Here is a 56,839-nt window from a genome sequence, read left to right on the forward strand (position 1 = left end):
CAGCAGCAGCCCTGGCGGAACCACATAGCGTGGCCCTTTTTTATCCAGCAGTTTCCCGCCGAGGGTCATGAACAAACCGCTGCATAAAGCCGCCGGCAGAAACAACAAGCCGGTCTGGATTTCGCTCAAGCCGTACACATTCTGGATCAATAGCGGCAATAAAAAAATACCCGAAAACAGTCCGATCGATGCGGTGGCCGTCACTACGATGGAAACAGCATAGGTCGGGACTTTGAAAACACTCAGTTCCAGTAGTGGCTGGTCTTGTCTTTGTTCGTAAATAATGAACAGAATAACTGCCGCCACACCGCCACTAATCAGCAGCAAACTGAATGGCTGCATCAACAGCTCCCAGGTCGAACCCCGGCCAAGGGCAAACAAAATCGCCCCGACACCGGATGTCACCAGCAGAAAACCAGTCAAGTCGAATTTCAGCTCCGGGTCAGGTTTCGTCGGAACCAAGTATTTGCTGGAGATGGCCAATCCAATCAGACCGAACGGGATATTGAATAAGAACAAAAAGTTCCACGGCAAAAATTCGATGATCACGCCGCCGATGGTCGGCCCGATTGCCGGGGCCACCATCGCTGCAACTCCATAGATACCGACGGCGAGCCCGCGTTCCTCTCGGGGAAAGGCCTGGAAAATCAAGGCCATGGCGATCGGCATCATCAGTCCGCCTGCCATGCCCTGTACCGCCCGCGAGGCAATCATCATTCCCAATGTATGGGACAATGCACCGGACAGCGAGCCGACCAGAAAAATCGATAAACCAATCAGGTAAATCTTTTTCTTCCCGAACCGATCGCCCAGGTAGCCGGTCAGCGGCATCGTCATCCCCATCGATACCATGAAAATTGTCAAAATCCAGCCCACCGACACTGCGTTGGAGTCGAACAGCTCAATGAAGTGCGGCAAGGTCGGATTCAACATGCTGTTGTTTAAAATCACGGTGAAAGTGCCAAATAAAACAGAAACGACAACCAGCCATTTAGAATCTATTTTCTTGATACGTCCACCCCCAATGCGTTTACGGTAAATCGTAAACCTATACCCTTTTCCATGAGAGGGTATGCAGGGTTAGTCTCCCGCTTCTTCTTCCAGAGGGTAATGCTTGAGAAAGTAAACCAGCGACTGAAGCTCGACGGATAAATCGATGTGATGCACCCGAATATGATCGGGAACGGAGATCCGTGCGGGTGTGAAGTTAAGGATACCGGAGACACCGGCATCGACCAGTCGCTCGGTAATTCCCTGTGCTTCTGTGGAAGGTACCGTCAGTATGGCGACAGCCGTATTTTTTAAATGATCTTCCAAATCATCTACATGATACACAGGGACACCGCCAATATCGGATCCTAGTTTGTTCGGGTCGGCATCGAAGGCCATTTCGATTTTCGTATTGTTGTTTTTCATAAAATTATAATGAAGAAAAGCTGTTCCAAGATTCCCGACTCCGATGAGTGCGACCTTGGTCACTTCGTCCTGATCAAGGGTTTTCCGGAAAAAACTGAGCAGGTATTCGACATTGTAGCCATATCCCTTTTTTCCCAATGCACCGAAATAAGAAAAATCCCGGCGGATGGTTGCGGAATCGACCTTGACCGCTTCACTCAGTTCTTTGGAAGAAACGCGCAGCTTTCCCTGGTGGTGTAAATTATTGATGAATCGATAATATAGCGGCAGGCGTTTCGCTGTAGCCTGCGGAATTTTATTTTGTTCGTTATTCATATATATCCTCCTTACAGTTGCCCTTCTGCCCCTGTGTCACCTGCTATCAGGCGGACAGGTTGATCGATGTCTTTGTCGGATAATCGATGACCAGCTAGGAAGTTCCTGTTCATTCTGTCATTTCGTAACCGTTATCTTTTTTTAATAGGCGGTTTTCTATTAAGTTGAAACTGCTTATAAAGTTAAAAGGTTTCAAATAGGTCTTTCTTTTATACGAGAATTGCTCTGTTTTGGTAACTCCTTTAGTTTATCAAAAATTCAGCAATAAGTCGTGATTTTATTCACATTCTTTTCCATTCGTATCTTGGTACTGAAAAACGAGTTATCCTTCGTCGCAAAAGAATCGCTGTAAGCATTGCTGTGATGCTTGCCACCGTAAAGAGGATTAAGATACACTTAAAGCATTGAGGTGAACAAAATGATTTTGATGCAAGTCAATGACATCACAAAAAGATATGGCGCTGAGCTTATCTTATCCAATATAAAATTAGAGGTGCAGACGAATGACCGGATCGCTGTCGTCGGCCGGAACGGTGCCGGTAAATCGACGCTGCTGAAAATCATTGCAGGTCAGCTGTCTTATGATGAGGGCGAGATCCACAAACCAAAGGAAGTCAGCCTTGGTTACCTCGCCCAAAACACCGGGTTAGAGTCCGATCAGACCATCTGGCAGGAAATGCTCGGTGTGTTCCAACATTTTATCGAAACGGAAAAGGAACTTCGTAAAATGGAAATGCAGATGGGCGACCCGGCTTTGCTTGAGGACCAGGACGCTTACCAGAAGCTGTTGGCAGTGTATGACGACAAACAGCAGGCTTTCAAAATGGAAGGCGGCTATCAGTATGAAGCAGATATCAAGGCTGTCTTGAACGGTCTTCATTTTTATGAATCAGACTGGGACACATCGATTTCCGAATTGAGCGGCGGCCAAAAGACCAGGCTGGCACTGGGGAAGCTGCTCCTGTCCAAGCCAGATATCCTGATCTTGGACGAGCCCACCAACCATCTGGACATTGACACCTTGTCTTGGCTGGAAGGCTATTTGAATAATTACGGCGGGGCTGTCGTCATTGTTTCCCACGACCGGTATTTCCTGGACAAGACCGTACAGACTGTCTACGAAATTTCCCGCAACCATTCCAAAAAATATCATGGCAATTACAGCAAATACCTGGAACAGAAAGCGGCCGACTATGAACGGGAGCTAAAACAATTTGAGAAGCAGCAGGCGGAGATTAAAAAAATGGAAGAATTCGTCCAGAAAAACATCGTCCGGGCTTCTACAACAAAACGGGCACAAAGCCGCCGTAAACAGCTGGAGAAAATGGAACGGGTGGATAAACCACAAGGGGACGAGTCATCTGCTAAATTCGCATTCGACATCAACCGGCGCAGCGGGAATGACGTCTTAAAGGTCCAGGACCTTGCTTTTCGCTACGAAGATAGTGACAATTATGTTTTTTCCAATCTCAGCTTTGACATTTCCCGTGGAGACAGCATTGCTTTAGTCGGACCAAACGGTGTCGGCAAAACCACGCTGCTCAAAACGATTATAGGGGATTTGAAGCAAGCGGAAGGAAACATCAGGCTCGGCACGAATGTTCAAATTGGCTATTATGATCAGGAACAAACCCGGCTCCACTCAAATAAGACGGTGCTAAATGAACTTTGGGATGAGTATCCGATGACCAATGAGAAGGATATTCGCACCGTGTTGGGGAACTTCCTGTTTTCCGGGGATGACGTGCTGAAAAATGTAACAAGCTTGAGTGGAGGCGAAAAAGCGAGACTCGCGCTCGCCAAACTGATGATGGAAAAAGCCAACCTGCTGATTCTCGACGAGCCGACAAACCACCTTGATCTGGACAGTAAGGAAGTTTTGGAATCGGCATTGATCGACTTTCCTGGCACAATTCTGTTTGTATCCCACGACCGTTACTTTATTAACAGACTGGCGACCCAGGTCATCGAAATGCAGCCGGCCACCAGCACTATCTATTTAGGGGATTATGATTACTACCTGGATAAAAAGCAAGAGGAATATGAATTACAGCAACTGAACGAACAGGAAAACACCGCCGAGCAACCTGTTCCTGCTGCCAAAACTACTTTCGAACAAGAGAAAGAGTTGAAAAAAGAAAAGCGGAAAAAAGAACGGCGGATTCAAGAAATTGAACAAGAGATTGAGTCGATTGAAAAACGAGTCGAGGAAATCGATGAATTGTTATGTGATCCAGAAGTTTACCAGGACCACGAACAAGCGCTGGCGTTAACCGAAGAAAACGCGCAGCATCAAGAGCGTCTGGAAAAGCTGATGGAAGAATGGGAAGAGCTTCATGAAGAATAACGAAGGATGGCCCCTTTAAAAGGGTGCCATCCTTTTTTGTCCGTTTTGTTTGCCGTAAATAAGATGTTTGCGGATTTTTTATTGGGCAGTATAGCCGCCATCGACCAATAAATTTGCTCCTGTAATGAAACTTGCGTCGTCTGAAGCTAAAAAAACGACTGCTTTGGCAATCTCTTCAGGTTCGCCCAACCTCCCCATCGGGTGAAGGGAAATCAGATGATTTTTCGCCTCCTCGTCCATTTCACTGAGAAGCGGTGTATTGATATAACCTGGGCAGACTGCATTGACCCGGACGTTCTCCTGAGCATATTCAACAGCCAGCGCTCGTGTGAGGTTCGTTACTCCACCTTTTGCTGCTGTGTAGGCAGCTGTAGCTGCTTGTCCGACGTTTCCAAGAATGGAAGAACAGTTTACCACACTACCTCCGCCAGACTTCTTCATAGCTGCAATTGCATGTTTAGCGCATAGGAAAACACCATCAAGGTTGATGGAGATCACTTTTTGCCAGTCTTCATAACTCAATTCTGTAGAAGGAGATTGAGCCCCTATCCCCGCATTGCTAAAGATAATATCCAAACCGCTGAATTCACTTACCGCCTTGTCAACCATCGCTATGATATCGGTTTCTTTGGACACATCGACCCGTTGGAAAACCACTTTAGCGCCACTTGCATTCAGTTCTTTCACCAGCTTTGTTCCGAGTTCCTCATTAATATCGGCAATGAGGACACTCGCGCCCTCTTTCACCATTTGGCGGACAGTATGTTCTCCTATGCCGCTTACCCCACCAGTAACAATTGCCGATTTACCTTTTAATTTCATATGTAGCACCCTTTCTATACAAGATTGATTCGAAAGACTATCCTTGCTAAAGCTATTGTTAGCTAACTTGTCTTCACTATACCTCAGCCGGTAAGAGGATGCCAATCAAAAGAACAACTTATACACAGACTTACACACATCTCAAAACCGTCACAGTGAGTTTTCCACCGTTTTATCCCCGCTATCCACATGAACAACCTTATTTATCCACATGAGTTGTCAACATATCCACGCTTACTCCCCCAGGGATTGTTTGTTTTTCTCCACATTACGAAAAGTTTCCTGTTGATAAGTAGTTTTCTTGTGAAAAAGCATAAAAAAAGACAGCTTGACCAATTGGTTAGCTGTCTTCTTCATAGGCTTTGATTCATCCTCTTTTTCCATAGCGTTCTAAATCAAGTGACGGGTTGGCATTCAAATCCCATCCAGCCTGATGTCCCTGTTGGTAAGCAATCGTACCGGCCGCAGCAATCATCGCTGCATTATCTGTACAAAGCTCCAGTGGAGGAATCAACAGTTCCTGACTTGCACCGTCAAACTTTCGGTTCAGCTCGGCACGCAACCCTTTGTTGGCTGCTACTCCTCCGGCCACGATAACTTGTTTTACATCATATTGTTGTGCAGCACGGTATGTTTTTTCCGCCAGTACTTCGACAACACTTGCCTGGAAGCTGGCTGCTACATCTTCATCCTTCAACGGTTCATTGCGTTGCGTTGCGTTATGAAGGGTATTGATGACCGAAGACTTTAACCCGCTGAAACTAAAATCATAAGATCCTTCCTCCAGCCATGCCCGGGGAAAATCAATACTTGCTTCGCCTACAGCAGCCAGCCGGTCGATTTGGGGGCCGCCCGGATAAGGCAATTTCAATGTCCTGGCGACCTTATCATAGGCTTCCCCGGCTGCATCATCCCGCGTTTCGCCAATCACTTCAAATGATCCATGCTCGTGCATGACGATCAACTCTGTGTGACCTCCGGAAACGACCAAAGCCAAAACCGGAAACGTAAATTCCTTTATTAGTCGGTTGGCATATATATGTCCGGCTATATGATGGACGCCGATTAATGGTTTATTTTTTGCAAAAGCAAGGGCTTTAGCCGTATTTACCCCGACCAGCAGGGCACCGACCAATCCGGGTCCTTCCGTAACAGTGACAGCATCCATTTCCTCGGGAGTCATGTTGGCCTTCTGGAATGTTTCCTCCAGCACCATGGTAATCTGCTCAACATGATGCCTTGATGCCACCTCTGGTACCACACCACCGAACCGTTTGTGACTTTCGATTTGGGAAGCGACTACATTCGAGACAATTTCCGTTCCATTTTTCACAATCGCCGCTGCCGTCTCATCACAGCTTGTTTCTATTCCTAGTATATAGATATCTTTGTTTGTCATAGTTTCACCCACATTACTAAAGCATCCTCAAAATTGTCTGTGTAATAGTTTTTCCTGATTCCGCCGGGAACCAGCCCGAACTTTTTATACATGTTCTGGGCCGGTATGTTGGATACTCTCACTTCAAGAGATAATTGTTTTGCCCCTAGAGCAATCGCCTGGTTGATCACATAATGAAATAATGCTTGCCCGTATTTTTTCCCCCTATATTGCGGGAGAATCGCAATATTGGTGATTTGTGCTTCATCGATGATCACCCACAAACCGCAATAGCCGATCACTGTCCCAGCTTTTTCGATGACAAAGTAAACCGCATACGGGTTTTCTATCAGCTCGTTCACAAAAATATCCTGAGTCCAAGGTGTACCGAAGCTTGCTGCTTCCACCTGCATAACCTGATTAATATCCTCTATCCTCATTTGCCTTATGATTGTATCTGTCATATTAATTCTTCCCCTGTTGTTCCAGCCATTTAGCTTCTGCCTCTACAAGCCGCAGGTATTCTGGTGTCAGAGCATGGACCTGCTCCGTTTTCTCCATTGCTCCTGCCTCCGCTAAGTATCCAGCCCGTGGATAGTGACTGACAAGATCCGGAATAATCGCCAAGTCTTTCATATGGTCTTGGATTGCTTGGCGATGCAGTTCAATATCAGGACTTAAAAATACTACCTTTTCCTGTTCCTGGCGATCGGCCAACTTTTCCAGCCACTCAGAAAATAGGATATTCACTTCGTTTTCTACTAACGTTAGATTCCCGTCCTCATCCTTTTTATACAGCCCGGTATATACGAGTCCTCTCCGCGCATCAAAAAACGGACAAATCGACGCCTCTGACGATTGCGCCTGTAGAGCAAGGGCCTTCAAACTCGATATTCCGGCAACGGGAATATTCAGTGCCCACGCCATCGTTTTTGCTGTGGTTAATCCAATCCTGACACCGGTATAGGATCCCGGCCCCTTAGCTACTACAATTCGGTCCAACTGGTCCGGGGTCATCTCCGTTTCCTTCATCAGCTGATCAATCGCTGGCATTAACCGGACGGAATGATTTTTTTTTGCATTTGTCGTGTACTCTCCAGCCAGCAAACCGTCCTTGAGGATGGCAATCCCCATCACTTGGTTGGAAGTATCTATCGCAAGTATATTCATCGAGCTAGCTCCTTACAAATGGATTCAAAATGATGTCCTCTCGGGTAAAAAGTAATCTCCCGTTCTTGTTGATCATTTAACCGAATTTCAATATCAAGACGTTGGTCTGGTAAAAAATCAGCGATATAATGGGCCCATTCAATCACGGTAATTCCTCCGCCTTGAAAATATTCATCAAACCCGATATCCTCATCGCTGTCTTCCAGGCGATACACGTCCATATGAAATAATGGGAGCTCGCCTTGGTATTCTTTGACGATTGTGAAAGTAGGACTGTTGATTGTTCTTCGGACGCCAAGCCCGGCCCCAAGTCCCTTCGTAAAGGTGGTTTTTCCTGCTCCCAAGTCCCCTTCCAAAGTCAAGACATCGTCCGGTTTTAATAGCAATGCCAGCTTCTCTCCTACTTTCCTGGTTTCTTCTTCTGTCTGGGTCGTTATCGTTAACTCTTTCATGTATATTCTCACCTATTTCAAATGTGTATAGCCTGCTTTGTCCAGGATTGTTTTTTGATTTCCTTCCTGTAATACCACTCTGCCCGGCTTCCGAGCCGGCTTGGTTACTACCCCTATTTTTGCGACAGGGATTTTTGCCACTTCCGCTGCGGTCGTAACGATCGGCCAATCTTGTTCAGGCACTGTCCCGATCAATTCAAAGTCCTCCCCGCCAAATAGCTTCCACTTCCGTTGTTGTTCGCTGGTAAACGTTTGTAACGCTTGATGGACAGGAAGCTGCTCGTCGTATAAATGTATGGAAACATTGGACGCTTCCGCAATTTCAGCAGCCTCATTGGCGATTCCATCACTGATATCGTTTAAAGCGATTCTTTGTGCGGACTGCAACGCTTGCGAAAAAGCAACTCTGGGAGACGGCATCCGATGTCTTTTAATAAAATAATCACTATTTGCCTGCGATAGACTTGTATCCTGATTGGTGAGCAGATACAATCCAGCCGCGGCATCTCCCAGGGTTCCAGTCGCAAAAACAATATCATTCTCCCTGGCGCTGCTTCTATACCTTACTTTATTCTGTTCCACATGGCCGATAATCGTGACAGATACGGATAATTGTTTTCCAGATACAGTATCCCCGCCAATCAAGTCCATATGATACTCGGAAGCAAGATCGTCCATTCCCTTATAAATCTCCTTCAAAGCTTTCTCCGTCCATTCCTTGGGAATGACGATAGAAATCATGTAGAAAGCAGGAGTGCCTCCCATTGCAGCGATATCGCTTAAATTGGCAGCTAAGACTCTGTATCCTATATGGTAGGGGTCCATCGTTTCCCTAGTGAAGTGAACGCCCTCTACAAATGTATCTACTGCAGTTACTATATCTTGATAAGGTTGTCGAAACACTGCCGTATCATCACCAATGCCTTTTATCAACCCGGATTGGCGATGTATTTTTGGTGCAATGGAACGAATAAATGAAAACTCATCCATCTGTATGTCCTCACTAATCTTTGTTTTATTATCTCCATCATAGCAAAACAGGCAAAAAAAAGAAAAGCAGGGGTCATTCTCACCCCATTCTACGAACCATAGACATATAAATAAAGCCTTAGGAATTTTTCCTAAGGCTTTTATGATCGTTTGTTCTGTAAGTGGCGGTCCGGACGGGACTCGAACCCGCGACCTCCTGCGTGACAGGCAGGCATTCTAACCAACTGAACTACCGGACCAATATGTATTCATGAGAGCAAGTGAAAATAAATTGGTTGCACCCTGTCGAGTACCACTATTATTTTCTAACGAAGAAGTAAATCGACGTTGTAAGAAAATATTATTGGTTGCACCCTGTCGGGTACTACCATTAATTTCTAGCAAGGAAGTATATTCGTCGTTGCGAGAAATTTTTTTGGTTGCGGGGGCAGGATTTGAACCTGCGACCTTCGGGTTATGAGCCCGACGAGCTACCAGACTGCTCCACCCCGCGACAATGTAAATAACGTTTGCTATGTTATTTATAAGAAAAGTATCTTATGCCTGGCGGCGTCCTACTCTCGCAGGGGCAAAGCCCCAACTACCATGGGCGCTGGAGAGCTTAACTTCTGTGTTCGGCATGGGAACAGGTGTGACCTCTCCGCTATTGCCACCAGACATAGTGTACCTTCAAAACTAGATAAGAGGGAAGACATTCAATGAACATTGACACGTTTTTTTTAATCCAGCTCTGCGGACAAAAGTCCGCGACGCTTTTTGTTTTAATCCAGCTCCGACTCCCAGGTCCTCGCTGTATAAGCAATTCCTCTACAAAGCTGAAACCCAGTCTTGTCGCGGTCTTACTTATCCAGTCGGACCTTAACGGTCGTCTCCGCTTTTTGTTTTAAGTTAAGTCCTCGATCGATTAGTATCCGTCAGCTGCACGTGTCACCACGCTTCCACCTCGGACCTATCAACCTCATCGTCTCTGAGGGATCTTACTCATTTGAAATGATGGGAAGTCTCATCTAGAGGGGGGCTTCATGCTTAGATGCTTTCAGCACTTATCCCTTCCACACGTAGCTACCCAGCTATGCTCCTGGCGGAACAACTGGTACACCAGCGGTGTGTCCATCCCGGTCCTCTCGTACTAAGGACAGCTCCTCTCAAACTTCCAACGCCCACGACGGATAGGGACCGAACTGTCTCACGACGTTCTGAACCCAGCTCGCGTACCGCTTTAATGGGCGAACAGCCCAACCCTTGGGACCGACTACAGCCCCAGGATGCGATGAGCCGACATCGAGGTGCCAAACCTCCCCGTCGATGTGGACTCTTGGGGGAGATAAGCCTGTTATCCCCGGGGTAGCTTTTATCCGTTGAGCGACGGCCCTTCCATACGGCACCGCCGGATCACTAAGCCCGACTTTCGTCCCTGCTCGACTTGTAGGTCTCGCAGTCAAGCTCCCTTCTGCCTTTACACTCTGCGAATGATTTCCAACCATTCTGAGGGAACCTTTGGGCGCCTCCGTTACTCTTTGGGAGGCGACCGCCCCAGTCAAACTGCCCACCTGACACTGTCTCCGGACCGGATCACGGTCCTGGGTTAGAAGGTCCGTACAGCCAGGGTGGTATCCCACCGGCGCCTCCACCGAAGCTAGCGCTCCGGTTTCTAAGGCTCCCACCTATCCTGTACAAGCTGTACCAACATTCAATATCAGGCTACAGTAAAGCTCCACGGGGTCTTTCCGTCCTGTCGCGGGTAATGCGCATCTTCACGCATAGTATAATTTCACCGGGTCTCTCGTTGAGACAGTGCCCAAGTCGTTGCACCTTTCGTGCGGGTCGGAACTTACCCGACAAGGAATTTCGCTACCTTAGGACCGTTATAGTTACGGCCGCCGTTTACTGGGGCTTCGGTTCAACGCTTCGCCACGAGGGCTAACGCGTCCCCTTAACCTTCCAGCACCGGGCAGGTGTCAGCCCCTATACTTCGCCTTACGGCTTCGCAGAGACCTGTGTTTTTGCTAAACAGTCGCTTGGGCCTATTCACTGCGGCTTCTCGCAAAAGAAGCACCCCTTCTCCCGAAGTTACGGGGTCATTTTGCCGAGTTCCTTAACGAGAGTTCTCCCGATCACCTTAGGATTCTCTCCTCGCCTACCTGTGTCGGTTTGCGGTACGGGCACCTCTTTCCTCACTAGAGGCTTTTCTTGGCAGTGTGAAATCAGGAACTTCGGTACTTATTTTCCCTCCTCATCACAGCTTGAGATTGCCAGACGGATTTGCCTATCTGACTCTCTTACTGCTTGAACGCACATGACCAGCAGTGCGCATTCCTTATCCTTCTGCGTCCCCCCGTCGTTCAAACGGAAAGGAGGTGGTACAGGAATATCCACCTGTTGTCCATCGCCTACGCCTTTCGGCCTCGGCTTAGGTCCCGACTAACCCTGAGCGGACGAGCCTTCCTCAGGAAACCTTAGGCTTTCGGTGAAAGAGATTCTCACTCTTTTTTCGCTACTCATACCGGCATTCTCACTTCTAAGCGCTCCACCAGTCCTCACGGTCTGACTTCGCTGCACTTAGAACGCTCTCCTACCATTGTTCGTAAGAACAATCCGCAGCTTCGGTGATACGTTTAGCCCCGGTATATTTTCGGCGCAGAGTCACTCGACCAGTGAGCTATTACGCACTCTTTAAATGATGGCTGCTTCTAAGCCAACATCCTGGTTGTCTAAGCAACTCCACATCCTTTTCCACTTAACGTATACTTTGGGACCTTAGCTGGCGGTCTGGGCTGTTTCCCTTTCGACTATGAACCTTATCACCCATAGTCTGACTCCCAAGATCGAGTGGCTGGCATTCGGAGTTTGACTGAATTCGGTAACCCGATGAGGGCCCCTAGTCCAATCAGTGCTCTACCTCCAGTACTCAACTCTTGAGGCTAGCCCTAAAGCTATTTCGGAGAGAACCAGCTATCTCCGTGTTCGATTGGCATTTCACCCCTACCCACACCTCATCCCCGCGTTTTTCAACACGCGTGGGTTCGGGCCTCCAGTCAGTGTTACCTGACCTTCACCCTGGACATGGGTAGATCACACGGTTTCGGGTCTACGACCCCCTACTCAAATCGCCCTGTTCAGACTCGCTTTCGCTGCGGCTCCGTCTGTTCAACTTAACCTTGCAGGAGATCGTAACTCGCCGGTTCATTCTACAAAAGGCACGCCGTCACCCATTAACGGGCTTCGACTACTTGTAGGCACACGGTTTCAGGTTCTCTTTCACTCCCCTCCCGGGGTGCTTTTCACCTTTCCCTCACGGTACTGGTTCACTATCGGTCACTAGGGAGTATTTAGCCTTGGGAGATGGTCCTCCCGGATTCCGACGGAATTCCTCGTGTTCCGCCGTACTCAGGATCCACTCCGGAGGAAACAATCTTTCAGTTACAGGGCTCTTACCTTCTTTGGCTGATCGTTCCAGATCGATTCGCTTAAACTGTTTCTTGGTAACTCCGATGGAGTGTCCTACAACCCCAGAGAGCAAGCTCTCTGGTTTGGGCTGTTTCCGTTTCGCTCGCCGCTACTTGGGAAATCGCATTTGCTTTCTCTTCCTCCGGGTACTGAGATGTTTCAGTTCCCCGGGTCTGCCTCGCTTATCCTATGAATTCAGATAAGCGTCCTGCTCCATTACGAGCAGGGGGTTTCCCCATTCGGAAATTCCCGGATCAACGCCTACGTACGGCTCCCCGAGACATATCGGTGTTTGTCCCGTCCTTCATCGGCTCCTAGTGCCAAGGCATCCACCGTGCGCCCTTCTTCACTTAACTTATCGTTCGTGAATGACGTGTTACTTCAATGTCGTTGAATGTCTTGCATATCTTATCTAGTTTTCAAGGTACAAATAAGGGGTTTCAATCCCTCAAAACTGAACCAAACGAACCAGTATGTCTTATCTTTAGCTCGAAAGAGCTATTCCTGTCCAGCTCCAGCATCCAGCGACTAGCACAACTTCCCTCACCTCCGTACGATAAGTCAACATCAGCTCACATAGTTCGCTGTGTTTCCTTTATCTCCTTCGGTTCAGTCCAGTTTGTACGTCGCTAACCGGTTGCTTTCGCCTTTCGTATATCCTTAGAAAGGAGGTGATCCAGCCGCACCTTCCGATACGGCTACCTTGTTACGACTTCACCCCAATCATTGGCCCCACCTTCGGCGGCTGGCTCCAAAAAGGTTACCTCACCGACTTCGGGTGTTGCCAACTCTCGTGGTGTGACGGGCGGTGTGTACAAGGCCCGGGAACGTATTCACCGCGGCATGCTGATCCGCGATTACTAGCGATTCCGGCTTCATGCAGGCGAGTTGCAGCCTGCAATCCGAACTGAGAATGGTTTTATGGGATTTGCTTCACCTCGCGGTTTCGCTTCCCTTTGTACCATCCATTGTAGCACGTGTGTAGCCCAGGTCATAAGGGGCATGATGATTTGACGTCATCCCCACCTTCCTCCGGTTTGTCACCGGCAGTCACCCTAGAGTGCCCAACTGAATGCTGGCAACTAAGGTCAAGGGTTGCGCTCGTTGCGGGACTTAACCCAACATCTCACGACACGAGCTGACGACAACCATGCACCACCTGTCACTCTGTCCCCGAAGGGAAACCTCTATCTCTAGAGGGGTCAGAGGATGTCAAGACCTGGTAAGGTTCTTCGCGTTGCTTCGAATTAAACCACATGCTCCACCGCTTGTGCGGGCCCCCGTCAATTCTTTTGAGTTTCAGCCTTGCGGCCGTACTCCCCAGGCGGAGTGCTTAATGCGTTAACTTCAGCACTAAGGGGCGGAAACCCCCTAACACCTAGCACTCATCGTTTACGGCGTGGACTACCAGGGTATCTAATCCTGTTCGCTCCCCACGCTTTCGCGCCTCAGCGTCAGTTACAGACCAGAGAGCCGCCTTCGCCACTGGTGTTCCTCCACATATCTACGCATTTCACCGCTACACGTGGAATTCCGCTCTCCTCTTCTGTACTCAAGTTCCCCAGTTTCCAATGACCCTCCACGGTTAAGCCGTGGGCTTTCACATCAGACTTAAGGAACCGCCTGCGCGCGCTTTACGCCCAATAATTCCGGACAACGCTTGCCCCCTACGTATTACCGCGGCTGCTGGCACGTAGTTAGCCGGGGCTTCCTCGTCAGGTACCGTCAAGGTACCGCCTTGTTCAAACGGTACTTGTTCTTCCCTGACAACAGAACTTTACGATCCGAAGACCTTCATCGTTCACGCGGCGTTGCTCCGTCAGACTTTCGTCCATTGCGGAAGATTCCCTACTGCTGCCTCCCGTAGGAGTCTGGGCCGTGTCTCAGTCCCAGTGTGGCCGATCACCCTCTCAGGTCGGCTACGCATCGTTGCCTTGGTAGGCCATTACCCCACCAACTAGCTAATGCGCCGCGGGCCCATCTGTAAGTGACAGCCAAAAGGCCGCCTTTCAACTTCCCTCCATGCGGAAGAAAGTATTACCCGGTATTAGCCCCGGTTTCCCGGAGTTATCCCGATCTTACAGGCAGGTTGCCCACGTGTTACTCACCCGTCCGCCGCTCGTTCCACAGGTTTCACCCCGAAGGGATCTGCCTGCTTCCCGCGCTCGACTTGCATGTATTAGGCACGCCGCCAGCGTTCGTCCTGAGCCAAGATCAAACTCTCCATAAAATGTGAGCTTGCTTGCTCGTTCAAAAAACTAGCTTGTATATCTTGCTTGACATACTGGTTGTTTTGTTCAGTTTTCAAAGATCAAATGGTGGGCCTGAGTGGACTTGAACCACCGACCTCACGCTTATCAGGCGTGCGCTCTAACCAACTGAGCTACAGGCCCCTTAATGGAGCGGGTGAAGGGAATCGAACCCTCATCATCAGCTTGGAAGGCTGAGGTTTTACCACTAAACTACACCCGCAAATATAAATGGGAATCATGGTCGGGAAGACAGGATTTGAACCTGCGACCCCTTGGTCCCAAACCAAGTGCTCTGCCAAGCTGAGCTACTTCCCGATAATGGCGCGCCCGAGAGGAGTCGAACCCCTAACCTCTTGATCCGTAGTCAAACGCTCTATCCAATTGAGCTACGGGCGCTCGTTGAAGCGACATCTTCTAATATATCATTTCTATCATTCGATGTCAATAACTTTTTTATGGTGCGGTCGAGAGGACTTGAACCTCCACGGGGTCGCCCCCACTAGGCCCTCAACCTAGCGCGTCTGCCATTCCGCCACGACCGCAAAAACAAAAATGCCGTGCAGACCCACAGCAGTAGACAAAACACAATGCGGGTGGAGGGACTTGAACCCCCACGTCGAAGACACTAGATCCTAAATCTAGCGCGTCTGCCAATTCCGCCACACCCGCACAATATAATGATAAGAAAAGGAATAGATCGGATTCAGCTTTTAACCGAAATCCGAAACTATCACTTCTTAACTGATGAGCCATGGAGGGCTCGAACCTCCGACCCTCTGATTAAAAGTCAGATGCTCTACCAACTGAGCTAATGGCTCGTATTTTAGTAAGTCTTGCTGTTTTATTTAGAAATAAAAAGGCTGGGCTAGCTGGATTCGAACCAGCGAATCACGGGATCAAAACCCGATGCCTTACCGCTTGGCTATAGCCCAATAAAAAGTGGCGGTCCGGACGGGACTCGAACCCGCGACCTCCTGCGTGACAGGCAGGCATTCTAACCAACTGAACTACCGGACCTTACCGATTTATATAAGCAAAAATAAAAGTGACCCGTACGGGATTCGAACCCGTGTTACCGCCGTGAAAGGGCGGTGTCTTAACCACTTGACCAACGGGCCATTAAACAATGGCGGAGAAGGAGGGATTTGAACCCTCGCGCCGCTTACGCGACCTACACCCTTAGCAGGGGCGCCTCTTCAGCCACTTGAGTACTTCTCCACTGGCTCCACCGGTAGGATTCGAACCTACGACCGATCGGTTAACAGCCGATTGCTCTACCACTGAGCTACGGTGGAATAAAAAGTATTCAATTCGCTTCAAACAACAGCGACGTTAAGTATAATACATTAATTCACTTGGTTTGTCAACTGATTCTTAAAACTTTTTTAGAATGTAATCGACGAAATTTAAAAGAAAAACAGAGAAAAGCTTTGTTTTTTTAAGGCTTATTTAATTTAACACGGAAGACATGATTCGTCAATGGTTTCTTCGATTTTTCTTTCCGGATTTATTGGCGATTATTATGGAGTTATTTTCACAAGCTTTCCACGGCATCTCCCACATCGATACCGTTTGGTGTCTACCCTTCTTGCCCTTTCATATACATGGCCGCAATCTTTGCATTGATATCGGTGCCCGGCTTGTTTGCCAGCTGACGGGAGCGCCTGACAAAAACGCGGTGATCCTGTCTTCCGCAACAGCTCTCTAAAATCCCGGTCCCCGTGCTTATATCCTTTCCCTTCGATATGTAAGTGATAATGGCAAAGCTCATGTTTGATGATTCCGATAAATTCCTCTTCTCCCAGTTCCCTTAGATACTTTGGATTCAACTCTATCGTTCTTCTGGAAGGAATGTACCTTCCACCCGTAGTACGAAGGCGGTTGTTAAAGGCCACTTTATCGGTAAACGGCTTGTCGAAGTATTTTGTCGACAATTCATTTACCAATTCCTCTAATTTTTCCTGGCTGATTGTTTCCTCCATGATAGTCACACCTTTTACACGATTTGCATATCCTACAATAACTTGATTTCCGTCTAATTTCCACCACAATTTGTCCAGGAGGATGGTTCAGATGCCTAATTGGTTTAAAAAGCAAATGACAAAAGCCTTCCTTTCAAAAGACTTATCCCAAATCAAAGTATTGAATCAATGCTGGTTTTTCTATCGAGACAAAAACTATTACTAAATAGACACCGGTCGGTGAACAGGATGTGCATACTTAATTACAACAAAAGGGCTGCAGTGACAGCCCTTTTATTTATTTACTCTTGTACCATTGTTAAAGCAATGCGCTGCTTTTCTAAGTCGACGCTATCTATCCAGACGGTGACGACATCACCAACTGCCGCCACATCTGTCGGATGTTTAACAAATTGCTTCGACATTTTCGAAATATGCACCAATCCATCCTGTTTTACGCCAATATCCACGAATACGCCGAAGTCCACTACGTTCCTTACGGTTCCCTGTAGCTCCATCCCTTGTTGCAAATCTTCCATCGAAAGCACGTTCTTTTTCAAAAGCGGTTGCGGAAAATCATCTCTCGGGTCACGTTCCGGACTGGCCAACGCTTTCATGATGTCCTCCAACGTCGGTACGCCAATATCGAGTTTCTCAGCTGTTTCCTTTACATTAACTTCGGATAGTACCTGTTTCAGCGCATCCGAACCTAAATCGTCAGTCGAAAATCCAAGCATGGTTAATAACTGTTTGGCTGCCGAATAGCTTTCCGGGTGGATCGCCGTACGGTCAAGCGGTTCGTCACCGTCCGGTACTCGAAGGAAACCGATACACTGCTCATATGTTTTATTACCTAAACGCGGAATCTTTTTAAGCTGACTTCTGCTGGTAAACTTGCCGTTTTCATTGCGTTGCTTGATAACATTGCCAGCGACTGTTTTGCTTAACCCGGATACATACTGTAGAAGAGAAGCTGACGCCGTATTGACATTCACCCCAACTTGGTTTACCGCTGTTTCCACCACAAAGGTCAAGGATCCGTTGAGGCTTTTTTGGCTTACATCATGCTGGTATTGTCCAACACCTATTGATTTGGGATCTATTTTCACCAGTTCTGCCAGTGGGTCCTGTACCCTTCTTGCAATCGAAACAGCGCTTCGTTCTTCCACCTGCAAATCCGGAAATTCTTCACGCGCCAATTTGGAAGCCGAGTAAACACTGGCACCAGCCTCATTGACAATAATATAAGCAATATCCAGCTGATGATTGTTAATAAAGTCGGCGATGAATTGTTCGGTTTCTCTTGAGGCGGTTCCGTTGCCGATTGCAATTAGTTCGATCGGGTACTGCTTCATCAATGATAAAAGTACTTTTTCCGCTCCCTTTTTATCATTTTTAGGCGCTGTAGGATAAATCACCTGGATAGCATGAACCTTCCCTGTCTCGTCTATAACTGCCAGCTTACAGCCCGTCCGGAATGCCGGATCGACTCCGAGTACCACTCTCCCCTTCAACGGTGGCTGTAACAGCAGGTTTTTTAAATTGGTTGAGAAAATATCGATTGCTTGCTGTTCAGCTTTTTCCGAAAGCCCGTTGCGGATTTCCCTTTCAGTCGATGGCTGGATTAGGCGCTTGTAACTGTCCTCGATCGCATCCATCCAAAATTGCTTCATAACAGCAGTATCGTTCCTTTTTATCAGCCTTTTCCCTAGATAATCGGTTATTTGGTCAACAGGCGGATGAACTGAAACCTTGATTACCCCCTCTTTTTCCCCGCGGTTAAGTGCGAGGACACGGTGGGCAACAATCGAACGTATCGGTTCCTCGTAATCATAGTACATCTCAAAAACGCTTTTTTCATCCTTCTCTTGATCTTTCACGTCACCCCGGATTGTTCCAGCCTTAAACGTTTTGTCCCTTATGTATTCCCTGTATTGCGCATCGTCGGCAATCCACTCGGCAACAATGTCGTTGACCCCTGCTATCACTTCATCCGGAGAATTCAACTCATGCTCTTCAGATAAATATTCCGATGCAGCTGTTCTGATATCTTCCACTTGATGATGACGCCATACTTTCTCCGCCAGCGGTTCAAGCCCTTTTTCCTTGGCAATGGTTGCCCTCGTTCTTCTTTTTTGTTTATATGGACGATAAAGGTCTTCTACACGCTGCAGCTGGGCTGCATCCCGGATACTTGCTTCCAGATCAGGAGTCAATTTCCCCTGTTCATCGATTAACCGGATCACTTCCTGCTTACGTTCTGCCAGGTTTTGCGCATAGGTCCATTTATCTTCAATCGCTTTGATTTGCACTTCATCCAGTCCGCCTGTCTGTTCCTTACGGTATCTGGCGATAAATGGAACGGTATTCCCTTCCTCCAACAAGGAGATAACCTGCTTGATTGGAGCAGCGGAAACCTTTGTTTCTCCTTCCACCCATTTTATCAGTTGGTCACGCTCGTTTGTTTCACTCAATATAAACTTCCTCCTTACGTGTCTTGTCTTCATTGTACCAAATCAGTCTCCGGCATTCACGGAGTATCAGCATCCACCATAGAAAAGAACAGGGCGCCTCCATCAATCAGGACGGACCTAGGGGGGCTTTCCGTCGTACAGGACATCGCTTTTTAAGTCCAATCCTTTAAAGTCTGGCTTACAAACCCAACGTCTTCCCTCTTATATAAAAAAACGGCCTACTCCTATGGAAGAGTAGACCGCTCTTGAAAAACGAATACTCTCATCTGCCAAGATAAGAGTATACTTAAGACGGTATTTATTCAACTTTCCATAAACTTCATGGCAATCAAGGTGGTGTCATCATCTTTGTTTTGCCCTACCATGGAAGCGTACGTTTCCGTAATTCGCTCTACATCTTTGCCTAAAAAATACTTGGCAGATAAGTCCATTGATTTGACCCCGTCAGAAAACATAATAAAAATCATTCCGAGTTCCATTGTACCGTCAAATACTTTGAAAGGACGTTTGTAACTGCCCAAGTAACCGGAATTTGGAATACTGCGCTTTTTCTCCTGCTTATCCGTGATGGTCATGATCCCGATATTTCCAATTGAACTAAACGAATAGGCATTGGTAGTAAAGTTGACTTTCAATACACCCAATACAACACCGCGTTTTCCCATCAATCTTTCATTGCAAATCTTGATTAACTCATCGACACTCGCAAAAAGGTTTTCCTCAATAACATCCATTACAGCCTGCGAAGACTCTTTAGCAAATTCTCCGCTGCCTAAACCATCAGCCAAAGCACAGATGAACTCATCTTCTGTTTCTTTATAGAAATAACTGTCACCGCAATAGTAATTCCCTTTTTTCGCTGACTGATAAACAGAAACCTTCATCCGTTGTTTGTCTAATTCACTCACTAGAAGACCTCCGAGTTTTCAGACTGTAATGCTTCTCTTAGTTTTCTTAACGCTCGCCTTTGCAGACGGGAAACATGCATTTGAGAAATTCCAAGCATTTCACCAGTATCTTTTTGGCTCATGTTTTCAAAGTAGGTATATTTCAAGATTTCCTGTTCTCTTTCCGTTAAAATCGGCAGGATCTTTTCCAACAGCATGCGTTGATCCACATTCTCATACCCTGCATCCTGGTTTCCGATCAAATCCAGAATGGAAACTGTGCTGCCGTCAGAATCTGCTTCGATTTTTCGATCGACGGATAACGCTTTATAGCTTTTTCCCATCTCCATTGTTTCCAATACATCTTCTTCGCTGACTTCCAGGTAAGCGGCTATTTCCGTTACAGAAGGCGATTGCTGATTATCCGAAGTTAATTCTTCGATGGCTTTCTTGATTTTCGGGCCTAACTCTTTGATTCGACGCGGGACATGGACACTCCATGTCTTATCCCGGATAAACCGTTTGATTTCACCGATGATAGTCGGTATTGCAAATGATTCAAAGGATTTACCAAATTCAGGGTCATATCTGCGAATCGCCGCCAGTAACCCCAGCATCCCGACTTGCACTAGATCCTCATGTATCGAACTGTTCTTGGAATACTTGCGGGCTATTGACTCCACAAGATCCTGATAAGCCAGAACAATTTTCTCTTGAACCGCTTCGTCTGTGGGATTTTTCTGTAGATGCTTTATCCATTGGTAAACCTCATCCTCACGTCTATTGTGTGGTTGAGATTTGGTCGTCATCTAATCCCACCTTATTTTCCTGGATATACTTCGTCATCAATACAATAACGCCGTGGTCACTGTTTATTTCTACCTTATCCATCAAAGCATCGATCAAAAATAGGCCAAAACCGCCTTCGCGAAGGTTTTCGATTGGTTCAGATTGTTCATACGGACCGATGTCGGCTTTTACTTTACCAAGGTCAAAGCTTCCGCCACGGTCTGCTACCATTACCTCCAATCGGTCCTCATAAACGCCGAACCCAACAGTAACTTCCCCTTCTTCCGCATCCTGGTAGGCATGCGTGACCGCATTGGTCATTGCTTCTGATATCGCCACTTTTAAATCCTCAATATCCTCATAATTGAAACCCATCCGATTCGCGACACCGGATGTGCTCAATCTCACGACACCTACATATTCTGATTTTGCAGGAACTTTAATTTCTATGAAGTCAAAAGGTTCCATATTAAGATCCACCCCGTACTGTAGAATCAATATTTATAATATCGGTTAAACCGGTTATCTCAAATAATCGCATTACTCGGTCTTGTAATTGAACAAGCTTCAGTTCACTATTGTTTTCTTTTGTCGATTTCAATGCACTGACAAAAACTCCGAGTCCTGTACTATCCATATAATTGACATTTTCCAGATTCACTTCCACTACTTTACCCGATTCTTTGGTCAAAGGCAGCAGCTGTTCCTTCAACTGAGGTGCGGTATAGGCATCAATCTCTCCGGTCAGCGTCACAACCGCTGAAGAATCCTTATCCGAGACATTTATATCTAAGTTCATGGTTATCCTCCTACTTCCGTAATATTCACTCAATATTGGATACTACCCTAATCAGATTCCCATCAAACTTCCTTGCGTAAAATTATCAAAGTAAAATCATCCCGCAAGTGAAAATCCTGGAGGCGTTCGAAGTGCTTATACACTTGCTCGACCAGCTTCTGTGCAGGAAGGTGCATATAAGACTTGATGACATCAAGGACTTCTTCCGGTTCAATAAAACGATCCCCTTGTCTGCATTCCGTTACCCCGTCTGTCAGCAGGATAATCATATCGTCGGGATTTATTTTCCGTTCGTACTGTCGGTATTTGGTGTCCCGGGTCACTCCAAGGACAATTCCTCTTGCCTCTATTTCCTCGAACTTATCTTCGGCGGCATTATAATAAAAACCTGGTTCGTGACCAGCCGATGAATAATAAAACTTCTCTACTGTCGGATCATATAATCCATAAAACATCGTAATAAACATACTAGGATCCACATTGCGCTCAACCACTCTGTTCAAGCTTTCCAAAATATTGCTTGGATCCATCCGATTCTCCGGAATACTATCCATGGAGTACTTGATCATCGACATGGCAAGAGCTGCCGGAATTCCTTTTCCGATGACATCCGCAATGGCGATACCTAATTTATTATCGTCGTTTTGCACAAAGTGGTGATAATCTCCATTCATTTGGTTGGCGGGAATACTAATTGCCCCGATATCCAACCCTTTCACTTCGGGCTTTACCGTGGTGAGCAGTGTTTGCTGCATACTGGCAGCGACGGAGATTTCCGACTTCAGAGCCAGCTGCTGTTCCCGAAGCGATTGGAATTCCTGATAGGCAAGTCCGTAGGAAATCATCGCCTCCAGCAGAAAGTTCATCGAGGATTCAATCCCTTCCGGTAAATCAGGGTACAAATCCTGCAACGCCTGGATATGAACGTTGATAATCTCTTCAGGGGAAATGTTTTGCTGCATCGACAGCTTACTGAACTGTTCTGCCTGGTAAAGGGCAGTCTCATCTTGCGTTGTAATATATTGTTTTAGTAAGTCACGATAATTGCTTAAGTCCATGTTCAACGTACTCATCGCTTACCCCCCTCAACGAACCCATTTTACTGCTTTTATCTCTGTCCCCTTTCCTTGCTCGGAAACAATATCGAACTCATCCATCAGCCTTTTCACACCTGGCAATCCCGCGCCAAGACCTCCGGAAGTAGAATATCCATCTTCCATCACTTTACTGATTTCCGGTATTCCGGGGCCATCGTCCATTGCTAGAATTACTAATCCCTTATGATCAATTTCTTCAATGGTTTCGAAGCAGATTTTTCCTGTTCCAGCGTATAAATAGATATTTCTGGCAAGCTCGGATATAGCAGTGGCAATTCGTGCCTGATCTACTGTTCCAAACCCGATTTTTCTGGCGAAATCCCGCCCAATTTGACGGGCGCCGACTATATCCCACTCTTTGTTAATATTAACGCAGGATTGGAAATCCATGTTCACTCCTCCAATTCCTGACGCAATTTGATCAAGCCTTGTTCTAAGTCTAAGGCTGTTGGAACATCTTGCAGATGGATGCCCAAGTCAATCAGCGTCATAGCCACTGCTGGCTGAATGCCAGTCAATACGACTTTTGCCCCCATAAGATCTGACATTGTCACTACGTCTCCAAGTACCTTAGCAATAAAGGAATCAATAATATCGACCGATGTTAGATCGATCACTACGCCGGTAGCACCGCTTTGGTGGATTTTACTTAAAAGATCCTCCTGAAACTGGATGGCACTCTGGTCATCCAGATCTATTTGGATAGAAATAAGTAAATAATTATGAAGCTTTAAAATTGGTATTCTCATGACCCAGCTCACTCCCTATCCAAAGAATCTACTAATTCTTCAATATCATTTTCATGACTGTTTCTCGTGCTGACAATTTTTCTGTTTGTCAGTTCCAAGGCAGACTGGAATCCTTTCCGCAAGGAACTCTTTGTCGGGAATTTGCCCAAATCGATACCTAAATTGACAATGGTTTGAGCAATTTCCGGCCGAATGCCGACTAATATGCAAGTAGAACCGATCAGCCGCACCGCTTCTGCAGCTTGTATAATATGATGCGCCACCATGGTATCCACTACAGGGACTCCCGTGATGTCAATCAACACGACCTCAGCATTGTGCTTGATGACTCCGTCCAGCAAATTCTCCATGATCAGCTTCGCCCGTTCTGTATCAATTGTACCGATCAAAGGCATGACGGTAATATTCTCCATTACCGGAATAAGTGGTGCGGAAAGTTCCTGCAGTGCTACTCGCTGTAACGAAACAATATGCTCCCAGCTGCCGGAATACTCGTTGACCAGCTTATTGATAATCGGGTCAACCCAATCATCCACAGCTTGCAGTACTTCCGAGAAGTATTCTGTCCCAACCTGGTCTTGCTCGCTCAAGATGAAATTAATCGTCACTCTGCGAAAGGATTGCAAGCCGTCGGTCAAATAACTAAGCGGCCATCCGAGATTGACAAGCCTCTCGGAGAAGTCTTCCAGTTCCGTAGTGATGCCTTGTTTTTCCACACTTGAAAAAATCACATTGACAAACTCCCTGTTTGTACTTTCAAACAGTTCCTCGGAAATGGTTGAGGTGTAATCATTCTGTCGATTTTTGGCAATCTCCTCAAGCCACATTTGTACGATTGTGTCGCTGTTTTCTATTACCAAATCCTTCAATTTTCTATCCATTCAACAACCCCCTGCCAAGTCTCCCTAAAATAGATACTCTTATTGTCACATGTTTACGGCTAGTGCGCAAATTTTTTGATAGACTTCGACTTCGTTTTTGTACAAAAAACGCTGTCTTGACGCGTTTCAGGCGACAAGACACCCATAAATTACCTTCCGATTTGTCACAAAAAACACCCATGCTCCGGCCTCCCGGGACATGGGTGTTAAATTGTTCAGTTTATACATCCGAAACTTTTAAAAGTCGGTTAAACCCAGGCTTATTTCCAAGGCTTTATTAATGTTTTCCATCATCTGTTTGTCTAAGTGGGTAATTTTATCCGTTAGACGCTGTTTGTCTATTGTTCGAATTTGCTCGAGCAAAATGACAGAGTCGCGCTCAAATCCATATCTTTTTGCATCGATTTCAACATGTGTCGGCAGTTTTGCCTTTTGTATCTGCGCGGTAATGGCTGCAACGATAACCGTAGGGCTAAAACGGTTGCCGATATCGTTTTGCAAAACCAATACTGGACGAACGCCCCCCTGCTCGGAACCCACTACAGGGGAAAGATCGGCGAAATAAACTTCGCCTCTTTTTACAATCAACCCCTTACACCCCACTCACTAAACGTTCTAGGGTGTTTTCGGCCTCCTCTTCAGCTTGAAAAGCCTCTGAAGCAATGTTGAGATTGATTTTGGCCATTTCCATATAGCCTCTTTGCATAGATTCACGGATATGACGTTTTTTCTTTTCACGCAAATACGATTTAGTTGCCTGACAAATAAAGTCGCTCAGATCACTGTTCTCAGTTTCCATTAACCCATCCACCTCGCTAAGCAGGTTTTTTGGCAGTCTCACAATTACCTCTTGTAAGCTCTCTGACACAACCATACACCTCCACGATATCTACAAGCCCAGTCTTTTTAATCCAACCTAATCATATCATTGTATAAACTGCATTGCAAAGGCATTCTGGAACTTTTTCAAAAAAACAACCGGCCCCTTCCAATTGCTGGATGAATCAGCAACCTCCGCTAAAAACCACCCATGCCGACTACTCCATATATTTAACGAAGAAGCGGGTTGCTTATTTTGGTTACTTCTCCCTGTTCCAGATAGACGCGAGGGACCCTGGGACTGATCGTGCACGGAATCTCGTAATTGATGGTATCCAGGTAATCGGCCACCTCGTCCATGGTCACTTCTTCCGCTCCCTGCCGTCCGATCACTGTCACTTTTGTTCCGACCGGATAAGGACCGTCCAAGCGAATCATGAACTGATCCATGCATATGCGTCCTACTATCGGAAACCTTTTCCCATCGACAAGCACTTCTTTTCCTTGCAGCTTGCGGATAATACCGTCTGCATAGCCAAGCGGAACCGTACCGATCCACTCGTCCTTTTCTGTGGTATAAGTGGCTCCATAGCTGATTGACTCCCCCGCAGGGAGTTTTTTCACCTGTGTCAGCCTACTGTGCAAAGAAAAGGCGGGCTTGAGCTCCACAGGCTTTTCCTGTTTCACTTGCGAGGACGGATACAGCCCATACATGCTGATTCCATATCGGACAAAGTGAGCCATCCGTTCCGGAAATCTCATACTTGCGGCACTATTGCCGGTATGCAGAAATACGTGCTTGTCCCACTTGGCTTTAAAGGCATCCAGCAACGCATCAAAACGGGCCTGCTGACGTTCAAAATAATCGGTATCCGCTTCATCCGCCGTAGCGAAATGTGTAAAAATCCCTTCCAAATCCAGACGATCGTCTTTCAGTTCTTCCAGAATGCCGTCCAGCTCTTCCACTTGCCTGATGCCGATCCGTCCCATTCCTGTATCCCACTTCATATGCAGCTTCAGTGTTCCCGGCAAACTCGACTGCTTCACCTGCCTTAACCAATCCTTCTGGTAAAACGTAACAGCGATATCATGCTTGATCGCAACCGGAACATCTTCTGGCCGGATTCTGTTCATTACCAGGATTGGAGCATTTATTCCATTACTTCTAAGCTTAACCGCTTCATCCAATAATGATACAGCCAATCTGTCCGCACCTGAACGTAAAGCCATTTCGGCGACTTCCACATCCCCGTGTCCGTATCCATTAGCTTTTACGACTGCAAACATTTTTGTTTCTGGTGAGAGGCGCTGCCGTAGTTGTTGTATATTAAACGCAATACTGTCTAAGTCGACTTCCACCCAGGAGTCCCGGTAAAAGTTTTGCAAGGTGACCTCTCCTATCCTTTTTCTTCTATCGTATCAGAAACCGCCCCGAATCGCATAACGAAAACCGCGGAACGGTAATTATTAAAATGCTCTTATTCCATATTACTTTAGGATGCACAAAAACTATTAACAGGGATGTCACGAATCTTCTTGAGCTTACGCAGAGAGGGAGACATAGAAGCATTAGATTTTTCAAGAGGTAATTGGAACGTTGGGATAGCAGAAAAAAATAAAGCAGACCCTTAATGGAGCCTGCTAGCGAAATCTATTTTATTTCCTGCCCTGTCACAGAGCTTGCAACTTCGATCATTTCTTCCTTCGTAAGGTCTTCACTGGCTAAATAGTACGTATTGCCATTAGCCTGCCATTGCAAGGATGCATCGCTTAGCGCTCCCATCGTAAAACCTAAGTCGACGATTTCCCCATTGACTTGTTCCGGAACCATCGCACTGGCTGGATACGCATCCGCTCTTTCCTGGACTAGTGTGAAGTTCTTTTCTCCGGCGAAGGATAAAATTACCCGCTTCCCGTTATCCGTTTCGATCTCTTTCTTTTCTACTAGTTCCGAACCGGCTCTTTCTAGTGGATAAAACACTTCCAGCTCGCCATTGTCACTTTCGTCCGCCGAGACCGGAATCCCCAAGGTACCGCTCGTCATGTTTTTCTCGATTTCAAAGGTGTCCCCAGCAAATTCAGGATCAAGTTCAAAAGAAGAGAACTGGACTTCCACCACCGAGTTTTTGTCTTTATCCAATACTTTCACCATTGCCGGCGTATAAGCTTTTTTATCAAAATAGATTTCCTGATAAGGAAGGTTGTTGTTATTTTGATAATTCGTCTTCGTTTCAAATACATAATAATTTTCTGTCGTCTTGAATGAAGCCTCCGAATCCTCCAGTATGTCCTTTACCAAAGACTGGTATAAATAAGGCTGACTGCTGTTGTTAGGCCATTCACTCTTGAACTTGAAGCTTTTATTCAGCGCCGGGGTCAGGACAAATACGCCATCTTCATTTTTTAAAATGATTTGACTGCCCTTCTCATCTTTCTCATTTTTCAACAGTACCCGGTAAAAATCTTTCTTTTTGTGGGAAATCTCAATGCCGAATGCCTGACTCTCTTCCCCCGTTTGCAGGCTCATGGTCGCTTCTGCTTTATAACCGTTCATTTTTTCTAAATTACCCGCCAGCTTATCTGCGACATCCTCTTTCGACTTCTCCCCACAGGCAGCCAAGACCAGGATCAATAACAGCATGATCCCTAAGCCGAGTTTTTTTCTCATGGTCACAACTCCTTTGTCTCATTTCAAAGGACAAAGGGAACACATAAATGTCTGAATTAGGAAAATGTACAAAACACTTGGGCAAGCCCATCGATGACATCACTTGCGGTTAAATCATGTTTGGAATGTTTACCGGCCACCAGCTGATCCGCAGCCATGCCATGGATAAAACCTCCAATAGACAACGCCTGCCGGATAGGTTGCTGTTGCATGATTTGCGCCAGCAAAATTCCGGATAATGCATCGCCGCTTCCTCCCTTGGCAAGTCCGGCATTACCTGAAGTATTGACCCATTGATTCCCCTCCGGATCAGTAACAATGGTAAAAGAACCTTTCAGTACTAGATAAACGCCGTACGCTGTCGCAAATTGCCGGGAAATCGAAAACGGACGCTGGATGATTTCCTTCACGCCATCACCTGTCAGCATCGCCATTTCCCCGGGATGCGGAGTGAGTATGGAAGGATGCGTACGATGTCTCAGCATATCCAGATCCTGTTTTAAGTGATGAAGACCATCTGCATCAATCAGTACTGGGATTTCTGCCTCGGAAACTAGCTTTCTAGTAAAGTCTGCCGTTGTTTGTTTCCGCCCCATTCCCATACCGATCGCCAATGCATCATAGCCAGAAACATCGATACTCTGCATGGTGATTCGCCCACGTTCGTCTGCATTTAAGGAAAGATAGGTCGCTTCAGCACATTGGGCTGCGATAGATGGAATAGCCTGGGGGACTGTCCCCGTGGTCACAAGACCAGATCCAGCTCGTAACGCCGCCTTTGTCGTCAACGCAATGGATCCGGGCATCTCCTGGGATCCGCCGACCACGAATGCTTTGCCATGGATTCCTTTATGGGAAAAGCGGCTTCTTTGCACAAGACCTGTTTGCGTCTCTTCTTCTCCCCACAAGTATCTTCCACAAGCCGCAAAGGCCTTGGGAGGTATGCCGATATCCACCACTTCCCAGCTTCCATAATAGGAAGCTGTCTGCTCAACAAACAAGCTTTGTTTTGGCTGTGCCACAATCACAGTATACTCGGCGCTTATTCCGATAAATTCGCCAGCCCCTTCATCAGCCGGAACACCACTGGGAATATCCACAGACAGAACCATTAAGCCAGCTTTGTTAACCTCCTCTATCGCCTGATCATACGGAGGGCGAGGCTTACCGGTTACGCCAATGCCGAGCATCGCATCGATGACCACGTCGCTTTCCTTCAAGACTGTGGAAAGGCTGGCGGCGCTTTCCCACTGTTCCACTTTCCCTCCGGAGTTTTGATAAAGCAGCTTGTGATAAGCAGCATCCCCGGTGATTTTCTGATTAGGGGCAAGCTGAAGCAAACGGACAGCGTATCCTTGTTGGAACAGTGTACGAGCAATGACAAATCCATCCCCGCCGTTATTGCCGCTCCCGCACAACACCAGTATGCGCATGGATTCATCTACCCGTTTTACCACCTTAGCAGCAACCGCCCTTCCAGCGTTTTCCATAAGGAGCTTCCCTTCAATACCTATCTTTTCCATTGCGTAACGATCTGCTTCGTACATTTCTTTTGCGGTGACAATATGCACAATGTTCCCTCCTACCCGCACTAAAATATTATGAGACAACCTATGCGAATATGCAGACTAGCCTGACAACCTGTTAGAAAAAGCCAACACTTGCGGTAAGTTTACCTTTTCCTTTCCTTACGCCGGACGTAAAAAAGCTGAAAGTCAAGCCTCAATGACTACTTGCGCCACAGCGTATTCCTTACTATGGGAAATCGACAAGAGTATGTTCTGTCCTGGGTCATTCCCGGCTTTTAGCTTTGGAGCACCTTTCACATCTGGGAGGATTTCAATGTCTTGAAAGCTTAATTTGCCCAGCCCGGTTCCGAGCGCTTTGGCATAAGCTTCCTTCGCAGCAAACCTGCCTGCCAGATACTCGACCTGCCTGCTCCGAGCTCCCAGCTGCTGAAAAACAGCCAGTTCGTTTTCTGTCAAAACCCGTTCCGCCAGCCGCCTATTTTTTACTAAACTGTTCTCGATTCTATCTAGTTCGATTATATCGATTCCGATTCCGACAATCATTTCATCCCAACCTTCTCCATCATCTATCATCAGTATACCTTCTGCCTGCCCGTTTCACTAGAGGAAAGCCTGCTGGTGCTTTTTGCACGAAAAACGCAACACACTATCAATTAATCGTCTTCCTCCATTCTTTATAAGAAGACGCTAACACGGCGCTGCGGAAATACCCTGCGCTTTCCGCGGGCGGCTGGTGAGCTTCCTCGAGCTAAAGCTCTCCGGGATCTCACCGAGGCCTTTCCTCCCGCAGGAGTCTTCGGGTATTTCCTCCACTGAACAGCTTGTAATGTTACCATGCAGAATGAGTAAGATCCTACTCCAACAATTTACTTTGTGGGATTTTCACTGCTAAAGTCCTTCTACTGAACGTATCCATTCTCCAAAGAAATACCTTTCGTTCCACATTATCTACGTTGATACTAGCTTGCCAAAGCAGGCCATATTAGAGAGAAGAAAAAATCCAGGTTGGACTGGCAGGAGAAATCCGGGATGTTTGTGAATAACTATTATAGTAAAGTATTATACATAAGTAGAAACACTAACCAATTAAAGGGGCAGACCAATGTTTATCAGAAATGAAAGCTTTCGAGATTTTATCCGATTTTATCCAGTAGTAACAGCACTCGTCGCCATTCAGCTGGTCATCTGGCTTCTCGTCATTCTCGGGCCGGGAAGGCCGCTATACCAAATGGGGGCCGGGGTGAACCTATTTATTGAAAATGGTGAATACTGGCGTCTGATCACGCCGATATTCCTTCACGATCCGAACGGTGTCATGCATGTACTATTCAATTCCTTCTCGCTGGTACTGTTTGGCCCTGCTCTGGAGCAAATGACCGGAAAAATTCGGTTTTTACTGATTTATTTACTTACTGGCTTTGCCGGAAATTTCTTTACCTTCATAGTCGACCCTTCTGCCTTCTATGTTCATGTAGGAGCATCCGGGGCGATCTACGGCTTGTTCGGAATGTACATGTATATGGTATTTTTCCGCAAGCATTTGATCGACCGCGCCAATGCCCAAATTGTCACAACAATTCTGATCATCGGGCTGATTATGACGTTCCTCCGTCCAGGAATCAATATTCTCGGTCATCTTTTTGGCTTTATCGGCGGCTTGGCACTTGCGCCGATCTTTTTAACCAAAGTACAGCCGTTTTCGATGTGGCATAACCCAAGAAGACGTAACCAGGGTGGGGATATTCATTTCGACCCAAACCGCTGGAACAAAAGGCGAATCCCATGGAAAAAATACCTCGTACCTGTTTTGTGGGTATTGATTGGGCTACTGGTCGTGCTGGGTGTCCTGGGAAGAATCTTTTAGACATTCGACTATCCGTTGAACTCATTGCCGAATGGCGGTTTTTTCCGAAACCTCGTATTTTCAACAAATAGAGACTGCCGATTCTTTCACGGCAGTCTCTATTTTTGACTTATTCTCTTTTCAACGAGTACGGAAGGAATACCAGTCACGAATAACTTCTGCGTCTTTATCCGCCATATCTTTTACTAAGAAGCTTTTCCCGACTCCACTATGAGAAGCGATAGAAAAGTATACCGTCCGCAATGATTTGCGCCGCTGGAACCAGTGATCGGAAGCGGAGAGAGACTGAATCCGCTTTTTATCAACCATAATCGTTTCCCTGCTTAACGTTCGCGAACGAAATGACAACTGCTTCCCCCTGATCTGATAACCGGCATCTTTGTAACGCAGGTATCCCAAGCCTGCGAATGCTGCCGCCACAGCCAATGCCATCCAGCTGTAAAAAGGGAAGAAGTACACAAGCGGAACTGCTGCCACGACTACCGGAACAGTACTGCGGAGGATGAACCGGTGTAAAGAACGCTTTGGGAGGACGTTCCAGTGATTATCTAGTTGGAACCCCGGTACATATTCCTGAATAAACGCCGGAATTTCGCTTCTTTTCAATAAAGGAAACAGCGCAATCGAAAAGCCATCATTTTTATCCAACCCGCCCCCGGCCACTTCAGCATATACGGCGGCATAACCGAGAGGCTGCCGGAACACATTTTCCTGAATCCGTATGCCTTGAATTCTGTTCAGTGGTATGGTTACCTGCTTTTTTTCCAATAAACCGCGTGTGATGAACAGGTCGTTTCCATATTTGCGTATAGTGAAAAAACTATAGCGCAATATAGTCCCCGCTATTGCCATCAGCCATAACCCCAGACAAATGAGTAAAAGGAAAATGAGCATGATGACAATGCTTAAATGAATCGCCCAATTATACAGCTCCATGATGAAGTCTTCGGGTATGAGCTGGTTCACTTGCGAGCCGAAAATAGCAAATAACGATAGGAAAATGCCGATTCCTCCGGATGTGGTAGCTGCAAGCAGCAGCCGTGGAAATTTAATTGTCCGCTTTGTGATACTTTCCTCATCTGAGTTTTCCTGCTGATCATCGCCGTAATCAGCTTTAACCCCTTTCAGTGCTTCCCTGAGGAGCTCACCATCATGTCGGGACACTGCTTTCAAACCCGCTTCTGCTGCATGGTCGCTTCCCGCCGTCTGCACTTCCACTTTGACAAGCCCGAATATCCGGTGAATCACACCAGCAGTCAGGTCAATCGATTGAATACGACTCCTCGATATATACCGCTTTTTCCTGATCAATATACCGGATTCGATTCGTAATTCTTCCTCCTCCACCCGGTATGTGAATCGATACCATGATAAAAAGCCGGAACCAATCATCACCAGGAGAAGTGCCAGACCGACCAGCGCCCAAATCCAGGAAGCCGCGTCTATATTGCGGATCAGTGCAAATGATCCAATTACCATTGGGATGAGTACATCTTTGAGCAAGGAGATAAAGTTAAAGATGATTGCGGCAGGATGCATACGTTTCATTTCAGATATCATCTTCATCCACCCTTGCCAGTTGGGAGATTTTATCCCTTAAATCAGATGCTTCTTCCTCATGCAGTGCTGGAATTTCATGGGTGGTTGCAGCGGTGGAAATCGTCACTGTTGCCAGTTTAAACCGTTTGAGAATCGGTCCTTGTTTGGTGTCAACATGCTGAACACGGATCATCGGAACGAGTGTCCGTTTTATAATCAAAATTCCATGCTGAATGTCAATCTCCTGTTCAAAGACCTGATACCTCCATCTACGCCATTTTATAGCGGGTACCAAGAAAATCGATATGTATGTTTCCACTCCTACTACTGCCCAGGAGATTAGAACAACCCAAACAGGAATGGAAAATTTCCCTGCCAAAAAAGTAAACAAGATCAACAGGATCCATAAAAGGAGCGTAGGGATAAGAGCAGTAATCCTCCAAACTTTCACCGCTTCTTTTGCAATATAATTCTCAGGGGATTGTCGCACCATTAATCACCAGCCTTCCCGACAACTCTTACAAGAACTGTCGTTATCTTCTAATTAGCATCGTACCATATAATACCTACCAGTAATACGGGACAGGAAGGCTGACGGTTTCATAAAAGAAAAAAAGCCCCCTTCCAGCGGAAGGAGACTTTCACTTTTATTAATAATTCTGATTGCGGTTGTTACTATTAGAACTCCGCTTGTTTTGGAACTTACGGTTACGGGAAGGCTTGCCGGACGGTTTACCTTTTCGTGAGTAACTCCGCTTGTCATTACTACGGTACTTTTTCTTGTTTTTATCCTTGTACGCCTGCTTGACACTCACCGGCGCAATGGAAGTAAGTTTAACCGGTGTATTGCGGCGTTCCTTGGTCAATAACTTCAAGGCAGCAGAAACAATGGTTACAGAATCATACTGGTTCAGCAATTCATTGGCTGTTTCCCGGTAGGACTGCAAATCCTGCTTTTCAATGGTAGACGTCATTTTATCTACTGTGACCTGCTGCTGACCACGCAACGCTTCATCCATCGATGGAGCCTGAAGTCGTTTGATTTTGCCTTTGGTAACTTTTTCAATCAAGTGTAAATGCGGTATTTCTCTCGGCGTGATGAACGAAACAGCTTCGCCACCTTTTCCGGCTCTGCCGGTACGGCCGATGCGGTGCACGTAACTTTCCGGATCCTGTGGCACATCAAAGTTATACACGTGAGTGACACCGGAAATGTCCAATCCTCTTGCAGCAACGTCAGTAGCTACGAGAATTTCGATTCTTCCGTTTTTAAATTTGTTCAAGACGGACATCCGTTTACCCTGCGTCAGGTCTCCATGGATTCCTTCCGCGCGGAAGCCGCGTGCCTGCAAGCCTTCGGTTACTTCGTCAACGCGTTTTTTCGTTCTTCCGAAGATGATCGCCAAATCCGGCACATGAATATCCAATAAATTGGTCAACGTATCGAACTTCTGTTTTTCGTGGACTTCCACAAAGAACTGATCGATATTTTCGACTGTCATCTCTTTCGCTTTTACCCGGACTTCTTCCGGTTTCTTCATAAGTGTCGTTGCGATATCCCGGATTTCTTTAGGCATCGTAGCCGAGAACAGCAAGGTTTGACGCTGTTCCGGAATAGCCTTCAAAATATCGCGGATATCATCGATAAAGCCCATGTTCAACATTTCATCGGCTTCGTCCAGTACAGCGGTATGAACGTTGCTAATGTTGATTGTTTTTCTTCGGATATGATCCAATAGACGTCCAGGTGTCGCCACTACGATATGCGGGCCATCCTTCAATGCTCTGATTTGGCGTTCCATATGCTGGCCGCCGTATACCGGCAATGTTCTTACTCCTTTAAAACGGCCTAGTCTGTTGATTTCTTCCCCAACTTGGATGGCAAGTTCCCTTGTTGGAGCTACAACCAATCCTTGAATCCGCTTAAGGTCCTGATCAATTTTCTCGATCATCGGAATACCGAAAGCAGCTGTCTTCCCTGTACCAGTCTGTGCCTGCCCAATAACGTCGTTTCCTGCCTTAGCAAGTGGAATCGTTTCAGCCTGAATTGGGGTTGCCTCTTCAAACCCCATCTTTTCCAATGCCTTCATAATTGGGTTGGATATGTCTAACGATTTAAAAGTTGTCACTATTTTTTCCTACTCCTTTTAACAAAATTCTCATATGCACGTATTCAGCACGATTAGAGAACTTGTCTTTCAAGCCGATCCTCTTTGGCCTCTAAACAGCTCTTAGAAACAAATACATCTATTTAAACACTCTTATATGTCGAATCGACTTCTGTCATCAAGTTCCACATTCCTGCCGTGTGATGAAAAAAACCACGCGATTCCTTTTCTGTTGCGCTTAGTTTTTTTATTCTTTCTTGAAAATACGCTATGCTGCAAATGAAAAAGCCTTCCTTCACCTTCTCGAAAGAGGCTTTTATGGCAAGCATTCAATGGATTAGTAAATCTTATCACACTCTATACCCTAATTCTACCTGTATTAAAAATGATTTTCAAATAAATGAGTGTTAGAATAAAAAAAACATTGAAGATAAGGAGAAGCTACATGTCCAAACCACCGGTACATCCCTCAATCGCTATCAGCATCGGTGTTGTTGCCGTTTCGACAGCCGCTGTGCTTGTCAAACTGGTTGAAACAGCTCCTGCCTCGATCATCGCAAATTACCGACTGCTGCTGGCTGTCCTGCTCATGTCTCCTTATGTACTCCTGAAACATCGCAGCGACCTGGCGGCAATCAGCAGAAAGGATTGGCTTCTGGCAGCACTTGCAGGCATTTTTCTCGCCTTCCACTTTATTTTTTGGTTTGAATCGTTAAATTATACATCCGTCGCCAGTTCCGTTGTTTTGGTCACCTTGCAGCCTATTTTCGCATTCCTCGGTACGTTTCTGTTTTTTCAGGAACGGTTCTCCCCGGGAGCGTTGATCAGCATGGTCATCGCCGTGACAGGAAGCGTCATCATCGGTTGGGGTGATTTCCAAGCCAGCGGGATGGCTTTGTTCGGAGATTTGCTTGCCTTGATTGGCGCCGTCATGGTGACTGGATATTTACTGCTGGGCCAGAATACCCGAAAAAGGCTTGCCTTGATGCCTTATACATTTGTTGTGTACGGAATTAGCGCCATCACTTTGATCATTTATAACGTGATTTTGCAACATCCATTTACCGGGTATCCTGCCAACGATTGGCTTGTCTTTCTCGCCTTGGCCATCATCCCGACTTTTTTTGGACATACATTGTTTAACTGGGCTATCAGATGGGTAAGTACAGCAGTGATTTCCATGAGCATTATTTTCGAGCCAGTCGGGGCTTCTGTTTTAGCCTACTTTATCCTGGACGAGCAAATTACCTGGTCACAATGGTTAGGCGGGACAATCATCTTATTCGGCTTGTTCTTATTTATTGTTAGTACATCCGGAAGAAAATCCAGGCTTACGTTGTCCAGGACAAACAAAAAAGCTGGAAGGTAATCGTTCAACACCCTCCGTTTTTCAAGGAGCTGTAGCCGATTCTGTGGATAGCGAAAAAAGCTTCCAAAGCAGTTAAAAGCCCATTAGCGGGAGTATTAGCAAATGATCAGAATCACCCCGATAAGTGAAAAGCGCTTTGTAGTAAGGGTATTATCGTCAATAGTGCCCGTGGTATAATAAAAGGAAATAAATTTGACTACGTTTTCAAAGGAGATGCCATGAGAATTCAATTAATGACAGACGGAAGTGCAGACCTTTCCAAACAAATGGAAGAGGAATTGCAAGTAAAGGTAGTTCCGCTTTACTTAAACTTCGGGGACAAGCAATACCGGACCGGGATAGACCTTGATATTCCCACTTTCAATCAAATGATGGCGACAGCGGAAGAGCTTCCGCATTCGTCCGCACCGAATCCGAATGATTTTTACCAAGCGTTCAAAGATGTCGACCCACAGACTCCTATAATTATGCTTTCCCTGACAAAAGGAGTGAGCAGCACTTATGAAAATGCTGAAATGGGAAAAGAAATGCTGCTTCAGGAAGAGCCGGAGCGTCAAATAGAAGTGATTAACACGAAAACAGCTTCATCCGGCCTTATCCTATTGCTGCATGAAGCCGCCAATAAAATCGAAGAAGGTTTTTCCTATGAACAGTTGGTAGACCACTTACATACTAAAGTAGAACAGACTACTACCCTGTTCGTTCTGAAAACGATCGAAAATCTGATAAAAGGCGGCCGGCTCGATCGGGTTAAAGGAACGATCGCCAAAACACTCAACATCAAATTGCTAATGAAGGCGAGTGAGGAAGAAGGAGTAATCGAAGTGAGCGAGAAGGTGCGCGGTGATAAAAAATCAATTCGCCGCTTCGTTGAACAAATCGGGGAATACTCACGAAACTTCGAAGACAAACTCATTGCGATGACTCATTGCAATGCGGAAGACCGCGCCAGGAAAGTGATGGATGAAATCAAGAAGAAGTATCCATTTAAGGATACTATTTTGACTGAAATGGGACCGCTTATCTCCACCTATGCCGGAGAAGGTGGCTTGGTCATTGCCTTTTTCAAGGATTGAAGATTTGATCAAACGTTTGATCAATAGCTTGTTCTCTCCGCTCTTTTCGAAAAGATTGCAGATTTCATTAAAGACATAAACTGTAATCAAAACTTACCTGTTTTTCTTAGAAATAAGTGCTTATCACCGCTTCGGCAGCATACTTCGCTTTCCGCGGGCACGGCGTCAGCTCGAGGAGGCTCACCAGCAGCCCGCGGTATTTACGGAGCAAGGAACAGCTTCTTATTTCTAACTGAGGATACTCCCAAGGAATGCTCGACAGCGAAGAAAATCAATTTGTATTCTCGATAATTATAAGAGTTCCGCCTTCGCTGTTAAGAGCTATCGAATAGGGATATCTTCAAATGGAATGTTTGGAATCCTCTCCTTCTATTCCAGAGATCGATACCGAGCTGCGGAAAAATGCGAGACTCCTGTGGGAAAGGAACAGTCTGAAGACCCGGCAACTGGCGCTTTTTGCCAGAGAGGAGGCTGAAGCGTTCCCCACGGAAAGCGAGTGTTTTTCCGCAGTGCCGGATTCTCACTCATCTTGATCCAAGCAGTGGGGTATCCATATGCCGAATACTCACTATGTCACAGTTTTTATCAAAAGCGAAAACTTGAAGAGCCTATAAGAAAAATGCCTGGAACAGATTAACTGCACCAGGCATTTTCTATATACAGACGGCGTTACATAAGAACGGGCTCGCCTTTATTCGGTTCCCCCTTTTTTTCAGTTAAAAAAGAATAAACATTCTGGATCAATTCTTCCTTTTCCTCTCCAAGACATATATGATGTTTTGATTGATCATATAAGATAAGATCCGTTTCTGCCGCTATCTGTTTGTCAAGATAATGCACGGTTTTGTACGGTACCATACTGTCCTGTCTGCCTTGTGCAATCAATACAGGGCATTCTATTTCACGCAGGTACGGGCGGGTGAATCGGACACACTTTTGAAATTCCCGCATCGATGCGAAAGGAACGGAACCGAATTTCCCTTTATAATTGCTGAAAAGCGGGTCCTCCTTGAGCTCTCCCTTTACCCCTTTGACTACAAAGCGTGCCATTTCTACGCCCATTTGTTTAAAATTTAAGTATTTGCCGGCAGGAGACAGTAAAGCCAATTTGTTCGCCCGATATTTTGCAGCTAAATAACCGGCAATCATGCCGCCCATGGAAAAGCCAACCACATAGACGCTTTCACATGTATTGACTAACTTTTTCATTTCTTCCTCGGCTGCAGATACCCATTGCTCGAATGTTACACCCTTCAAAGCTAGCGTTTTGCCGTGACCGGGAAGACAAGGCACTTCCACCTGCCAGTCGGTGTTTTCCCTTAATCGTTCTGCCAATGGTTCTACCTCATAGGGGCCGCCTGTATATCCGTGAATACATAAACAGCCGATCATGCTGAGTCTCCTTTGCTCTTTTCTTTTTATCCGAATAACCCGATAAACCAAAACAATGCACGGGGGACAACCTATTTATACCCCTTTTTCCTTCTTGTAATCCAGCATTTTAGCAAACATGTTTCAACGCTTTTACAGTAGATGGAAGTGCAGTCTTGGCAAGAGAGTGTCTTGCAACATTGTGGATTTCAACGAGTCTGCATATAGTAAATTCTCCCCTATCCCCCAGTAAATGATCATGCTTTCTAATCGTATATACTGGGAAGTTTCCTGCCATGTAGTACCAGTTACTTTCCCTCGTAAAAAAACCTTTGCCGAAAAGATGGCAAAGGGGGGTTACCTTATTCCTTTTATAAATGAACTGAAACCTTTAAATAGCGGAGCCATCTGTTGGAAAGTATTCGCCATCTGTCCAACCGTATTCAACATTTTGTCGATATCCATTTGACCGTTTTTATCCTGAAAATAGTTGATGAATCCCCCTCCCTGGACTTGGCCGAACCCCCCTCCGGACGAAGAAGGATATTGCTGTGGCCATGGAGGAGGTACTGGTGGCTTGACAAATTGATTGTAAGGCGGACCAGTTGTAGGAACATTGGCGTTTGGCGTGACAAATTGCTGCATCTGGCTTGGATGAAATGGAGGCTGATAGGCTCCATAAAACTGATTGCGGTATTCTGGATATGGAGCTCTCCACTCATTCATATGAACACCTCTTTCGCCTTTTACAATACCGTATGCGTTTTTCCTGCAAAAGGTTAAGCGACAAGGAATTAACCATCGTTTCGGTTTCCGTTCAAGGTTAAATATCCCCCGGAGCTGGTCGAAATGATTTTCCACTACAGATTCTCAATTTAACAGTATCCTTTCCAAATATATTAGCAACCTCCCACAAGATAAAAAACAGCAGGATAAGCTACGCTTCACTCCTGCTGTTTTCTAAAAACCGTCTACTTTATCAAAATAAATGACGTCCGCCTTTCGCCATCAAAGCATTGCGCAGTCTTTGCTTCTGAAAACCCAAAATTTTGTAATTATCTATAAATACGGCAGGCGTGCCATAGATGCTGTAACTTTGCATTTCCTGAATATAAGCCTTATGCCTGGAGATGTTTTTCTCTGTATATTCGATTCCCCAGCGGTCGAGCTGTTCTGTCAGCTCATGGCATTGCGAACAACTATCACTGACATAAACGACGACATTCTGCTTTGTCATGGAAGTACCTCCCGGCTAATTTATCTAGTACACTGGACCTAATACCGTTACCTACTAAACTTATCTATTCTCTTATACCCGACGTATCTGGGATAAAACCTAAATATTTAATTTTCGTGACAAATGTTACAAATCATTAACGCTCTGTTAAGCTGTACTCAAGCAATGGTATAAACCCATCTATATGGGATTACTGCCAATATTTCCCCTGATTAAAATGAGGTTAAACATTGTCTGAGAAATCATTAAACAGCTGGAAGCAACCAACCCGGAATTATTTCAACCATGCAGCGTAGCAGGCTTCTATTTTTTCTTCGAGCCGTTTCTTCTCCTTCTCAAAGTTTCTATGTCCGGATGTTTCTGCTTTCAGTTTTAATGCAGCTAGCTGTTCCTCCAGTTCGATAATGACTGCTTCGTAATCCATCGGATCACTGCGTGTAGGTGAATGCTGCTTTTTTGATGGGACAGACAGCTTCCCTGCTTTTGACGCTTTCCATTGCTTCCATTTGTGGTTTGTTTCCTGATAGTTTCCAGGAAGCCGGTGCAGTTTTCCATCGTACAAGTAAGCTGTCTCCGGAAAACACGTATTCAAAAAGTAACGATCATGCGAGATACAAAGCACCGTCCCTTGATAATTAGCCAGGGCATCCTCGAGTACTTCCTGTGATTCAATATCCAAGTGGTTGGTCGGTTCATCTAAAAACAACACATTGACCCCTCGGTGCATAAACATGGCGAGCTTCAAACGCATTCTTTCTCCCCCACTTAGCTGTCCGAGCTTCTTAAAAACGGAATAGCCATAAAACATGAAATTAGCCAGAAGGGCACGCGCCTGGCCTTCGGAAACCGGGACTTCTTCCCGGAACAAATCAATCAGCCGTTTTTCCTCTTCCATCTCCTCTACTGGCTGCTGGGAAAGGTAACCGATAGCCAGTTGTGTTCCAGCGATCACGCTTCCACTATCCGGAGTTAACTCACCAAGAAGTATTTTCATCAACGTAGTCTTGCCACTCCCATTCTCCCCGACAATCGCCAGCCGATCCTTGTACCGTAAAAACAAATCGAGTTCCTTTAGCACGTGTCTCCCGTCATAGTGTTTGGACACCTTCATCGCTTTGATAACATCCTTGCCGGTCCGATGTTCTGCTTGCAGTGTCAATTTCATCTTATCCGGGTCGATTTCCGGCCGTTCGATTTTTTCCATACGTTCCAATGCTCTTTCCATGTTTCGAGCTCGCTTATGCAAGCCTTCATTTGGCGGGTTTGCCTGGTTGGCCCATTGTTTAAGCCGTTTGATTGTTTCCTTCATTTTCTTGATTTTTCGTTGTTGCTCCTGGAAGGCAGCAAACTCACTTAGCAGTTTTTTCTCTTTTTGCTGGACAAATTGTGCATAATTCCCTTTATAATAATGTACTTCGCCGTTTTCGAGATCGATGATTTTCTCCACACTATGATTCAAGAAGTCCCGATCATGGGAAATGATGCATACCGCACCTGCAAAAGCGGAAATATATTGCTCCAACCACTCGATGGCCTCCAAATCCAAATGATTGGTCGGCTCATCCAACAGTAGTAAATCCGGGTTTTGTAGCAGTAGCTTCGCCAACCCTGCCTTGGTTTTTTCTCCACCACTAAGGGAGGAAAAGGGAAGCGGAATCAAATGACCAATTCCTAAGCCGCTAGCAACCTTCTCCACTTGGGCATCCAATTCATAACCGCCCGCAGCTGTAAAAGCCTCTTGTATTTCTCCATATTCAGTCAGTTTCATATCCAGGGTTTCCGCTTGCTGCATTTCATTTTCCAATTTCTCCATTTTCCGCTTCAACGATAGAAGCTTCTCCATTCCGGCCAACAGGAAGTCTTTCACCGTTCCCGAAAAATACTCCGGTACTTGTTGTAAATATCCGATTTTCGTCCCCTTTTTGATGAACAAATCTCCCTGTTCGAATGGCTCTTGCTTCACGATTATTTTGAAAATCGTTGTTTTTCCGGAACCATTTCTTCCCACCAGGCCGATTTTTTCTCCTTGCTTTATTTCGAGATTCAACCTTTCGAAAAGAAGATTTCCTCCAATAATTTTCTTCATATCCTTTAGTGTGACTAACATGTTCATGCTCCTTTTATTGTGTAAATGAGGATAAAAAAAGCCAGGGGTCTCTTTCACCCTTGGCCTATCTTTCCGGTTATGCTTCCAAATGCGCTATTTACTTTCTCCTGCCTGCTTCCTTCTCCTTGTACATTGCAGATAAATGCCAGTCAGCCACCGCATCTGCCATCTGTCTGACTTGCACGTCCCATTCCTGGAACTGTAAAGCGCACTAACTTTATCAAAAAAAAATCCACACTTAATGTGTGGATCTTCCATTGGATATGCTTGTTTAGTTGGGTGTAAGATCCTACACAGATTCATTATTCAGTTGCTAAAAAGGGCATACGTATCCCGTTAGCAGCTAAATCATGAATAATCGCACGGTACATATACAGATTGTTCTTATAGGCAGCGTGCGTTTCTGTGTATGGCATCTTTTCCCCTCCTTTTTCGTAACATTTTACTTGCTTATTTTATTGTACTAAATTTTCTAACTCTTATCCAGCTTTAATTGTTCTGCATACAGCCCCAATTTTTTCAACAGCTCGATGGCTTCTTGTTTTTCCTGCTGTGACAAACCGCCTGTTATCTTTTCGATTTGTGCCCAGTGATCAGGAAAAATATGGTGCAGAAGTTCTCTGCCTCTGTCCGTTATGGAAGCATAGGTTATTCGCCGGTCCGTTATAGAAGGCTTCCTCTCCAGGTAACCCTTCTTTTCCAACTTGTCGACTACATAGGTAATACTTCCGCTCGCCAGCAAAATTTTATCCCCGATTTTTTGCAGCGTATGATCGCCTTGGTGATAGAGAAGTTCCAGTACGCCGAACTCCGTCGGATTAAGTCCCTTTTTTCTTATATCGACCTCGACCTGATCCGCAATAGAACGGTATGCTTTTGACAGCACGACAAATAACTTTAAAGATGGATCCTGCTTTTTTTGGGCATATGATTGATTATCGTCCATTCCGCTCATCCTTTTTTTATCTCAAATTAAAAATAGTATAGTAGAAGCTTGAAATTCCTGTCAACTTAACCCTATGTATTAGAACAGAGCTCTCTATTATGTCATAATTAAAATAGATTGAAAAGAAAGCGGTGGACACGTTGGTCTTAGATACTGGAGAACGGGTTATTCCTGAATTTATGAAATCTACAAACAAACTGTTGTTGGAACATATCGCTCGGTATCAATTTGCGCTTCCTTATATAGACGGAAGGGTGTTGGATCTTTCCTGTGGTGCCGGTTACGGGACCCATATGATTGCCAAAGAAAAGAAAGATCAAATAGAAGGAGTAATTGGCGTCGATATCGATCCGGAAATCATCGAATATGCCAGGGGCGCCTATTATCACCCGCAATCTTCCTTTGAATCAGCGGATGCGACTGATCCTGCACTTGCAGAACAACTCGGTCATTTTGACACGATTGTCAGTTTTGAAACATTGGAGCACATTGAGGAAGAAGAAAAACTGTTGGATAACTACTATCATTTACTGAAGCCAGGAGGAACACTGCTGGTATCTACTCCCTTCGGAAAAGGGCGCGGTGTACCATGCGGCTCTCCCTTCCACATTCATCAGTTGAAACCGGAAGAGTTCAGAGCGTTATTTCACAGATATCAGGATGTAACGTTTTTCTATCAAAAAGGAGTGCTGGTCGTACCTGCTTACGACAACGAGGACTACCCTTTGGGAATAGCAGTTTGTAAAAAGGCGGAGAACGAATAAACCAACCACGAAATCAAAAAAGACAGCCGTTGGTCGCGGCTGCCTCGTGTTGAATCATTATTGAACCACTAGGGTTGACTTCATATCGGAATGTCCTTCTCCGCATGGTACACTGCAATAAATTTCATATTCTCCCGGTTCTTCCGGTGTAAAGCTTGCTGTGCCGTCTCCCTCAATGTTTACGTCGAATTCATCAATGGCCAGTCCATGATTTCCTTCTTCACTGGTCAAATTGATGGTCACCTCTTCACCGCTTTGTACGGTGTACTCTTCCTGATCAAATTCGAAATTTGAAGCTGACACATTCAATGTATTGTCAGAGGAACCTTTTTCGGCAACCCCTCCATCACCTGTGGTTGTTTGTTCCGTCGTATTTTCATCGCTTTCCTGCTTTGTTTCTCCTGACTCATCATCACTGCCTCCGCATGCGGATAGCAAGAGTACTAGCAAACTTACTAAAGCGACCATAAACAAACTCTTTTTCATGTAGCTTCCTCCTTCGCTGTATGTTCTAATGGTCTATTTCTCACAAAAAAGGCTGTTAAACATCTTTTTACAATCATTCATTAAAAATCATTTGCACGTGAGAGGGCAAAATTTGCACATGGGCAGGAACAGATCCGTCGATTTCCCCATCCATATCGACTCGCCGTTCATCCTCTCCCTTCACTTCAATCTCCGCTTGGGTTACTTGTAAATAGGAAAGTTCTGTTAAAGCGTCTGTCTCCACTGCTTCCTGATTCATCATCATCAATTCTCGAAACATAGCAAGACTGGAGTTTTTGACTACCAGCAAATCCAACTTGCCGTCTTCAGGGCTGATGGTCGATACCGGGATTTCCCGAGTGCCAATATACTTTCCATTTAAAGCCACAATCAAGACTGCCTCTCCTTCCATTTCCTTCCCATCCGCCTTGATCCGGTAGGCAAAAGGTTCGGCTTGATTGATGCTTCGAAGTGTGCTTAAAAAGTAACTCAATACTCCCAGGCGACGCTTTTGCGCCTTATCAATATTGATGGAAGCTTCCGCAACAAGACCGATGCCCCAAAAATTCAAAAAATACTTCGAATCGGACAACCCGACATCCACAGAGCGGATTTGCCCATTCACGATCGCTTCTGCTGCTTGTCTCACATTTTGTTGCATCCCCAGCATTCTGCTAAAATCGTTGCAGGTGCCGCCCGGCAGGATACCTACTGCAGGTCGCTTTTTCAATCCACCAATAGCATTGAGACATTCGTGAACCGTACCGTCGCCCCCTAAGATGATTATCACATCCACTTCGGAAGCATACGTCTTACACATTTCATGAAGCTCTTCCAAACTTGCCGTTTGAACGACATGCAGACTGCCGATTGCTTTTGCCAAAACCGGCAAGGCTTGCTGCAAACTTTGTTCCGCTTCCTCTTTTTTATTTCCATTATATAAAAAAAGGCCAGATTCAAAACGATTCACACGCTACACTCGCTTTCACTTTTCTTTTAACCAGTTTGTTTCGTATAAGATTCCCTTTTTATGCACTTGTCAAAACAACTGTATGCTAACGAAACTGCTTAACAGGACTTTCGACGTATTTTGTGATTCTATTAGAATTTTTTGGAAAGTTAAGATAAAATAAGAGAATAATAGTCGAATCGAAATAATAGGGGATGACTTCATGATTTATCATAGCCATTTGATCAAGCTGCTTTTAAATACCGAGGACCATCTCTTTCGCATCAAAGAGGCTGAACAAATAACCAACATTATAAAGTTGCTTTTTTTATTGACCGGACTTTCTATCGTTGTTTTTGGATGGAGCGCCTGGCTGGGAATCGGATCGGCTCCATTGTCACCGCAGGCATTGGCCAGTGACCCGATTGAATATGAGTTATCAAAGGTATGGTTTTTTGTCGGCAGGCTGTTATACGGATTGTTATTCGCTCTATTTATTCTGTTCATTCCATCACTGATTTTTTTTGCAGCATACCAAATCAGCTACCAAAAGCTGCTGGTTATCCAACTGGTCGTTTTACTTGCCTTGATAGTAGAAAGAGTCCTATGGATACCGTTATTTGTTTATGCCGGCTTAGATTGGCAAGTATCTCCGCTATCCTTCGGAGTCCTTGCTTCCTACATAACAGACATCCCGTTTTTGATTTATTTTTTCGGTGCTGTATCCCTTTTCCAACTATGGATCATCTTTTTTCAAGTTCGCTGTATTTCCTATCTTAGTTCTGTCCGTTTACGTTGGGTGTGGACGGGTGTGCTGCTGCTCCACTTGGCTTATTGGATCAGTGCTGCAATCTTTTCGACAGATGGTATGTATTTAGTTGAATTGATTACCGAAAGGGGGAAATAGGATGCCACGGAAAAAAATCAAAAAAAGGATTGTGATTCCTGCCGTACTCTTATTTATAGGGATTAATCTATTGCTGGTGATTTTCGATTCAAACCAAGCGATCGAAAAAAAATCCTATGTGAACCAATGGACGCAGATTTTCACACATGATTTGTATCACACCACTTCTGCCAATGGAGTAGTGACAGCTGCGGAAGAAACCCCGGTCTACTTCGATGATGAACAAGGCCGTTTCCTTCGTTTTCTGGTTGAAAAAGGAGATCATGTGCAAGCCGGAGACGGTTTGTATGAATATCAAGTAAATGACTATCAGGAGACAGAAGCAAAGCTCGAGCAAAAAAGGGAACAGCTGGAAGCGGAAATTGCTGCGATTGAAAATGCGATCGCGCAAATAAACGCCTATCAAATTTCCGAATCAGCACCTATCCAATCTTTTTTGCCCGAGTCAGTTTCGCCGTTTGAATCGGAAGCTGAGCCAGGATTATATACGGAACCGGAAACAGAACCGGAGACATCTTCACCAGAGGAAGCAAAATATTTAAAGGAACAATACATAGCCGAAAAACAAATTGAACTGGCGGAAAAGCAGGCAGCGCTTAACAGCACCCAAACACAGCTTTCTGATCTGGCTGCAGGGGGCGATACGATTACAATTGAAAGTCCAGTCGCTGGCATTGTTACGGAATTGAATCAGTCCTTGGTAAATCCGTTGACTATTGTATCGAGTGAAGATCTATACATTGAGGGAACCATACCGGAGGGACAGCGAAAAATGATTGAACAAGGTATGGAGGTACAGATTTCGATTTCCGATGCGGCTCTCCATTTGAATGGCACCATCCAGTTTCTAGCTGACGTTCCCGAAGAAGTTGATCATAAGAAGCCGAGCGATTACCGTTTTCACGTGCAGTTCGAGGAAGAACAGGACCAAAACGAAGATACTGCAGCAGAAACCACAACGGTTGAAACCGACGAAATAGGTGAATCCGATGGAGCCGATGAAGCAGATGAAACAGTTGAAGCAGATGAAACAGTTGAAGCAGTTGAACCCAATGAATTAGAAGATACAAATACAACAAACGGCCAAACACCCGAAGAGCCGGAAGAAAAATTGCTAGCCGGATACCATGCGGACCTGGATATTATTACCGAACAAGAACTGGATGCAACCACCGTTTTCACCCGTCAATTGGCCAAAAATAAATTGATCCCTTCTTTATGGATAATGAACGAGAATGGAAATCTGGAACTGCGTCCGATTGAACTCGGTCTTTCCATGGATGTTTACCAGGGTATCGCCTCAGGGGCTACTGCAGGAGAATGGATTGTCGACAGCGAAATAGGGTATCAGCAAGCCGGCACTCCGTTTGTAACACCAATTAAAGAAAACCTCGTCCCTTGGCGGCAAATTTTTCACCGCAACAAAGGTACGTTTCAGCCTGCCGCATTTTTGACAGGAATCGTCTCGCACTAAAGGCAAATCTGGAGGTGGACAGAAATGCTGGCACTAGACCACATGATTATTGGTTGTGAAGACGCAAAGGCCAAAAGCAAAGAATCACATCTGTTTGCGATGGAAGACGGCACCCATGATCAATGGGGTACTTACAATTATCTCGGCTACTTACAAAACTCATGCTACGTGGAGTGGCTTTCTCCCTTTGACCTGGAAAAAGCAAAACAGGCAGATAATCCGTTGATCGGTGACTTGCTCAAGCATCTGAACAAGCCTTCCGCCGGGAACGCCATGCAATTCGCACTACGTACGGACAACATGGATAAATTTATCGAGCACTTCCATAGGCACTCCATTCCTTACACCGGGCCACTTCCAGGCAGCCGGATCAAAAAGGATGGTACCATGCTGCAGTGGCGAATGCTGTTTCCTACAGGAGATGCCGTTCTCCATCTCCCCTTTTTGATTGAGTGGAGTGGTAGCGGGAATACAGCCCCTACGGAGTCCATCAACGACGTTACAATCCAGAAGGTCATACTAGGTGTCCCTGACATGGAGAAGGCCCGCAGCCAATTGCAATTGGTTTATGATTTGGAAGATCCAAAAGAAAATACATGGCAACTGGCAAATGCCAGGCTCGAATTGACAACGGGAAACGGACTCTCCTTCCTAATGGAATGAGGTCAATTTCCCGCTTTTTTTTACAGTAATTTATCATAGTAGCGTAAGGAATCATTTTTTTCTTCCACTAACTTCTCCTGTAAATAGTGATAGCCATTTGCTTCGAACAACTTACGTGCTGACTTGTTTTTAGAAAACGTATCGGTCTTTATGTAATCAAGCCCCTGTTCGGCAGCGACCGTTTCTGCATGGTGGTATAAACTGCTGGCAACTCCCCTGCCACGATATTGTGGATCAACCGCCACCCGTTTGACTGTTATCGCCTTTGCATGACTTCGCCAAGTAACCGATGGGTATTCGTCATGTTCTTTTTCACTGAGACAGGCGGTGCCGACAATCCTCCCATCCTGTTCCACGACATATAACTCCCCGGCAGCTATGTCCCCCTGATAATGGCTTGGCAGCGGGTAAGTATCATCCCATTGATAATTTCCTTGTTGGTTCATTTTACTGACCGAAGCCTGTACAATTTCCATAATCCGGTTTAAGTCCTTTTCCTCCGCTTTTCTGATCATGTGTATTCCCTCCCTTGGCTGCATTGCAAATGATTCTATTATAAATAAGCTGTTATTGAGCCTCCTAGTTAAGCCCACTTGTGCGGGGTCTCGTTCGTCCGTTTTTCCGCAAGAGTCTCGCTTATATTTCCTCTGCTAGGCTTTTTCGCTCTATAGAGGCTTTTTATTCGACTTCCGCCATAAAACTTTAGGCTTTAAACGTTCAGGTTTTTACTTTTACATTTTATACGAACCGCCATTCCGACAGAGGGCATCACCACTTTCAGGATGGAACCTAAAAAATAACCGCTTGTATGTAAAAAACCCTACCGTTTGACGGTAAGGTTCCGTAGTGGTGTTCAGCCTAACTGCTGGCCGAGAAACTCTTGTACTTCTTCGGGAGTTTTCGTGTAGGCACTATGCTGGTGGGCAAGCTTTTCTCCATTCTGGAAAATAAGCAGGCTCGGAATCCCCATTACTTCATGCTCTTCCGCCAGTCCTTTTACTTCATCGCTATTCACTTGATACCATTTATATTGATTATACTCTTCAAGAATATCCCCAATAAACATGTCCATCCGTTTGCAGTCCGGACACCAATCCGCATAAAATTTAACGATTACAGGCTCTGCAGAATTGATTACCTCATTGAACTGTTCGCGTGTTTTGATTTCTTCCATCTTTTTTTCCATCCCCTTTCTTTGCAATAAAACTACCACCCGTCCCAATGTTATTCAAGTTTTACGCTTGAATGTCTCTTATTGCGAGTGAACGCTTTATAAAAATTAAGGAGAAGCTCCACTTTAGGAGAGCGTAGCAATTTCCATTTCGGATAGTCGTTTTGTTATAAAGACAAAAACTCGCCGATTGGCGAGCCTTTAAGTGAAAGGTATTACTGTATTACGAATACTCGACCCTGCCAAGCAATACCGCTGCAGCGAGACCAACAGCAAAAGCGATGATACTGATGATCACGAACTCCAGATCCTTCGGCCAGCCGGGGAAAATGACTGCCACAGAACCGATCACAAGTCCGATCACCAGCGCATAGGTAGCTGAAGGATACCTCGCCATAAAATAATGGATTATTTTACTCATGACCACTATTCCGATTAGAATACCGGCCCCCACCACAAAGATGATGTCCAATTGAAAATCTTTTATAGCATGGATGATGGTCGTATAAGCTCCGATAATCAACAATATCAAAGATCCACTGATTCCCGGGAGGACCATCGCACTGCTTGCGATAAAACCTGCAAAAAACAGATACACGTATGTACCAATATCAAGATTGGTAATCTGATCCGGCTCTTCTGCAGGAAAAAAAGCTATGGAGGCAATAAGAGCTGCGCCAACCAGAAGCAGGATGACATGTTTTACTTTAAAGTTATGCTTTGCATCTGCTTTATGAAATAAAAAGGGCAAGACGCCAATGATTAATCCGAGAAAGAAGAATTGTGTAGGACCTGGGTAATGATCAAACAGCCATTCTATCACATTGGCCAGCAGCAGGATTGCCCCGATGATTCCAACACCCAACGGAAACAAGAAGCCCAAATGCCGTTTCCATTCCTTGCTGAAAAACCCATTGACAGAAGCAATCAGCCGATCATAGATTCCCAGGATTACTGCTATCGTTCCGCCGCTGACACCGGGTACCACATCACTTGCCCCCATTAACAGTCCTCGATAAATATTTTTCCATTCCATATCCTAATGGTCTCCTTTAATTAACGACTTGTTACAGAAAATATCATACCAAAAAAGCGTCCAGTTTTATATGGATTTTCACTCTTTCACTTGATTAGAACCAGATTCCGGGGACAGTCCCCCACCACACTGTCGCTTTAGCGCGACGTTGTGTTACTGCGATGGGGGACTGTCCCCCTTTAGAAAAACTAGTGATAATCCAATTATCGTGTAAATACACTTAATTGATACTTATTTGAAGGGGGATAAGTGCTGTGGGGGATTTTATTCAAAGTGCATTATTTGAGCATCGTTTTTGGCTGCAGGTTTTGGGAGATCATGCCCGCTTTATCCGCGACTCCTTATATCCTTCGGAGAAAAAGGATATTGAATTGTCCAGGCATTTCGTTAACAGATTTGATACATTGCTAAAGGAAACCGAAACGATCACCAATACAAATGTCATCGCCTTTACAAAACAAGCCGAATCTGCCGTTGACGAAATGAAAACTTTTAAGCTATCCATCATTGAACGCCATCTAATCGGCAAAATCGGCATCCATCTGACACCTACGTTTATTAATCACATGGTAAATGAATTGGAAGAATACCAACTCGTCATCCATTATTTGAAACAGGGCGAGGCACCGCCGATATTCCACGAGCTTCACCACCATTTGGTGTGGCTTCTTGATGCTTCCGGTCATGCAGGCGCCATCAATGATCAGCTGGACGGAGTAGAAAAAAGACTAAAGAAAAAGAGCAAAGACTTTAGCAGACATTTTGATCAATTCTATATAAAAGCCGTCGAGCTGACCGGCTATCTTCGGGCCAACCTTGAATCTTTTCCTGCTTTGCATCGATTTAACAGCGATGTGCAAATCGAAATCAATCTATTCAAGACGTTTTTGCATGAACTGGAAGAAATGGAATTATCGGAAACAGTACTCGGAACGTTCTCCGGTTTGATGGCAGATCACATGTACCGGGAAGAGTGCTACTATCTGATGAAGCTGGCAGAATCCAGCCAGACGGAACCCCCTGACTGTGACCCAACATCGCCAAGGCTCCCGGACCCTCACTGATCAAGAAACTTCTTTTATACGCTCCTATGGTTGCAAGCAGCTTTTTACCCGTTTCACTCTACCGAGATAGTGGAACTATTCTGCTAAAGGAGTGATACGATGACACGAGATAGAATATCCACGTTCCTATTTTCGGATGACGGCAAAATCCCGAACAACCCTGACCTTCCGTTACTTGTTTATCCAGAAGTGTTATTGGATCGGGTAGTCGACTGTGAAATGATCTTACGCGGGAATAATTGGCGGAATAGCTGGACTGGTGGTGTATTCGATTATCACCATTTTCACAGTAACACCCATGAAGTCCTGGGCGTTATCAGCGGGAAAGCCATGATTGCTTTTGGAGGTGAACAAGGAAAAGATATCCAAGTCGCTGCAGGCGATGTGGTGATCATTCCAGCCGGTGTCGGTCATAAGAAAATCGAAGCCAGTCCTGATTTCAAAGTTGTTGGAGCATATCCAGACGGAGCTCAACACGATTTATTAACAGGGAAGCCAGAGGAAAGGGATCAAGCGCTGAAAAAAATTGCGGATGTGCCGGTCCCCGATCTGGATCCTGTATTTGCAGAAGATGGGCCCCTGATGGAATTATGGACAAAAGGTTAAGCGGGTTTGGCTGGCCAAACGTGTTGGACAGCCTTTTTGGTGGTTACATTTCTTCCGGAGCTTGTATTCCCAGCAAACGCAACCCTTCTTTAAGGACAACGGACACGGCAAAAGTTAGTGCCAAACGTTGCCCTTTCCACTTTCCTTCCTCCAGAATACGGGTGCTTGCATAGTATTTGTTGAAAGCTTGCGCAAGGTCGACTACATATTTGGCAATTTGGGATGGATCATCTTGCTTCGATGCCCGTTGGATAACCGAAGGAAAAGCAGAGGTTGAAACAGATTATGCAAGCACTTTTTACACCTTGATGTTTAGACAAGCAATCACCCGGGGTAGAGGTATACGGAAACCCCAAATCCAAGGAAAGGATGACCGTGATGGCAAAAAAGACGCAATATCAGCCGATTCGAGGAGAAGGGTACCAATTATCCGATGCACAGGAAGTACGTTATGCGAAGGAATTCAAGCAGGCAGACATTGCCGGCGGGTATCGCCGTTCTAAAGTTAGAGAAGCAAAAAACGAAAACCCGGATTTGTTGAAATAGCCTGATTTCTATAATGGCTGTCCAAAGCTCAAAAGACTTTGGACAGCCATTTTTATGAGTTTTGATCAAAGCCATCTGAAAACGCGACAGGGAAACCCTTGAAAACCCGACAAAATACACGAAATTTTTTCTTCCCTTTTTCAAGTGTTTTTTATCAAAAGAAAAACAAAATGTGGTATCATAATAAGAGATAACATGATTGAAATAGGCCGTAGCTGCAACTGCGGCCAAGGATAGCCGTTCCTTCAGGGGATCGGCCTGGTGAATAGACCTCTCCCTTTTTACCGGCAGGGAGGTCTATTTTTTATTGGTTAATTTAATCACCAATGTGAACAACGCAATGAGAAAGGTTCCAAACGAAAACATAACCATGAACACCTCAAACGTCTCCACTGGCATCACCCCCGTTCTTCCCTGGTATGGGAGCTAGCCGACCCGCCCTCCGAGAACAGCCTATCCTATCGCTAGTATAACACAAAACCGAACAAACGTTCCCTATTCCTGCAAAAACCCGACTTTTTTCTTAATTCTTTGTTGTCGATTTCCAATCTTAACCGTCTATAAAGTGAGCAAGCTAGAAGGGGGAATATATGTGATCACGGTAAAAAATTTATACCATCACTTTGAACTTGGCAAAAAGGGGGACAAAACAATCCTCTCTGTTTTACAAGACATTTCTTTTCAGGTAAAGGAAAAAGAAATTGTATCAATCAAAGGACGGAGCGGCTCCGGTAAATCAACGCTTCTTCATTTGATCAGTGGATTTATCCGACCTGTTCAAGGGGAAATATGGATTAACGGCACCAAAGTGACCGATTTAAATGAATCAGAATTTGCCGCTTTCCGTCTACAAAATGTCGGTTTCATCTTTCAGAATTTCCAATTGATTCCGAGCATGACAGCCTATCAAAACGTAGAGCTCCCCTTAATTCTACGGGGAACGACAGAGGAAGACCGAAAAAACATGGTGGAAGTTACGCTTCGTAAGGTTGGATTGGAAAACCATGGCGACCATTATCCAAGCGAGCTTTCCGGCGGGCAGCAGCAACGAGTAAGCATTGCCCGTGCCCTTGTACTAAATCCGCCTTTGATTCTGGCGGATGAGCCTACTGGAAGCCTTGACAGTGAAACAGAGGAAAATCTTCTGGATTTTATTCAACAACTAAACAATGAGTTAGGAATCACCTTTCTGATCATCACTCATGATGACCAGGTTGCTCGCATCGGGAACCGAACAATTGAGTTAGCAGATGGCGCTTTGGTAGAAGGGGAGGTTCTCCATGAAGTTTAAAGACCAAATCCAATTTGTCAGGCAAAACATGAAGAAAAACAAGGTCCGCGTGTTCATGACCATGCTGGCAACAGCAATTGGTTGTGCTTTTCTCATTGTCCTTGCCTCAGTCGGTTTCGGCCTGCATGATTCCTTGATACAGAATATCTTGCAGGATCGGGCTGTAACAGAAATACAGGTACACGGAAAAGAGAACGATGGTAATTACGAAGGATTGAAAAATAGCGATATCGACTATATGGAATCCCTCCATGGCGTTAAAGCCGTCACTCGTAACAAGCAGATCCAGCAATCGCCTGTCTTCTCGGTTAATGGCTACCAAACCCAGTCGATAGCGAAGACTACCGACTTCCCCTCTGAACTTAAAGCGGGAATGGAATTGTCAGAAGGCCGGCTCCCCAAAAAGGACGACGAAATAATTGTCGGCTATCATTTCGCTTCCTATCTGATAGATGAATCTAACAGTGACGAAGAGCTGGTGGATCAACAAGGACAGATAAAAGAGGAATATCGGTATGACGAGGACCTAATCGGAAAAGAAATAGAAATGAAGGTCATTCAAATGGAGGACAATGAAGAAAAGTCTCATACCATCCCTTTGACTGTTACAGGAATTACCGAAGCCCCTGCCAGGGAATGGGCTGAAGATCGGGATGTCTATATTTCTGAGTCCGTTTTACAGGAGGTCGAGGCGTTTACAGGGACCAATCGAGGGATGATTGTAACGCCAGGTCAGGGTGAGTCCTATGATCAAGGAGAAGAGGACTTCTATGACCAGGTAACCATATATGCAGAAAACATGGAAGTGGTAAAAGAAATTTCCGACCAGCTGGACAACGAAAACTATGCTTCTTATTCGGTCGTAAATGAAATGGAGCAGGTCAACATGGTATTCACGATTGTCAAAACCGGACTGATCATCGTTGGTACTATTGCTGTTTTAATCGCCTCCATCGGCATCTACAACACGATGACCATGGCTGTAACCGAACGGGCTCCGGACATTGGGATCATGAAAGCAATCGGTGCTAAACCGAAGACCATTAAACGGATTTTCATACTGGAAAGCAGTTTGATTGGCCTGTCCGGAGCTTTGATCGGTACCGTTATTGCCTATATCGTCAGTATGGCCGTAAACTTTGGACTTCCTTTAATCCTTGAAAGTGCATTTCAGGAAGAATTACCCCCAGAGCTGCGTTTCTCCTTGATACCTTGGACACTTGTCTTGATCGCCGTCGGTATCTGTTTGATTGTCACTATACTATCCGGCTTGCGTCCGGCAAACCATGCAACAAACATCGATGTATTAAAGGCCATGCGCCGCGAAGTGTAAATAAAACCAGGGACCAGATAGATCAAAGAGACGGACCATTACGCAAGGTCCGTCTCTTTTTTTCTTTTCTGGAAAGGTTAACCCTCAGCATGACAGATTTCTATCACCCCAGGGCAACATCTAATATCATCATCACGGCGAAACCGATCATCAAACTCATCGTAGCCAGTTGGATATGGCCCTTCTCCTGTGATCCGGGAATTACTTCTTTTGCGACTACAAATATCATCGCTCCGGCTGCAAAGCTTAAAGCATAAGGAAGCAGCGGCTGAATAAAGACAACAGCCAAAGCGCCGACAACAGCCGCCACCGGTTCTACCATCCCGGAAAACTGACCGTAGTAGAAGCTTTTCCATTTCGACATCCCGTCTCTGCGCAGCGGCATGGAAACGGCTGTGCCTTCAGGGATATTTTGAATGCCAATCCCTATCGCCAATGCGATGGCTCCTGACAAGGAAGTAGTAGTGAACTCAGATGACAAGGCGCCAAATGCCACCCCAATCGCGAGCCCTTCCGGAATATTATGCAGGGTGATCGAGAAGACGAGCATAGCGGTCCGCCGCTTCGCCTTTTTATCTTTAATGTCCCGGAAATATAACCGTTCATCTATAAGCGGCATTATCCGATCCACCAGCATCAAAAACAATCCGCCAAGCAAAAAACCGGTGACCGCAGGAACGACTGGCTGATATCCCTGCTCTTCTGCCATCGAAATCGCCGGGGCCAGCAAAGACCAAAAACTAGCGGCAATCATGACACCGCCAGCAAATGCGAGCATACTATCAAACAGTTTTTGATTGGCTTTCTTGGTAAAGAAAACAAAAGAAGCTCCTAAAGCCGTACTGGCCCAGGTAAATATCGTAATAACCAGTGCTTGTAACACAGGACTTAACTCAGAAAACCATTCCGCCACAAAGACATCTCCTTTACACCATCTATTTCCACGCAATGAATCATTATTTTGCCATGTGCATTTTTGTTTACCTAAGGAAAAACTATCACTACCTCAGTGTATGACTCTCCTTTGAAAGTGTCAATTCATTCCGTTTCTAAATTTTCAAAAGAAAACAAGAGAGATACCGATAATTATGTATTTCCCTATAGTTCCAGCCAAAAAAATCCCGCCTGGACAGGCAGGATTTTGACTTATGTTTTATATAGTCCGTGTTTTTCCTTCAGGCTTTCCGGGGCCATCTTCACCATCCGCTGCAGGATAAAACCCGCAACAGCTACATCGTCGAAAACCCCGAAAACCATTAGAAAATCGGGAATAATATCAAAAGGGAAAACGATATATCCTATGATAAGCAATACCGATAAACCTTTGGTTGCCATGTTCACCTCTTTGGATAAAAAGAAATCTTTTAAAAATGGCAACGATTTTTTGAAATTAAACAGGAACTTCAGCCTGCGTACAAATCTTAACATGTCGATTTCCTTTCTGCTCTTTATAACCCTTTATTAGTCGTCACTCATCCGCCAAAAACAGCAGCCGGTCATCCTGCTTTGCCGGCGTGCCCCGTCCATCCGTATTATTGGTAATAAAGTAGGCGCCTTCTTCCGTTGCAAGAACGTCCCGGATTCTGCCATATCCATCCACCACCACTTGCTGACTGTTTGTTTTCGGGTCAAAGCTGCGTAGAGCTTCTCCCCGCAAGCTTGCAAACAAAAAGGTCCCATCTTTATAATC

Annotated in this window: 56 protein-coding genes, 14 tRNA genes, 3 rRNA genes and 1 pseudogene (1 of these 74 cut by a window edge); 14 read left to right on the plus strand and 60 right to left on the minus strand. The window is 45.5% G+C overall.

Features of this window, described 5'->3' with window-relative positions:
- A partial coding sequence (locus BN1067_RS02675; RefSeq protein ID WP_324777806.1) for a DHA2 family efflux MFS transporter permease subunit occupies positions 1-1,041 on the minus strand: 1,041 nt, incomplete at its 3' end.
- Positions 1,042-1,080: 39 nt separating this feature from the next.
- On the minus strand, positions 1,081-1,731 hold the full coding sequence (locus tag BN1067_RS02680) for a redox-sensing transcriptional repressor Rex (protein ID WP_053217394.1): 651 nt from the start codon (positions 1,729-1,731) through the stop codon (positions 1,081-1,083).
- Positions 1,732-2,149: 418 nt separating this feature from the next.
- On the opposite strand from BN1067_RS02680, the gene BN1067_RS02685 reads away from it, so the two are divergent.
- Positions 2,150-4,078, plus strand: a complete 1,929-nt coding sequence (locus BN1067_RS02685) for an ABC-F family ATP-binding cassette domain-containing protein (protein ID WP_053217395.1) — start codon at positions 2,150-2,152, stop codon at positions 4,076-4,078.
- A 78-nt stretch (positions 4,079-4,156) separates the two neighbouring features.
- Here the strand turns inward: BN1067_RS02685 and BN1067_RS02690 are convergent, their stop codons facing one another.
- The 24 genes from BN1067_RS02690 to BN1067_RS02805 all read right to left on the minus strand — a co-directional run bounded on the left by BN1067_RS02690 (position 4,157) and on the right by BN1067_RS02805 (position 16,571).
- Positions 4,157-4,900 carry an SDR family NAD(P)-dependent oxidoreductase gene (locus BN1067_RS02690; protein WP_053217396.1) on the minus strand — a complete coding sequence of 248 codons (744 nt, stop codon included), beginning with the start codon at positions 4,898-4,900 and terminating at the stop codon, positions 4,157-4,159.
- Positions 4,901-5,267: 367 nt separating this feature from the next.
- A complete protein-coding gene (tsaD, locus tag BN1067_RS02695; RefSeq protein ID WP_053217648.1) occupies positions 5,268-6,299 on the minus strand; it encodes a tRNA (adenosine(37)-N6)-threonylcarbamoyltransferase complex transferase subunit TsaD in 1,032 nt (343 codons plus the stop codon).
- Positions 6,296-6,742 (minus strand): ribosomal protein S18-alanine N-acetyltransferase, encoded by a 447-nt coding sequence (gene rimI, locus BN1067_RS02700; RefSeq protein WP_053217397.1) that lies wholly within the window; start codon positions 6,740-6,742, stop codon positions 6,296-6,298. Before rimI ends, tsaD begins: the two co-directional genes overlap by 4 nt.
- 1 nt (position 6,743) lies before the next feature.
- Positions 6,744-7,448 (minus strand): tRNA (adenosine(37)-N6)-threonylcarbamoyltransferase complex dimerization subunit type 1 TsaB, encoded by a 705-nt coding sequence (tsaB, locus tag BN1067_RS02705; protein WP_053217398.1) that lies wholly within the window; start codon positions 7,446-7,448, stop codon positions 6,744-6,746.
- Positions 7,445-7,900 carry a tRNA (adenosine(37)-N6)-threonylcarbamoyltransferase complex ATPase subunit type 1 TsaE gene (gene tsaE, locus BN1067_RS02710; protein WP_053217399.1) on the minus strand — a complete coding sequence of 152 codons (456 nt, stop codon included), beginning with the start codon at positions 7,898-7,900 and terminating at the stop codon, positions 7,445-7,447. The genes tsaB and tsaE overlap by 4 nt, the downstream gene beginning before the upstream one ends.
- Positions 7,901-7,912: 12 nt before the next feature.
- A complete protein-coding gene (thiL, locus tag BN1067_RS02715) occupies positions 7,913-8,890 on the minus strand; it encodes a thiamine-phosphate kinase (RefSeq protein ID WP_053217649.1) in 978 nt (325 codons plus the stop codon).
- A 162-nt stretch (positions 8,891-9,052) separates the two neighbouring features.
- Positions 9,053-9,129 (minus strand) — tRNA-Asp (locus BN1067_RS02720).
- 177 nt (positions 9,130-9,306) lie between these two features.
- A tRNA-Met gene (locus BN1067_RS02725) sits at positions 9,307-9,383 on the minus strand.
- A gap of 48 nt (positions 9,384-9,431) precedes the next feature.
- Positions 9,432-9,547: ribosomal RNA gene (gene rrf / locus BN1067_RS02730) — 5S ribosomal RNA — on the minus strand.
- 227 nt (positions 9,548-9,774) lie between these two features.
- A 23S ribosomal RNA gene (locus tag BN1067_RS02735) occupies positions 9,775-12,693 on the minus strand.
- Between the two features lie 308 nt (positions 12,694-13,001).
- A 16S ribosomal RNA gene (locus BN1067_RS02740) occupies positions 13,002-14,567 on the minus strand.
- The 16S, 23S and 5S rRNA genes sit together here with 14 tRNA genes alongside, the layout of an rRNA operon.
- 86 nt (positions 14,568-14,653) lie before the next feature.
- Positions 14,654-14,730 (minus strand) — tRNA-Ile (locus BN1067_RS02745).
- A 5-nt stretch (positions 14,731-14,735) separates the two neighbouring features.
- A tRNA-Gly gene (locus BN1067_RS02750) sits at positions 14,736-14,809 on the minus strand.
- An 18-nt stretch (positions 14,810-14,827) separates the two neighbouring features.
- Positions 14,828-14,904, minus strand: a tRNA-Pro gene (locus tag BN1067_RS02755).
- 4 nt (positions 14,905-14,908) lie between these two features.
- Positions 14,909-14,985 (minus strand) — tRNA-Arg (locus tag BN1067_RS02760).
- A 60-nt stretch (positions 14,986-15,045) separates the two neighbouring features.
- A tRNA-Leu gene (locus BN1067_RS02765) sits at positions 15,046-15,131 on the minus strand.
- A gap of 46 nt (positions 15,132-15,177) precedes the next feature.
- Positions 15,178-15,258, minus strand: a tRNA-Leu gene (locus BN1067_RS02770).
- A gap of 76 nt (positions 15,259-15,334) precedes the next feature.
- Positions 15,335-15,407: transfer RNA gene (locus BN1067_RS02775), tRNA-Lys, on the minus strand.
- A 42-nt stretch (positions 15,408-15,449) separates the two neighbouring features.
- A tRNA-Gln gene (locus tag BN1067_RS02780) sits at positions 15,450-15,521 on the minus strand.
- An 8-nt stretch (positions 15,522-15,529) separates the two neighbouring features.
- A tRNA-Asp gene (locus tag BN1067_RS02785) sits at positions 15,530-15,606 on the minus strand.
- A gap of 29 nt (positions 15,607-15,635) precedes the next feature.
- Positions 15,636-15,707, minus strand: a tRNA-Glu gene (locus BN1067_RS02790).
- 9 nt (positions 15,708-15,716) lie between these two features.
- Positions 15,717-15,807 (minus strand) — tRNA-Ser (locus BN1067_RS02795).
- Between the two features lie 2 nt (positions 15,808-15,809).
- Positions 15,810-15,884, minus strand: a tRNA-Asn gene (locus tag BN1067_RS02800).
- 225 nt (positions 15,885-16,109) lie between these two features.
- The gene (locus BN1067_RS02805; protein WP_053217400.1) at positions 16,110-16,571 is read right to left on the minus strand and encodes a SprT family protein; all 462 of its coding nucleotides are present in this window, start codon (positions 16,569-16,571) and stop codon (positions 16,110-16,112) included.
- Positions 16,572-16,662: 91 nt separating this feature from the next.
- On the opposite strand from BN1067_RS02805, the gene cmpA reads away from it, so the two are divergent.
- Positions 16,663-16,776, plus strand: a complete 114-nt coding sequence (gene cmpA / locus BN1067_RS02810; RefSeq protein ID WP_110943273.1) for a cortex morphogenetic protein CmpA — start codon at positions 16,663-16,665, stop codon at positions 16,774-16,776.
- Between the two features lie 76 nt (positions 16,777-16,852).
- On the opposite strand, the gene BN1067_RS02815 is transcribed toward cmpA, so the two are convergent.
- From BN1067_RS02815 to acpS, 15 genes are all read right to left on the minus strand, one after another.
- Positions 16,853-19,057 (minus strand): Tex family protein, encoded by a 2,205-nt coding sequence (locus tag BN1067_RS02815; protein ID WP_053217401.1) that lies wholly within the window; start codon positions 19,055-19,057, stop codon positions 16,853-16,855.
- A gap of 269 nt (positions 19,058-19,326) precedes the next feature.
- Positions 19,327-19,932 (minus strand): PP2C family serine/threonine-protein phosphatase, encoded by a 606-nt coding sequence (locus BN1067_RS02820; RefSeq protein WP_324777783.1) that lies wholly within the window; start codon positions 19,930-19,932, stop codon positions 19,327-19,329.
- Entirely contained in the window at positions 19,932-20,720 is a 789-nt protein-coding gene (sigB, locus tag BN1067_RS02825) for an RNA polymerase sigma factor SigB (protein WP_053217402.1), read from the minus strand. Before sigB ends, BN1067_RS02820 begins: the two co-directional genes overlap by 1 nt.
- Positions 20,692-21,168: an anti-sigma B factor RsbW gene (gene rsbW / locus BN1067_RS02830; RefSeq protein ID WP_053217403.1), complete on the minus strand. Its 477-nt coding sequence runs from the start codon at positions 21,166-21,168 to the stop codon at positions 20,692-20,694. The genes sigB and rsbW overlap by 29 nt, the downstream gene beginning before the upstream one ends.
- A 1-nt stretch (position 21,169) precedes the next feature.
- The gene (locus tag BN1067_RS02835; protein ID WP_053217404.1) at positions 21,170-21,499 is read right to left on the minus strand and encodes an STAS domain-containing protein; all 330 of its coding nucleotides are present in this window, start codon (positions 21,497-21,499) and stop codon (positions 21,170-21,172) included.
- A gap of 62 nt (positions 21,500-21,561) precedes the next feature.
- Entirely contained in the window at positions 21,562-22,572 is a 1,011-nt protein-coding gene (locus tag BN1067_RS02840) for a PP2C family protein-serine/threonine phosphatase (RefSeq protein WP_053217405.1), read from the minus strand.
- Positions 22,573-22,584: 12 nt separating this feature from the next.
- A complete protein-coding gene (locus tag BN1067_RS02845; protein WP_053217406.1) occupies positions 22,585-22,986 on the minus strand; it encodes an anti-sigma regulatory factor in 402 nt (133 codons plus the stop codon).
- A gap of 2 nt (positions 22,987-22,988) precedes the next feature.
- Positions 22,989-23,345 (minus strand): STAS domain-containing protein, encoded by a 357-nt coding sequence (locus tag BN1067_RS02850; RefSeq protein ID WP_026571352.1) that lies wholly within the window; start codon positions 23,343-23,345, stop codon positions 22,989-22,991.
- Positions 23,346-23,353: 8 nt separating this feature from the next.
- On the minus strand, positions 23,354-24,226 hold the full coding sequence (locus BN1067_RS02855; RefSeq protein ID WP_053217407.1) for an RsbT co-antagonist protein RsbRA: 873 nt from the start codon (positions 24,224-24,226) through the stop codon (positions 23,354-23,356).
- Positions 24,227-24,463: 237 nt separating this feature from the next.
- Complete coding sequence (locus BN1067_RS02860) at positions 24,464-24,814, minus strand: type II toxin-antitoxin system PemK/MazF family toxin (RefSeq protein ID WP_053217651.1); 351 nt, start codon at positions 24,812-24,814, stop codon at positions 24,464-24,466.
- A 4-nt stretch (positions 24,815-24,818) separates the two neighbouring features.
- Positions 24,819-25,100, minus strand: a complete 282-nt coding sequence (locus BN1067_RS02865; protein ID WP_053217408.1) for a CopG family ribbon-helix-helix protein — start codon at positions 25,098-25,100, stop codon at positions 24,819-24,821.
- Positions 25,101-25,276: 176 nt separating this feature from the next.
- Positions 25,277-26,431 (minus strand): alanine racemase, encoded by a 1,155-nt coding sequence (gene alr / locus BN1067_RS02870; protein WP_053217409.1) that lies wholly within the window; start codon positions 26,429-26,431, stop codon positions 25,277-25,279.
- 265 nt (positions 26,432-26,696) lie between these two features.
- On the minus strand, positions 26,697-27,713 hold the full coding sequence (locus BN1067_RS02875) for a LolA family protein (protein WP_053217410.1): 1,017 nt from the start codon (positions 27,711-27,713) through the stop codon (positions 26,697-26,699).
- A 56-nt stretch (positions 27,714-27,769) separates the two neighbouring features.
- Positions 27,770-29,284 carry an NAD(P)H-hydrate dehydratase gene (locus BN1067_RS02880; protein ID WP_110943274.1) on the minus strand — a complete coding sequence of 505 codons (1,515 nt, stop codon included), beginning with the start codon at positions 29,282-29,284 and terminating at the stop codon, positions 27,770-27,772.
- Positions 29,285-29,428: 144 nt separating this feature from the next.
- Entirely contained in the window at positions 29,429-29,785 is a 357-nt protein-coding gene (gene acpS / locus BN1067_RS02885; protein WP_053217653.1) for a holo-ACP synthase, read from the minus strand.
- A 559-nt stretch (positions 29,786-30,344) separates the two neighbouring features.
- Here acpS and BN1067_RS02890 point away from each other — a divergent pair.
- Positions 30,345-31,106, plus strand: a complete 762-nt coding sequence (locus BN1067_RS02890) for a rhomboid family intramembrane serine protease (RefSeq protein ID WP_053217411.1) — start codon at positions 30,345-30,347, stop codon at positions 31,104-31,106.
- 120 nt (positions 31,107-31,226) lie between these two features.
- Here the strand turns inward: BN1067_RS02890 and BN1067_RS02895 are convergent, their stop codons facing one another.
- The 3 genes from BN1067_RS02895 to BN1067_RS02905 form a co-directional block, all read right to left on the minus strand.
- Positions 31,227-32,666 carry a PH domain-containing protein gene (locus BN1067_RS02895; RefSeq protein ID WP_053217412.1) on the minus strand — a complete coding sequence of 480 codons (1,440 nt, stop codon included), beginning with the start codon at positions 32,664-32,666 and terminating at the stop codon, positions 31,227-31,229.
- Positions 32,656-33,135 (minus strand): PH domain-containing protein, encoded by a 480-nt coding sequence (locus BN1067_RS02900; protein WP_110943306.1) that lies wholly within the window; start codon positions 33,133-33,135, stop codon positions 32,656-32,658. Before BN1067_RS02900 ends, BN1067_RS02895 begins: the two co-directional genes overlap by 11 nt.
- 160 nt (positions 33,136-33,295) lie before the next feature.
- Positions 33,296-34,774, minus strand: a complete 1,479-nt coding sequence (locus BN1067_RS02905) for a DEAD/DEAH box helicase (protein WP_053217414.1) — start codon at positions 34,772-34,774, stop codon at positions 33,296-33,298.
- A gap of 424 nt (positions 34,775-35,198) precedes the next feature.
- Between BN1067_RS02905 and BN1067_RS02915 the strand changes: the two genes are divergently transcribed.
- Both BN1067_RS02915 and BN1067_RS02920 read left to right on the plus strand, forming a co-directional pair.
- Positions 35,199-36,122 carry a DMT family transporter gene (locus BN1067_RS02915; protein ID WP_053217416.1) on the plus strand — a complete coding sequence of 308 codons (924 nt, stop codon included), beginning with the start codon at positions 35,199-35,201 and terminating at the stop codon, positions 36,120-36,122.
- A 218-nt stretch (positions 36,123-36,340) separates the two neighbouring features.
- A complete protein-coding gene (locus BN1067_RS02920; protein WP_053217417.1) occupies positions 36,341-37,198 on the plus strand; it encodes a DegV family protein in 858 nt (285 codons plus the stop codon).
- Between the two features lie 669 nt (positions 37,199-37,867).
- Here BN1067_RS02920 and BN1067_RS02930 read toward each other — a convergent pair.
- From BN1067_RS02930 to BN1067_RS02950, 6 genes are all read right to left on the minus strand, one after another.
- The gene (locus BN1067_RS02930; protein WP_053217419.1) at positions 37,868-38,590 is read right to left on the minus strand and encodes an alpha/beta hydrolase; all 723 of its coding nucleotides are present in this window, start codon (positions 38,588-38,590) and stop codon (positions 37,868-37,870) included.
- 336 nt (positions 38,591-38,926) lie between these two features.
- Positions 38,927-39,295 carry a YppG family protein gene (locus BN1067_RS02935; RefSeq protein WP_053217420.1) on the minus strand — a complete coding sequence of 123 codons (369 nt, stop codon included), beginning with the start codon at positions 39,293-39,295 and terminating at the stop codon, positions 38,927-38,929.
- A 253-nt stretch (positions 39,296-39,548) separates the two neighbouring features.
- Positions 39,549-39,806, minus strand: coding sequence for a glutaredoxin family protein (locus BN1067_RS02940; RefSeq protein WP_053217421.1), 258 nt, complete (start codon positions 39,804-39,806; stop codon positions 39,549-39,551).
- Between the two features lie 274 nt (positions 39,807-40,080).
- On the minus strand, positions 40,081-41,913 hold the full coding sequence (gene abc-f, locus BN1067_RS02945) for a ribosomal protection-like ABC-F family protein (protein WP_053217422.1): 1,833 nt from the start codon (positions 41,911-41,913) through the stop codon (positions 40,081-40,083).
- Positions 41,914-42,215: 302 nt separating this feature from the next.
- On the minus strand, positions 42,216-42,329 hold the full coding sequence (locus tag BN1067_RS20475) for an RAxF-45 family protein (protein WP_324777784.1): 114 nt from the start codon (positions 42,327-42,329) through the stop codon (positions 42,216-42,218).
- A 56-nt stretch (positions 42,330-42,385) separates the two neighbouring features.
- Entirely contained in the window at positions 42,386-42,859 is a 474-nt protein-coding gene (locus BN1067_RS02950) for a MarR family winged helix-turn-helix transcriptional regulator (RefSeq protein WP_053217423.1), read from the minus strand.
- Positions 42,860-42,999: 140 nt separating this feature from the next.
- Here BN1067_RS02950 and BN1067_RS02955 point away from each other — a divergent pair, with 140 nt between their 5' ends.
- On the plus strand, positions 43,000-43,623 hold the full coding sequence (locus BN1067_RS02955; RefSeq protein ID WP_053217424.1) for a class I SAM-dependent methyltransferase: 624 nt from the start codon (positions 43,000-43,002) through the stop codon (positions 43,621-43,623).
- 57 nt (positions 43,624-43,680) lie between these two features.
- Here the strand turns inward: BN1067_RS02955 and BN1067_RS02960 are convergent, their stop codons facing one another.
- Both BN1067_RS02960 and BN1067_RS02965 read right to left on the minus strand, forming a co-directional pair.
- Entirely contained in the window at positions 43,681-44,109 is a 429-nt protein-coding gene (locus BN1067_RS02960) for a cupredoxin domain-containing protein (RefSeq protein ID WP_053217425.1), read from the minus strand.
- Between the two features lie 73 nt (positions 44,110-44,182).
- Positions 44,183-45,079: a YegS/Rv2252/BmrU family lipid kinase gene (locus tag BN1067_RS02965; RefSeq protein ID WP_053217426.1), complete on the minus strand. Its 897-nt coding sequence runs from the start codon at positions 45,077-45,079 to the stop codon at positions 44,183-44,185.
- 202 nt (positions 45,080-45,281) lie between these two features.
- Between BN1067_RS02965 and BN1067_RS02970 the strand changes: the two genes are divergently transcribed.
- From BN1067_RS02970 to BN1067_RS02980, 3 genes are read left to right on the plus strand one after another with little or no spacing between them, the layout of a single operon-like run.
- Positions 45,282-45,965, plus strand: a complete 684-nt coding sequence (locus BN1067_RS02970; RefSeq protein WP_053217427.1) for a hypothetical protein — start codon at positions 45,282-45,284, stop codon at positions 45,963-45,965.
- 1 nt (position 45,966) lies between these two features.
- A complete protein-coding gene (locus BN1067_RS02975; RefSeq protein WP_053217428.1) occupies positions 45,967-47,439 on the plus strand; it encodes an efflux RND transporter periplasmic adaptor subunit in 1,473 nt (490 codons plus the stop codon).
- Between the two features lie 24 nt (positions 47,440-47,463).
- Positions 47,464-48,102, plus strand: a complete 639-nt coding sequence (locus BN1067_RS02980) for a VOC family protein (protein ID WP_053217429.1) — start codon at positions 47,464-47,466, stop codon at positions 48,100-48,102.
- A 20-nt stretch (positions 48,103-48,122) separates the two neighbouring features.
- Here the strand turns inward: BN1067_RS02980 and BN1067_RS02985 are convergent, their stop codons facing one another.
- The 3 genes from BN1067_RS02985 to BN1067_RS02995 form a co-directional block, all read right to left on the minus strand.
- Positions 48,123-48,617 (minus strand): GNAT family N-acetyltransferase, encoded by a 495-nt coding sequence (locus BN1067_RS02985; protein WP_053217430.1) that lies wholly within the window; start codon positions 48,615-48,617, stop codon positions 48,123-48,125.
- A 338-nt stretch (positions 48,618-48,955) separates the two neighbouring features.
- Positions 48,956-49,276 (minus strand): thioredoxin family protein, encoded by a 321-nt coding sequence (locus BN1067_RS02990; RefSeq protein ID WP_053217654.1) that lies wholly within the window; start codon positions 49,274-49,276, stop codon positions 48,956-48,958.
- Positions 49,277-49,496: 220 nt separating this feature from the next.
- Positions 49,497-50,309 (minus strand): DUF368 domain-containing protein, encoded by an 813-nt coding sequence (locus tag BN1067_RS02995; RefSeq protein ID WP_053217431.1) that lies wholly within the window; start codon positions 50,307-50,309, stop codon positions 49,497-49,499.
- 254 nt (positions 50,310-50,563) lie between these two features.
- Between BN1067_RS02995 and BN1067_RS03000 the strand changes: the two genes are divergently transcribed.
- On the plus strand, positions 50,564-51,373 hold the full coding sequence (locus tag BN1067_RS03000; RefSeq protein ID WP_053217432.1) for a DUF2935 domain-containing protein: 810 nt from the start codon (positions 50,564-50,566) through the stop codon (positions 51,371-51,373).
- 99 nt (positions 51,374-51,472) lie between these two features.
- Entirely contained in the window at positions 51,473-51,979 is a 507-nt protein-coding gene (locus BN1067_RS03005; protein WP_053217433.1) for a cupin domain-containing protein, read from the plus strand.
- 43 nt (positions 51,980-52,022) lie between these two features.
- On the opposite strand, the pseudogene BN1067_RS03010 reads toward BN1067_RS03005, so the two are convergent.
- Positions 52,023-52,244, minus strand: a pseudogene (locus tag BN1067_RS03010) (DALR anticodon-binding domain-containing protein); the annotation flags it as partial.
- 113 nt (positions 52,245-52,357) lie between these two features.
- On the opposite strand from BN1067_RS03010, the gene BN1067_RS03015 reads away from it, so the two are divergent.
- Positions 52,358-52,525: a YfhE family protein gene (locus tag BN1067_RS03015; protein WP_110943278.1), complete on the plus strand. Its 168-nt coding sequence runs from the start codon at positions 52,358-52,360 to the stop codon at positions 52,523-52,525.
- Positions 52,526-52,822: 297 nt separating this feature from the next.
- Here the strand turns inward: BN1067_RS03015 and BN1067_RS03020 are convergent, their stop codons facing one another.
- A complete protein-coding gene (locus tag BN1067_RS03020) occupies positions 52,823-52,924 on the minus strand; it encodes a putative holin-like toxin (RefSeq protein ID WP_074600627.1) in 102 nt (33 codons plus the stop codon).
- A 193-nt stretch (positions 52,925-53,117) separates the two neighbouring features.
- Here BN1067_RS03020 and BN1067_RS03025 point away from each other — a divergent pair, with 193 nt between their 5' ends.
- Together BN1067_RS03025 and BN1067_RS03030 are read left to right on the plus strand one after the other, a co-directional pair.
- A complete protein-coding gene (locus tag BN1067_RS03025; protein WP_053217434.1) occupies positions 53,118-53,816 on the plus strand; it encodes an ABC transporter ATP-binding protein in 699 nt (232 codons plus the stop codon).
- Positions 53,806-55,149, plus strand: a complete 1,344-nt coding sequence (locus BN1067_RS03030; protein ID WP_053217435.1) for an ABC transporter permease — start codon at positions 53,806-53,808, stop codon at positions 55,147-55,149. The genes BN1067_RS03025 and BN1067_RS03030 overlap by 11 nt, the downstream gene beginning before the upstream one ends.
- 103 nt (positions 55,150-55,252) lie before the next feature.
- On the opposite strand, the gene BN1067_RS03035 is transcribed toward BN1067_RS03030, so the two are convergent.
- The 3 genes from BN1067_RS03035 to BN1067_RS03045 all read right to left on the minus strand — a co-directional run.
- Complete coding sequence (locus tag BN1067_RS03035; protein WP_053217436.1) at positions 55,253-56,062, minus strand: ZIP family metal transporter; 810 nt, start codon at positions 56,060-56,062, stop codon at positions 55,253-55,255.
- Positions 56,063-56,295: 233 nt separating this feature from the next.
- Positions 56,296-56,577 carry a YkvA family protein gene (locus tag BN1067_RS03040; protein WP_053217437.1) on the minus strand — a complete coding sequence of 94 codons (282 nt, stop codon included), beginning with the start codon at positions 56,575-56,577 and terminating at the stop codon, positions 56,296-56,298.
- A gap of 40 nt (positions 56,578-56,617) precedes the next feature.
- A protein-coding gene (locus tag BN1067_RS03045) for a PQQ-dependent sugar dehydrogenase (RefSeq protein WP_053217438.1) crosses the window boundary here: on the minus strand, positions 56,618-56,839 show its 3' portion. It continues 867 nt past the right edge of the window; only the last 222 of its 1,089 coding nucleotides appear in the window; the start codon falls outside the window, past its right edge; the stop codon is at positions 56,618-56,620.

Origin of the sequence: Virgibacillus senegalensis, from assembly GCF_000821245.2 — a bacterium.
Lineage (GTDB): Bacteria > Bacillota > Bacilli > Bacillales > Amphibacillaceae > Sediminibacillus > Sediminibacillus senegalensis.

Excerpts from the sequence above, each read along its gene's own strand:
- BN1067_RS02680 (WP_053217394.1), bottom strand. The coding sequence starts at position 1,731 with ATGAATAACGAACAAAATAAAATTCCGCAGGCTACAGCGAAACGCCTG.
- BN1067_RS02685 (WP_053217395.1), top strand. The coding sequence starts at position 2,150 with ATGATTTTGATGCAAGTCAATGACATCACAAAAAGATATGGCGCTGAG.
- BN1067_RS02690 (WP_053217396.1), bottom strand. The coding sequence starts at position 4,900 with ATGAAATTAAAAGGTAAATCGGCAATTGTTACTGGTGGGGTAAGCGGC.
- tsaD (WP_053217648.1), bottom strand. The coding sequence starts at position 6,299 with ATGACAAACAAAGATATCTATATACTAGGAATAGAAACAAGCTGTGAT.
- rimI (WP_053217397.1), bottom strand. The coding sequence starts at position 6,742 with ATGACAGATACAATCATAAGGCAAATGAGGATAGAGGATATTAATCAG.
- tsaB (WP_053217398.1), bottom strand. The coding sequence starts at position 7,448 with ATGAATATACTTGCGATAGATACTTCCAACCAAGTGATGGGGATTGCC.
- tsaE (WP_053217399.1), bottom strand. The coding sequence starts at position 7,900 with ATGAAAGAGTTAACGATAACGACCCAGACAGAAGAAGAAACCAGGAAA.
- thiL (WP_053217649.1), bottom strand. The coding sequence starts at position 8,890 with ATGGATGAGTTTTCATTTATTCGTTCCATTGCACCAAAAATACATCGC.
- BN1067_RS02805 (WP_053217400.1), bottom strand. The coding sequence starts at position 16,571 with ATGGAGGAAACAATCAGCCAGGAAAAATTAGAGGAATTGGTAAATGAA.
- cmpA (WP_110943273.1), top strand. The coding sequence starts at position 16,663 with ATGCCTAATTGGTTTAAAAAGCAAATGACAAAAGCCTTCCTTTCAAAA.
- BN1067_RS02815 (WP_053217401.1), bottom strand. The coding sequence starts at position 19,057 with ATGAAGACAAGACACGTAAGGAGGAAGTTTATATTGAGTGAAACAAAC.
- sigB (WP_053217402.1), bottom strand. The coding sequence starts at position 20,720 with ATGACGACCAAATCTCAACCACACAATAGACGTGAGGATGAGGTTTAC.
- rsbW (WP_053217403.1), bottom strand. The coding sequence starts at position 21,168 with ATGGAACCTTTTGACTTCATAGAAATTAAAGTTCCTGCAAAATCAGAA.
- BN1067_RS02835 (WP_053217404.1), bottom strand. The coding sequence starts at position 21,499 with ATGAACTTAGATATAAATGTCTCGGATAAGGATTCTTCAGCGGTTGTG.
- BN1067_RS02840 (WP_053217405.1), bottom strand. The coding sequence starts at position 22,572 with ATGAGTACGTTGAACATGGACTTAAGCAATTATCGTGACTTACTAAAA.
- BN1067_RS02845 (WP_053217406.1), bottom strand. The coding sequence starts at position 22,986 with ATGGATTTCCAATCCTGCGTTAATATTAACAAAGAGTGGGATATAGTC.
- BN1067_RS02850 (WP_026571352.1), bottom strand. The coding sequence starts at position 23,345 with ATGAGAATACCAATTTTAAAGCTTCATAATTATTTACTTATTTCTATC.
- BN1067_RS02855 (WP_053217407.1), bottom strand. The coding sequence starts at position 24,226 with ATGGATAGAAAATTGAAGGATTTGGTAATAGAAAACAGCGACACAATC.
- BN1067_RS02865 (WP_053217408.1), bottom strand. The coding sequence starts at position 25,100 with ATGGTTGTGTCAGAGAGCTTACAAGAGGTAATTGTGAGACTGCCAAAA.
- BN1067_RS02875 (WP_053217410.1), bottom strand. The coding sequence starts at position 27,713 with ATGAGAAAAAAACTCGGCTTAGGGATCATGCTGTTATTGATCCTGGTC.
- acpS (WP_053217653.1), bottom strand. The coding sequence starts at position 29,785 with ATGATTGTCGGAATCGGAATCGATATAATCGAACTAGATAGAATCGAG.
- BN1067_RS02890 (WP_053217411.1), top strand. The coding sequence starts at position 30,345 with ATGTTTATCAGAAATGAAAGCTTTCGAGATTTTATCCGATTTTATCCA.
- BN1067_RS02895 (WP_053217412.1), bottom strand. The coding sequence starts at position 32,666 with ATGATATCTGAAATGAAACGTATGCATCCTGCCGCAATCATCTTTAAC.
- BN1067_RS02915 (WP_053217416.1), top strand. The coding sequence starts at position 35,199 with ATGTCCAAACCACCGGTACATCCCTCAATCGCTATCAGCATCGGTGTT.
- BN1067_RS02920 (WP_053217417.1), top strand. The coding sequence starts at position 36,341 with ATGAGAATTCAATTAATGACAGACGGAAGTGCAGACCTTTCCAAACAA.
- BN1067_RS02930 (WP_053217419.1), bottom strand. The coding sequence starts at position 38,590 with ATGATCGGCTGTTTATGTATTCACGGATATACAGGCGGCCCCTATGAG.
- BN1067_RS02935 (WP_053217420.1), bottom strand. The coding sequence starts at position 39,295 with ATGAATGAGTGGAGAGCTCCATATCCAGAATACCGCAATCAGTTTTAT.
- BN1067_RS02940 (WP_053217421.1), bottom strand. The coding sequence starts at position 39,806 with ATGACAAAGCAGAATGTCGTCGTTTATGTCAGTGATAGTTGTTCGCAA.
- abc-f (WP_053217422.1), bottom strand. The coding sequence starts at position 41,913 with ATGTTAGTCACACTAAAGGATATGAAGAAAATTATTGGAGGAAATCTT.
- BN1067_RS20475 (WP_324777784.1), bottom strand. The coding sequence starts at position 42,329 with ATGCCATACACAGAAACGCACGCTGCCTATAAGAACAATCTGTATATG.
- BN1067_RS02950 (WP_053217423.1), bottom strand. The coding sequence starts at position 42,859 with ATGGACGATAATCAATCATATGCCCAAAAAAAGCAGGATCCATCTTTA.
- BN1067_RS02960 (WP_053217425.1), bottom strand. The coding sequence starts at position 44,109 with ATGAAAAAGAGTTTGTTTATGGTCGCTTTAGTAAGTTTGCTAGTACTC.
- BN1067_RS02970 (WP_053217427.1), top strand. The coding sequence starts at position 45,282 with ATGATTTATCATAGCCATTTGATCAAGCTGCTTTTAAATACCGAGGAC.
- BN1067_RS02975 (WP_053217428.1), top strand. The coding sequence starts at position 45,967 with ATGCCACGGAAAAAAATCAAAAAAAGGATTGTGATTCCTGCCGTACTC.
- BN1067_RS02980 (WP_053217429.1), top strand. The coding sequence starts at position 47,464 with ATGCTGGCACTAGACCACATGATTATTGGTTGTGAAGACGCAAAGGCC.
- BN1067_RS02985 (WP_053217430.1), bottom strand. The coding sequence starts at position 48,617 with ATGATCAGAAAAGCGGAGGAAAAGGACTTAAACCGGATTATGGAAATT.
- BN1067_RS02990 (WP_053217654.1), bottom strand. The coding sequence starts at position 49,276 with ATGGAAGAAATCAAAACACGCGAACAGTTCAATGAGGTAATCAATTCT.
- BN1067_RS02995 (WP_053217431.1), bottom strand. The coding sequence starts at position 50,309 with ATGGAATGGAAAAATATTTATCGAGGACTGTTAATGGGGGCAAGTGAT.
- BN1067_RS03005 (WP_053217433.1), top strand. The coding sequence starts at position 51,473 with ATGACACGAGATAGAATATCCACGTTCCTATTTTCGGATGACGGCAAA.
- BN1067_RS03015 (WP_110943278.1), top strand. The coding sequence starts at position 52,358 with ATGGCAAAAAAGACGCAATATCAGCCGATTCGAGGAGAAGGGTACCAA.
- BN1067_RS03020 (WP_074600627.1), bottom strand. The coding sequence starts at position 52,924 with ATGCCAGTGGAGACGTTTGAGGTGTTCATGGTTATGTTTTCGTTTGGA.
- BN1067_RS03030 (WP_053217435.1), top strand. The coding sequence starts at position 53,806 with ATGAAGTTTAAAGACCAAATCCAATTTGTCAGGCAAAACATGAAGAAA.
- BN1067_RS03040 (WP_053217437.1), bottom strand. The coding sequence starts at position 56,577 with ATGTTAAGATTTGTACGCAGGCTGAAGTTCCTGTTTAATTTCAAAAAA.